Origin of the sequence: Saccharopolyspora endophytica (genome assembly GCF_018070075.1) — a bacterium.
Classification (GTDB): Bacteria; Actinomycetota; Actinomycetes; order Mycobacteriales; family Pseudonocardiaceae; genus Saccharopolyspora; species Saccharopolyspora endophytica.
Genome location: NZ_JAGPXE010000008.1, coordinates 286633 through 335861, shown reverse-complemented (window position 1 = coordinate 335861; position 49229 = coordinate 286633). Strand labels below are relative to the sequence as shown.

The window sequence follows — 49229 nt, the reverse complement described above, 5'->3', positions numbered from 1 at the left end:
TGTCGGTGGCGATGGCGGGGAGGGTCCGCCCGGTCCCATTCCGAACCCGGTAGCTAAGCTCCCCAGCGCTGATGGTACTGCACTCGCTAGGGTGTGGGAGAGTAAGACACCGCCGACACAATCCTTATGAGCGGGGCCGGTTGATCCGAGCAGGATCAACCGGCCCCGCTTTTTCGTCTCTCCGCTCGACAAGGTCGTTTCCGTGCTTGAGACTTGGTCGCCGGAGTCCGGGCGGAAGGGGCACGGGAGTGGATGAGAAAGACCTCCGATCGTTGCTGGAGAAGCTGACGGTGGAGGAGAAGGCCCGGTTGCTGACCGGTGCCGACTTCTGGACGTTGCACCCGATGCCGAAGATCGGCTTGCGCCGGCTGGTGCTGTCGGACGGCCCGAACGGGGTGCGCGGCACGACCTGGGACGAGCGCGACACCTCGCTGCTGCTCCCGGTCGCGTCGGGACTGGCTGCGACCTGGGACCGCGCGTCGGTGCGACGGGCCGGCGAGCTGTTCGGTGACGAGGCCGTCCGGCGCGGGGTGCACGTCGTGCTCGCACCCACGATCAACCTGCACCGGAGCCCGTTCGGCGGCAGGCACTTCGAGAACTTCTCCGAGGATCCGCTGCTGACCGGCGTGATCGGTGCGGAGATCGTCGCCGGCATCCAGTCGCGCGGTGTGGCCGCCACGCCCAAGCACTACGTCGGCAACGAGAGCGAGACCGAACGGCTCACCTACAACGCGGTGATCGACGAGTCGACGCTGCGGGACTGCTACCTGGCACCGTTCCGGCGCATCGTCGACGAAGCGCAGCCCTGGGCGATGATGGCCGCCTACAACTCGGTCAACGGCCACACGATGACCGAGCACTCCGCGCTGGTCAACGACGTCCTCAAGGGCGAGTGGGGCTTCGACGGCGTGCTGGTCTCCGACTGGTTCGCCACCAGGTCCTGCGCCGGTGCGGCCAACGGGGGGCTGGACCTGGCGATGCCGGGGCCGAAGAGCCCGTGGGCCGATGGCGCCCTGGCGAAGGCGGTCCAGGACGGTGAGGTCGAGGAGTCGGTCATCGACGACAAGGTGCTGCGGCTGCTGCGCCTGGCGGACCGCGTCGGCGCCCTGGGCGAGGGCGAGGGCGAGCAGAAGGCCGTGGAAGCCCCGCCGGAACAGGCACGTGCCTCGATCCGGGAGCTGGCGGCGCGCGGGTTCGTGCTGCTGCGCAACGACAACGCGCTGCTCCCGCTGGATCAGGAGGTCACCAAGGTCGCGGTGATCGGAGAGAACGCCACGTTCCCCGCGGTGCAGGGCGGGGGCTCCTCGCACGTCAGCCCGCCGCACGTGGTGACTCCGCTGGACGGCATCCGCAGGGCCCTGCCGAACGCCGATGTCCAGTACCAGCGCGGAGTGCGGCACCGGCGGCTGCTCGATCCGATCCCGCCCGAGCTGGTGCTCGACCCGCAGGGCGACGGCAGCGGTCTGCGTGTGGAGTACCTCGGGGACGAGGGCCAGGTGCTCGACACCGAACTGCGCGGCACCGAGCGGCTGACGTGGCAGCTGGGTGCGATGCCGGAGGGCACCAGGAAGCTCCGGATGAGCGGGAGGCTCACCGCCGAGGTCGGTGAGCACGTGTTCGGCGTGAACGGCACCGGGAACTTCCGCGTCGAGGTCTCGGGTCGTGAGGTGCTGTCCGCCAACGTCAGGAGCAGCAGCGAGGTCGACGATCCGCTGGGCGACATGCTGGCGCCGCCGGAGCAGCGCTTCAACGTCGTGCTGGTGGAATCGGACCTGGACGAGGAGGGGCGCGTTCGCCTGGCGGTGGAGTTCACGCCGTTGAAGGTCGACGCGGACCTGATCTGCGTGGGTCTTGGCCACCGGCCGGAGCGCTGGGACGACGCGACGGAGCTGGAGGCCGCGTTGCGGGCTGCGCGGGACTGCGATGTCGCGGTGGTCGTGGTCGGCACCAACGACGAGGTCGAGACGGAGGGCCGGGACCGGAACTCGCTGGACCTGCCCGGCCCGCAGAACGAGCTGGTGGCGAAGGTGATCGCGGCCAACCCGAACACCGTCGTGGTGGTCAACGCGGGTGGTCCCGTGCTGATGCCGTGGGCGGCGGACGCGCCGACGGTGCTGTGGACGTGGTTCGGCGGTCAGGAGTACGGCGACGCGCTGGCCGACGTTCTGCTGGGAACCGCGGAGCCGGGCGGCAGACTGCCCACGACGTTGCCCGCGGCGCTCGCGGACGTGCCGGTGCCGCTGCCGGGCGTGCAGCCCGTCGACGGCGAGCTGAGCTACGAGGAAGGGCCGCTGATCGGCTACCGCGCCTACGCCGCTCGGGGCGTCACGCCCGGCTTCAGCTTCGGGCACGGGCTGGGCTACACGACGTGGTCGTACGACGAGGCGACGCTCGACGGCGACGCGGTCGCGGTGAAGCTGCGCAACACCGGTGACCGCGCCGGCCGCGAGGTCGTGCAGGTCTACACCGCGGATCCGCTGCGGCTGGTCGGTTTCGCGGTGGCCGAGGCAGAACCCGGGGCCGAGGTGGAGGTGACGGTGGAGGTCGAGCCGGGCGCGCAGGACGTGCGCGTGGGTCCGAGCTCCGGCGATCTCCGCCTCGACGCCGGGCGCTGACTCACTTCTTGGCGACGAACTTCTCCAGGTCGTCGAGCACCAGGTTGGCGGCGAGCGGGCCCAGGCCCAGGTACCAGGTGTCGTCGGGCACCTCGATGGCCTGGCCCGCGCGCACCGCGCCGAGGGTGGTCCACTGCACCGAGCCGGTCACCTGGCTCATCTGCTGGCGGGCGTTGTCGCCGTAGGCGGCGTAGAACAGCATGTCGCCGTCGGCCTGGGAGATCTGCTCGCGGCTGAGCTTGGTGAAGGTCTTGTCGGCGAGCTGGTTGTCCGGGCGGTTGAAGCCCGCGTCGGCGAGGATGGTTCCGATGAACGATCCCTTGTTGTAGAGCCGGATGTCACCGGGGATGAACCGGAGCATGCTGACCTTGCGCCCGGCGGCCTGCTTGCCGATCTCGGCGGCGCGGGCCTGGTAGTCGGCGAGGATCCGGTCGGCCTCCGCGCGCTTGCCGAGCGCTTCGGCGTCCAGCAGGAAGTTCTCCTTCCACGTCTTGCCCACGGTCTGGGCGAAGACGGTGGGGGCGATCTTGCTCAGCGCCTCGTAGTGCTCGTCGTCGCGGGTCTTGCTGGACAGGATCAGATCCGGCTTGAGGGCGGCGATCTGCTCAAGGTTGGGGGAGCCGATGGTGCCGACGATCTGGGGGTTGCCCGCCTTCTGCGCCAGGTACGGCTGGAGCTGGGTGTTGGCGTCGGGCAGCACGGTCGCGACCGGCTTCACGCCGAGCGCCAGCACGGAGTCCAGCTCGCCGGTGTCGAGAACGACCACGCGCTGCGGTGTTCCGGCGATGGTGGTCTGGCCCTTGGCGTGCTGGACGACGCGGCTCTGGGCGGGAGCGGGCTGCTCGGGCGCGGGCGTGCCGCAACCGGCGATGCCCAGGGCGAACGCGGCGGACAGCGCCGCGATGAGTCTGCGATGGCGCAGCATGAGGCACCCAATCTGTCGGAATCGTGCAAAAGTTTGGGTAGCCTAACCTGTCCACCGGTGGGTGACCAGAGTGGTGGCTTGTAATACTGATCATTAGCAGGGAAAACTGTCAGCGGGTGCTTACCGGGGACTTTCTAGAGCATCACCAGGAACATGTGGGCCATCGCAGCCGACAGCGCCAGCTCGACCAGGGATCGCGCACGCGGCGGCGGAGTGCGCACCAGGTCGGTGGCGGCGAAGCCCGCTGCCAGCGCGCAGTAGGCCATCAGGCACCAGGCCAGCAGCGGGTGCGCGAAACCCGGGGCCTGCGCCGCGATCGTGACGGAAGCGTGGTGGTGGCCCGCCGTGACCAACGGCGCTCCGGCGGCCCCGGACTGCTGCCCGGCGAACATGTAGACCATCGCCAGCGCTCCGATCGCGTGGTGCAGGTGCGAGCCGGTGCGCAGCCGCGCCGCGCGAAAGCCCAACCAGCAGGCGAGAACGAGGAACGGTGCGGCGAGCAGCGGTGACGGCGTCACGTGCATCGCGACCATGCCCAGGCCCATCATCAGCTGGGCGACGTCGACGTGGCAGGGGTGTTCGCGGTTGCGGTGGACGATTCCGAGCCGCACCAGCGCGGTCACCGTCGCCGCGACGACCGCGCCGGTCATGACCTGCTCGAACATGGCCCTCCACCGTCGCCGGAGCCGCGTGCGCGATCGATTGTTGGTGCCACGCGATGTCCGCAGATACCGCCTTGCGGGCGGACTTCGCCGAAGCGGTGGTGACCAGGCGTGGTCGGGTCCTCAGTGGACGGTCATGATGCCGTGCGGTGGACGAAGTTCTCCAGCGAGACCGACACCTCGTGGCGGGTCTCGCTGTGCCGTGTGCAGTAGGTCGTGGGGTACCAGCCGGTCTTCTGCCACGCGGCCGGGAGCTTGCGGTCGTAGCAGCCGTCCTCGACGGCTCCGGTGCGCAGCCCGTCGAGCCATTCCGAGGTGATCATCGGTTCGAAGTAGGTGACCTCGCGATTCCAGACCCCGTGGACCCAGGTGTGCCGGAACGGCTGTCCGTTGAACTCCGGTGCGGTGCGGTCGATCAGATGGTTGCCCATCGCGGGCTCGATCGCGTCGGCGTCGGTGAAATCGGCCGGCACGTAGCGGGAATCGGGCAGCCGCTTGCCCAGCTCGTAGTCGTCGCAGTGCACCAGCTGCGGGCACGGGCCGGTGCGGATCGCCAGCCGCTCGGCGTTGTCGTTGAGGTAGAAGTGGACGTCGTAGTGCGGCTTGTCGTAGACCCCGAGCGGGATGTGCCCGTGCGGGTTCCAGTTGTTGAGGACGTAGGTGAACGGGAAATCGGGTTGCTGCCGGGCGCGTTCGCCGAGTTCGAGCTTCTGCCCGTAGCCGCCCGAGCACTCGTGGACCGGATCGGTGCTGCCGTCCCCGTCCTTGTCGAAGCACAGCGTTCCATCGGTCGGCGGGTCGTGCGGCAACCCGCTGAAGCTCGCGTCCGACATCCGCACGCCGAGGGACACCGGGCGCGAGTCGAGGAACTGGGTGTAGGCGGTGATCCGGCCGTCGCCGAGCGGTGCGGACTCGCCGTACTCGGCGCAGGGGCCGCGGTAGGACGGGGCCTCGGCGACCAGCCGGTCGACGGCCTCGCCCGGCAGCAGCAGCGATTGCTCCCGCGCGGTGACCGCGCAGACCCATTCGAGCTCGTCGGTCGCCGCGGCCTGGGTCGTGGAGACGGTGGTGGCGGCGAGGAGGAGTGCTCCTGCGGATGCCATCGCGAGCGGGATCTTCATGATTCCTCCGGGGTGGTCCTGGTGAACCACGCCAGAGTCCCGCCGGCCGCTGTCCCGCCGCTTTCACGTGCCGGAGAGATCCGGCTGCCGAATGAAAGAAGACCCGCCGATGGGGCGGGTCTTCTTTCGCTGTGCGCCAACAGGGACTCGAACCCCGAACCCGCTGATTAAGAGTCAGCTGCTCTGCCAGTTGAGCTATTGGCGCTGGCCCCGGGTCTCCCCGGCAACGCGAAAAAGATTAGCACGCGCTCGGAACGGCCTGTGCAGCAGGTCCGATCGTGCTCGCGGTCATATTCGTCGGAGCGGTATCGGGAAATGAAAAAGACCCGCCGATGAGGCGGGCCTTTCGTTTGCTGTGCGCCAACAGGGACTCGAACCCCGAACCCGCTGATTAAGAGTCAGCTGCTCTGCCAGTTGAGCTATTGGCGCTAGCGCGTCCCCCGGGGTTTCCGTTCGGTCTCCCTGGCGACGTCGAAAACATTAGCACGGGCCGTCGGCTCCCTCGGCAGGGGGTCTCCTCGTCGGTCGAGGGCAACCCCGGTGCCCCGCCGCACGTCCACCGGACGTGCGTGGAGGTGGCCGGAGCACAGGGAATATGACACTGAGTGCGGACCCGGTCGCTGCACGCACGGTCGGGTGATTACGGCACACTGGTGTTCAGGCGCAGGTGTGGTTTGTGACGGGACGGATAGTTGCCAATGAGGAAAAGGCGTAACCCGGTCGGGGCTTTCTCGCGGGTTAGGCGGCTGACGACCATGTCGGTCGTCGGGCTGGTGGGTTTGCTGGTCGCCGGGTGCAGCGGCGGCGGGGGAGTGGAGGCCGGGCAGGACCAGGGCCCGGCGGCTCCGGTGGTGCGGTTCGCGCAGCCGAACGGGGCCAAGGACGTGTCGCCGGCGGCTCCGGTGACCGCGAACGTCAGCGGCGGCCGGATCGTGAACGCGACGCTGACCAACTCCGACGGCAAGCAGGTGCCGGGGCAGGTGTCCCCGGACGGCGCGAGCTGGTCGTCGACCGAGAAGGCCGGTTACGGCAAGACCTACACGCTGGCGGTGACGGCGCAGGGCGAGGGCGGCCCGGCCATCACGCAGCAGTCGACCTTCACCACGATCGACCCGAAGTCGCAGACCTACGTGTCGATGATCCCGCTGGACGGCGAGACCGTCGGTGTCGGTCAGCCGCTGGTGTTCCGCTTCAGCAGCAACGCGCCCGCTCCGGACAAGCGGAAGGCGGAGGAGGCGATCAAGATCGCCACCGAGCCGGTCGTCGAGGGAGCCTTCTACTGGTTCAACAGCCGCGAGGTGCACTGGCGGCCCAAGGACTACTGGCAGGCGGGCACCAAGATCTCGATCGCGGTGGACGCCTACGGCCGCGAGTTCGGTCCGGGTTTGTGGGGTGAGGAGGACCGCAAGGCCACCATCACCATCGGCGACCGCGTGGTGCTCAAGGCCGACGGCGCGTCGCACCAGATGAGCGTGGAGAAGAACGGCCAGGTCATCCGGACGATGCCGGTGTCGCTGGGCAAGCCGGAGTTCCCCTCGAACAACGGCGTGCACGTGGTCACCGAGCACCACCGCAAGAAGCTGATGGACTCGACGACCTACGGGCTGCCGCTGGAGGCCGGTGGCTACCAGACGGAGGTCGAGTGGGCGGTCCGCATCTCCAACGGCGGCGAGTTCCTGCACGCGGCTCCGTGGTCGGTGGGCGACCAGGGCCACCGCAACGTCAGCCATGGGTGCATCAACATGAACAACGCCAACGCGGAGTGGATCTTCAACCTGCTCAAGAAGGGCGACGTGGTCGAGATCACCAACTCCGGCGGCCCGAACCTCCGCTCCTGGGACGGTTTCGGGGACTGGCAGATCCCGTGGAACGAGTGGCAGAAGGGCAACAAGTAGCCCTCACCAGCGAAGCGACTGCGCCGGAGCCCGGCGCAGTCGCTTTCTCCTTCCCGGTCGAGGCGGTCAGAGCAGGCAGTTCGGCTGGAACCCGGGGTCGGCGGGTCCTTCGCGGTCGAGCGCGTGCAGCACCCACTGCACCACCACCGGGTCGTTCGGGCTCTGGTCGTGCTCCGCGAGGTCGTTCGGGCACGCGTCCTGCACGGTGATGTTGGTCAGGTCACCTGCGGGGCCGTCGTGGAGGAAGGCGTTGGTGTACGGGGTGACCACCTCGTCGTAGCGGGTGGTCACGACCGTGTAGTCGGGGCCGTCCGGGGTGTCGTCACCGGCGTTGAGGTCGGCCAGGAACGGCGATCCCTGCATCTGCTGGGTGCAGGCCTCGCAGACGACGCCCGCCGGGGCGACCAGCGGAGTGGTGGTGCCGTAGTTCGACGGGACGATCCCGATCAGCTCGCCGGTCTTCGCGGCGCCGCCCAGGGACTTCAGGTACGCGCGGGGCATCATGCCGCCCTGGCTGTGCCCGACGAGGTCGACCTGGCTCGCGCCGGTCGCCGCGAGGACCTCGTCGATGAAGGACGCCAGTTCCTGCGCGGAGTTCTCGACGCGGCCCGTGGCGTTGTTGCCGTAGTCCAGCGCGAACACGCAGTAGCCCGCCTGCTTGATCTGCGGGGACAGCAGCGACCAGTTCTTGGCCATGTTCTCGAAGGTGCCGTGCACGAGCACGACCGGCCGCGGGTGTTCGGGGCTGGGCACGCAGCTCCAGTCGTTGGCCCCGGGCGGTGGGACGCCCACCGGGGCGGCGTGCGCGGTGCCGGATCCGAGCAGCGCGGTCGCGATCGCCAGTGCGAGCAGTGCTGGCAGCCCTCGGTGCCGCATGCGGTCGTTCCTTCCAGTAGCCGGGAATGCTCCGAACGCCGCTGGGCACGGGGCCGAACGGGTTACCGTGCAGAGGTTCTTAGCCCGGAGCGCGACCGGTGTCAAGCGGGACGTCGATGATCTGACCTGCCCGAACGCCGGTCGAGGGCTTCTCCGATCGAGCGGAAGGGGGTGCGCGAATTCGCTCCCGAAATCGGGCGCAGCGCGAAAAAACTCCGGCCGACCACCATTTCTGGCGATCGGCCGGAGTTCTACTCAAAGGGTGAGTGACGGGATTCGAACCCGCGACTCCTGGGACCACAACCCAGTGCTCTACCGACTGAGCTACACCCACCTCGGCCGCTCGGACCGGCCCTGGCGGGCCCCGTCCGGAGCAACGGAAACCATCTTAGCGTGTGCCCGCCACGGGATTTCCACCGCCTCCGGTTTTCGCGTCCGAGCAGCTCAGCGGGGCCTCAGGACTGCTCGCGGGCTCGCGTGGTCCCGCTGACCCCTCCGGGGTCGCTGAGCAGTTCGGCGGCGACGGCCTGGGCCTGCTCGCTGCTCGGGCCGGGGTGCGGGACGAACGCAGTGCGCCGGTAGTACGCGAGCTCGCGGATGGATTCGCGGATGTCGGCCAGCGCGCGGTGGGCGAGCCCCTTCTCCGGCTGCGCGTAGTAGATGCGCGGGTACCAGCGCCGGCAGAGCTCCTTGATGGAGGAGACGTCGACCATCCGGTAGTGCAGGTGCGCGTCGAGCTGCGGCATGTCGCGCGCGATGAACCCGCGGTCGGTGGCGATGGAGTTGCCCGCCAGCGGCGCGGACCGCACGTCGGGCACGTACTGCCGGATGTACTCCAGGACCTGCTGCTCTGCTTCGGCGAGGGTCACCTGGGATGCGCGGACCTCCTCGGTGAGCCCCGAGCGGTCGTGCATGTCGCGCACGACTTCGGGCATGCCCGAGAGGGCGTCGTCGTCGGCGTGGATGACGATGTCCACGCCTTCGCCGAGGATGTTGAGGTCCGCGTCCGTGACCAGGGCGGCGATCTCGATCAACGCGTCCTTGCCGAGCTCCAGCCCGGTCATTTCGCAGTCGATCCACACTAGACGGTCATTCACTCGACGCAGCCTAACTCCCGCGACCGGTTGATCGCGGGAAGAGTGTCGGGATCGCAAGCTTCGGGGCTACCCGTCGAGGTGCGTCCGGAGTTCGCGGGGGACGACCTTGCCGGTGGCGTTGCGGGGGAGCTCGTCGAGGAAGATCACGTCGCGGGGGACGGCGAACTTCGACACCCGGCTGCGGACGTGGTCGCGCACCTGGTCGGCGTCCATGGAGCCCTTCTCGCGCGGGACGACGAACGCGGCCAGGCGCTGGCCGAAGTCGGCGTCGTCGACCCCGATGACGGCGACTTCGGAGACCTCGTCGATGCCGACGATGGCGTCCTCGGCTTCCTTGGGGTAGATGTTCTCGCCGCCGGAGATGATCATGTCGTCCTCGCGGCCTGCGATGAACAACCGCCCGGAGTGGTCGAACCTGCCCAGGTCGCCGGTGGACATGAGCCCTTCGCGGCGTTCGCGGCTGTTGCCGTTGGTGTAGCCGTCGAACAGCATGTCGTTGCCGGCGAAGATCCGGCCGGTCTCGCCGCGGCGGACGGGTTCGCCGCTGTCGTCGAGGATGCGCACGGTGGTGCCGCGCGGCGGCCGCCCGGCCGAGGACGGTGCGGCCCGCAGGTCGGCGGGGGTGGCGATGCTCACCCACGAGACCTCGGTCGAGCCGTAGAGGTTGTAGAGGACCGGGCCGAAGGCGCGCTGGAACGTCGTGGCCAGGTCACCGGGCAGCGCGGAGCCGCTGGCGGCCACGACGCGCAGCGATGAGGTGTCGAAGCGCTCGCGCTCCTCGGCGGGCAGGTCGAGCATCCGCTGGAGCATGACCGGGACGCCGAACATGCCGCCGACGCGGTGCCGCTGGATGGTGCGCAGCGTGTCGATCGCGTCGAACTTGCGGCGCAGCACCAGGGTGGCGCCGAGGACGGCGGAGAGCTGGAACCCGGCGATGCCCCAGGTGTGGAACAGGGGAGCGCTGAGCAGCACGCGCTCGCCCGCTCGCAGCGGGATGCGGGAGAACACCGCGCCGGCCGGGTTCAGGCTCGGCGGGTCGGGGCGGCGGGCGCCCTTGGGCGTGCCGGTGGTGCCGGAGGTGAGCACGATCAGCCGCGAGTGCCGCTTGGGCCGGGGCACCTGCTTGCCGGTGCCGGTGGCGATGAGGTGGTCGAGGGTGTTGTGCTCGGTGGGTCCGTCGGCCCAGCCGAGGACGACGTCGAGGTCGCCGGGCAGGTCCTGCAGGTGCCCGGCGAACTCCTCGTCGAGGACGAGCACGCTGACGTCCTGCTCGGCGAGCACGTCGGCGAGCTGGCGGGTGCTGAGCCCGACGTTGAGCAGCACCACGTCGACGCCGAGCTTGGCCGCGGCGACGATGACCTCGACGGGTCCGTGGTGGTTGCGGGTGAGCACGCCGATGCGGGTCTTGCCGGGCACGCGGTCACGCAGCGCGGCGGCCAGGCGGGTGGTGCGGGTGGCGAGTTCGGCGTAGCTGAGCGCGCCGCGCTCGTCGATCACAGCGGGGCGATCGGGGTGGCGGGCGGCGCCGACGGCGAAGCCGAGCGGCAGGGTGATGCCCCACCGGCGGTAGGCCAGCGCGATGCGCACCAGCTTGTCCGGCCGCATGGGCCGGACGACGCCTTGTTTGACCAGCACGAACAAGGTGTGCAGTGCCGGTGCGGCGTGGTTGGTAAGAAAACTGGGCAGTCGCCGCAAAACGCTCACTCGGTCACCCCTCGTCCGTGAAACCTACTCGGGAGTAGATTGTGCCGTGAGTAATCCTCCCGGCCAAGTCCTCCGTGTCGAGTATCCCGGTTCCGCGAGTGCGAGAGGGCGGAGCGGCTCCCCTCCTCGCCGCTCCTGAAGGCCCACCGCCAGAGGCGATGGGGACGTTAGGCGGCGCGGCGGGGAAGGGGGAGCCTCTCCCGCCGCGCCGACCCCCAGCTACCTGGGATCTTCGAGGAATTGCTTTGCTCGGCGGTGCCAGTGGCGGAACCTGAGCGCTTCGTGGACTCCGTGCGCCATTCCTGATGCATGCCGATGCACGGCGTCGCGGCGTACTCGCCACGAAACCGCTGAAGAACCCGCGGCGGTGCCGACTGAGTCCCACGCCTGAGGCAGCGGTTCCGCCGCATCCCTCAACAGTTCCTAGTCGACGCCCGCGGCGGTGACCACCGCGTCGCGCAGGGCCGCGCGCAGGCGGCCGACCTCCAGCGGTGAGAGCACCGCGGTCTCCCCGGGCGGCGCGACGATGACGACCCGGCCGTGGTTGACGAACACCGACATGTCTCGTCGCCGTCCGGCGACGTCGCGGCAACTGACGTGCCACTCCTGGTTGGGCCCCACAGTCCCAGCCTCCCTGTGCCGATCCGCTTGGTGCGGTGGAGCCGCGCAGCGCGCGCTCCTGGTGGAGGGACGCACCGATCCGAGGGGCGTGACGGCACTTCGCCGAAACAACGGGAAAGTGTGCGCGGTCACGGCCGGGTTCGCGGGCCCGAACGCAACTCGGGGCGACCCCCACAACCGGGAATCGCCCCTGAGCGAACGCTGTTAGCCGACGACACTCGTCCGGGTCAAGAAACCGTCAGACCGGACGCACCTTCAGCCCAGCGGGCTCGGCGGAGAGCACGACCGCGCCCTCGAAGTCGGCGATCGGGAGCTCGTCGCGCACCAGGCGGTGCGGTGCGTCGGACGCCTCGATGCGGATCTCGCCGGTGTTGATCGACCGCTCGTCCAGCCCCTGGCCGCCGAACTGCACGCTGAGCTGGTCGCCGGTCACGGTGGCGGTCAGCCAGCCGCCTTCGATGATCTGCTCGGTGCCGTCGAAGGAGACGGCCAGCCGGCCCTCGGTGGGCTTGTCGCCGCGCACCGCGACGTGCGAGATCGCGACGTCGCGCTTGCCGGACTCCTCGCCGGCCAGGGCGATGACATCGCGCGTGACCTCGTCACCCGGCTCGGTGCCGGGCTTGGGGGTCAGCACCGGGGCGCGCAGCTGCGCGGCGAGCCGGTAGGGCTGCCACGAACCGGCGCCGATCAGGTTGACCACGGCGCTGACCGCCACGTCGGCCAGCAACCGGTCGCTGCCCGGGGCGGGCGTGACCTCGATCGCGGGCACGTCGCGCCGGGCCAGCAGATCGCGCAGTGCCTTGGCGCGCTGACGGCTGTTGCGGTCAAAACCGCGGGTGATCGCCACCGTCCCCGATCCGGCGGCCGCGACGGCGGCCTCGGTCAGGTCCGCTAGCGGCGCCCAGATCTGCGCGGGGTCCTGTTCAGGACGCTGCCGGCGCGAGCGGGCGAAGCCTGGGGCATCGGTCGTGGTTTCCATCGCCCTCCACTTTAGTCCGCTGCGAAGGATGACCTTGCCTTCCGGTGGGGGCTTTCACGGTGTGAAATCGATCGCGGTCGCACTGCTCCATCGGGGTGGCTTTTCCCTCCGGTGGGCTCATCCGCTGCGGCATTCGTCGCATTCTCGCAGGTCTGGGGAGCCGGGGGCACGGATGACCGATCTTCACCTGCCGGGCGCGGGCCCGGCCTGCTGGCTGCTGGTGCGCTGGCTGGCCTCCGACGGGAGCCGGGTGCGGGTGGGCCAGTCGCTGGCCGAGCTGCGTCCGGCCGAGGCCGACGGCGCCGGGATCCGGGTGTCGGCGCTGGCCACGGGAACTCTGTGGCACCAGGTGCGGCCGGGCGAGGCGCTCCAGGTCGGCCAGGTGATCGGGTTGATCGAGTGAACCGCGCGGCCCGGGGGCTTGCCCGGGGTTGTTAGGTTGGTGCCAGTGACGCGGGGTGCCCTGCCAGGGCTGAGAACAGACCCGTTGAACCTGACCTAGCTCGTACTAGCGGAGGGACGTCATGGCTCCCAATGTGCTGACCATCGCCGGGACCGACCCCAGCGGCGGTGCCGGAATCCAGGCTGATCTCAAGGCGTTCTCGGCCAACGGCGCCTACGGCATGTCGGTGATCACCGCGCTGGTCGCGCAGACCACCACCGGGGTGAGCCGGGTGCAGGAGGTCCCGCCGGACTTCATCACCGACCAGCTGGTGACGCTGCTCGACGACGTCCGGGTGGACGCGGTCAAGATCGGCATGCTCGCCAACGCCGAGGTCATCCGCGCGGTCACGGCCGTGCTGGAGCGCTACTCGCCCCCGTTCGTGGTGCTCGACCCCGTCATGGTCGCCAAGAGCGGTGACCGGCTGCTCGCTCCGGAGGCCGTCGGCGCGCTGCGCGACGAGCTGCTGCCGAGGGTGGACCTGATCACGCCGAACCTGCCGGAGGCGGCTGACCTGCTCGGCGAAGCCGAGATCGGCGGTCCCGACGAGATGCCCGCGCAGGCCGAGCGGCTGGCCGCGCTGGGCGCCAAGCAGGTGCTGCTCAAGGGCGGGCACCTCAGCGGTGAGTCGAGCGTCGACCTGCTCTACGGCGACGGCCTGGCGGAGTTCCTCAGCAGCGAGCGGGTGGCCACCACCAACGACCACGGCACCGGGTGCACGCTCTCGGCGGCGATCGCGGCGCTGCGCCCGCAGCGCGCGGACTGGCTGGAGGCCGTCCGCGAGGCCAAGCGGTACCTCACCGAGGCCCTGCGCGCCTCGGAACGCCTCGACGTCGGCCACGGCCACGGCCCGGTGCACCACTTCCACCAGTGGTGGTGAGCGGCTGAGGGCGGTCTCGGTCCGAACCGCCCGTGGTCGAAGTCCGCTTCGGCCGGACAGTTCGGACCACGACGCCCGCAGCTGCGCCACCGCACCCGAGATTCCGATTTCTGTGAGGGGTTCTCATGAGCACGTTGCCCGCTCCGCCCGCCGGAGGGTTCTGCTCCCAGGCCTGGGAGCGCACCGCTGGATTGCAGCAGGCGATCGTGGACCACCCGTTCAACAAGGCGCTGGCCGACGGCAGCCTTCAGCGGGACGTCTTCGCCTTCTACATCGTGCAGGACGCGCGCTACCTGGTCGGCTTCGCGCAGGCGCTGTCGGCGGCTGCGACCAGGGCCGATGACGCGTCCGACGCGGCGTTCCTCGCCGGGGCCGCGCAGGCCGCGCTGGTGGAGGAGCGGCGGCTGCACGCCGGTTACGTCGCCGAGTTCGGCCTGACCGACGAGGAGATCTCCGGTGTGGACACCTCGCCGTCGTGCCTGGCCTACACGTCCTACCTGCGCGCCTGCGCGCTGACCGAGTCGTACCCGGTGCTGCTGGCGGCGATCCTGCCGTGCTTCTGGGTGTACCAGTACGTCGGCAGCAAGATCCTCGACGCCACCGGTGACATCGAGAGCCACCCCTACAAGGCGTGGATCACCACCTACGCCGACGACGAGTTCGCCGAGGCCGTGCTGGCCGCTCGGGAGCTCGTCGACAGGGTCGCGGCGCGCTCGGACGACGCGACGCGCGAGCAGATGTTCGCCGCGTTCACCCGGGCGACCGAGTACGAGTGGGTGTTCTGGAACGGCGCGTGGGTCAAGGAAACCTGGCCCACTGCGAAATTCCTTGCGTGACAAGCGTTTCGCGTCTCGGAAACACCGATGACGGCTCGCCGCGAGCGGCGGGCCGTCATTCGTTTCGCACCACACCACAGCGTGATTCATTTTGTGATGCGTGACACAATCTTGGGGTGTTAACGAAGTGGCTCGCACAGCGACATGCTGGGCGAGCCCCCTGTCCTAGCAGGGCGTTGTGAGTGGCGGAATCTTCCGCAGGCGTGGATGGAGTTCTGGGGCAATGTCTTCACTTCTGATCGTTTTTCTCGGCATGTCGGTCCCGATCCTGGCCGCCGCGCCGTTCTACATCGCTGACCGTCGCAGGGACGTTCGCGAGACCCCCGAGTCCGCGCAGCTGCTCCCCGGCATCGAGGCGCCCCAGATCTGGCCGCAGTCCGCTGTCGAGCCCGAAGCCCCGGAGTGCGAGATCCCCGAGTCGCGCACCCCGGAGGAGACCAACGCGCTCGCCGAGACCGTGCGCATCGAGCAGGACCGGGTCGCTCAGCCGTAGATCGCCTTCGCCAGCGCCGCCTTGCGCTGCTGCAACTCGCGCAGCGCGGCGGAGCTGAAGCCGCCGGCGCTCGGGCTCGACGGAATCCGCAGGCCCTCGCTGAGCTCCCAGCCGGAACCGCGGTCGATCAACGACCGGTGCTTGTTCGTGTAGTAACCGGAGTTGATCGACACCGCGACCCCGCTCGCGCCCGCGGCGGCGGCCAGCAGGTGCAGGTGGAACCGCGTCGACAGCCACCGCTGCCCGGGCTTGGCGGGCAGGCCGTCGCGCATGATCTCGTCGAAGGCGTGGAAGCGGGCACCCGGCAGGTCGTGCTCGACCAGCGAGAACACCTCCCGGTCGGCGCGCGGGATGCCCTCCACGAAGGCCACCTGCTCGGGCTTGACCCGCCACTCGCGCAGGGTGTCCAGCAGGAATCCGGCGAGCGCGGGCACCGACTCGTCGAGCAGGTCCGACTGCATGCACACCACGACGTCGCGGATGTCGTCATCATCGGTGCGGAAGAGCCCGGGTTCGATGCCGAAGAACATGTCGTCACCGGTGACCGAGGGTTCGATCAGCAGCGCCGCCGACGGCTCGTCGCGGACGTCGACGACCTCGAACTGCTCGGCGAGGCTGCGCAGCAGCGGCTCGGCGCCCTCGGCGATCGGCGACAGGCCCTGCCCGGTCATCACCGCCCGGCCCCCGGAGCGGTGCGCTGCGGCGGCGGTGGCCGCGAGCAGGCCGATGTGCCGCGGCCAGATGCCGTTGATGAAGCCGCCGCCGATCACGTGGAACAGGTCCATCTGCGAGGCGAGCTCGATGCCGCCGACCCAGCGCGGCGCCAGGCCGGGGTTGTGGATCGCGTGCTGCACGAAGGCCGCCACCGACCACGGCTCGTCGTCGGGCGCCTCCCAGCACAACCGCCAGAAGGTGTCGGTGAACTTGACGTTCGGGTGCAGGTGGGACAGCAGCACGGAGCTGGGCCCGGGGTTGGGGGAGTCCAGCCAGACCTCGCTGTGGGGAGCCACCTTCGCCAGGTGCTTGAGCCAGGCCGCGGCGATGAGCTCGTCGCCGTAGTTGGGGTGGCCCGTCGTGGCGACGAGGTAGATCCGGGGCGGGTTCTTCACCTGGGAGACTCCAGCCGTAGGTTGCTAGGTTCGCCGTCGAACCTAGCAACCGGCAAAATGCCCGTACCAATGTCGCACCGCACGGGCGGGACGGCCGGGGTCAGCCGGCGTTGCTGATCTCCGCGCGGATGCGCTCCAGGCGCCGCTGGGAGCGGTTGAACCGGGCCCGGTAGCGGGCGTCGAAGATGTCGGTCGGCAGCTCCGGCATCTCCATCGGTTCCGGTTCGCGGGGCTTCGGTGCGGTCGCCTCGATCTTCACCGGCTGCGTGGCCTCGCCGTCACCCTCGCGGTCGGTCTTCTCGTCCGAGCCGCTCGCCTCCGGGGTGGTGGCGGAGTCCTTCGGCGCCGAGGTCGCCCTCAGCGCGTGCTTGCCGTGCGGAGCGGCCTGCTGCGATTCGGTCGTCTTGCGGCGTGCGCGGTGGAGCAGCGGCCAGAACACCAGCGTGGCCACCGCGAGACCGCACACGAACATCAGCACCAGCATTTCCACCAGCCGCCTCCCTGATCAGTTCTGCCGCGCACTGGGAGCCTTCGACGCTCCGTTGGTGGTGTGCTGCGGCTCGATGGGGATCGTGTAGGTCTGCACGTCGTCGCGCTGCTCGGGCAGCGTGACCTGCTGCAACCGGTGCTCTTCCGGCTCGACCGGGCCGGAGGGCTCCGGCGTCGTGATGGTGTCGGTCTTGGCGCGCACGGTGGCGGCCGATTCGTCGAGCACCTGCTTGGCGTTGTCCATCGCCGCGAGCACCGAGGTCCGGAGCTCTTCCAGCCGCAGCTTCTCGACGCGGATCTCCTCCAGCGCCTCCAGCCGCATCTGCTCGGACTCGGCGTCCCACTGGCCGCACTGCCTGCGGGTCTCGGCGATCAGCGCGTCGGATTCCTCCTGCGCGTTGGCGATGACCCGCTTGTACTCGTTGCGGATCTCCTGGCGCAGCCGGTACTCGCGGCTGCGCTGCTCGCTGATCTTCTGCTCGTGCTCGCGCTGCAGCTTCGCGCGCCGGGACTCGACGTCGTTGACGAGTTCGGTGCACTCCTCGCGGAGTTCGTCGGCGGCGCGCTCGGCCTCGCTGATCAGGGCTCGGGCCTCGGTCTCCGCGGTGCCGCGGATGATCTCGGCCTGTCGCTTGGACTGATCGCGCAGGGTCTGCACCTCGTCCTCGGCGATCGCGAGCATGTTCTGCACGCGCTGGGAGGCGGCGGGCAGGCCCGTGTCGGAGGACTCGATGCTCTTGAGTCGTTGTTCGGCTCGGTCCAGGCTCCTGCGGGTGTCGTCGCAGAGCGTGCGCAGGTCGTTGTTCAACCGGACCGCTTCGTTGCGGTCGATGGTGACCATGCGCAGCTGGTCTTCCAGGAGCTCGATGTGCTCGACGACCTGGTTGCGGCTGAAACCGCGGACCTGGATGTCGAAACCCGGCCGGAGCGGCACGACTGCGTCGGCGTCATCCATGGGTGATCTCCTCTCCGGACGGTAGGCCCATTCGATGAATCGGAGAGTAGGGCGGATGTTCAGGCAACGCCCAGCGAGACACAACGACCGTCACCGGATCAGGTGTTGATCAATCGTGTGGTCTTGCTGCCACGTCCGAGGATGCTGACACGCATCTGTCCACTGTGCACGTTGTGGGAGGACGCCGATTCGTCCGGTCGGCCCGATCAGTCCCGATCTCCGGGTGATGGCCTGTCTCCCGACGGAGTGATTAGGTTAGGCTCCGCTTACAAATTCTCTTGGGAGGGAGCGCGGCGTGTCTCACGGAGCCGACCTGGTCGGGCGTCAGCACCAACGGGCCTCGGTGCTGTTGCGGCGTTGGCTGGCCGAGACCCACACGCCGGTCGCCGAAGGTCCGCTCCGGCTGACCATCGCATCCTTGTCGCTGCACGTCGACGTCGTCTACGACTCGCCGACCGGTGCGCACGGGTTCGGCTCGATCGGCGTGCTGGACGAGTCCGGTCGGACGCTGGTCTCGGCGGACCCGGCGCTGCTGGCCGCCGCCTGCTCGGCCGACGCCCGGGCGCGCTCGCGGGCGGACGCGCCGATCAACGCGCCGGAGTCGGGAACGCTGGTCGACTGGCTGCTGGACGCGCTGCCGCGTCGCGAGGTCGATCCGCTGCCGCTGCCCGACGACCTGGTGACCGTCGGCCGCTCGCTGTCCAACGCCGCCGAGGCGCAGCGCTGGCTGACCGGGCACATCGAGGAGCGGCTGCTGCCAGGGGTCCTCGCGTCCGACGGCGAGGACCGCGCGGAGCTGACCGCGCGCCTGCTCAGCCGGGGTGCGCTGGTGGTCGTCGGCCTGCTCGGCCGCCGCGGTGTGGTGCACGAGGAGTACCTGCTCGCCGAGCTGGCCAAGCGGCTCGGTGCGATCGCCGAGCAGCACCCGCGGAGCGCCGACCTGATCGAGCACTGGCTGACCAGCCCGACCCTGACCGATCTCGCCGCGCTCAACGGCTCGCAGCTGCGCTACCGGGGCGACACCGGTGCCGTGCGGGTCCGTCCGATCGCCTTCGAGGTCCGCAACCCGCTGCGCCTGGAGCCGCCGGCGACGGTGCCCGGGGTGCCGCTGCCCGAGCTCGGCGACGGCTGGAGCCTGCGGCCGGTGGCGATCGCCGGCGACGACGGCGGCCCGGACGTCGAGCTGGTGCACCGCTGGATGAACCGCGAGCACGTCGCCGTCAACTGGAACCAGGACTGGCCCCTCAAGCAGTGGCACGATGAGCTCGCGACGCAGCTCGCGGGGGAGCACTCGGTGCCGTGCATCGTCTCGCGCGACGGCCGCGACATCGGTTACCTGGAGCTCTACCGCGTGCAGCGGGACAAGCTGGCCCGCTGCTACTCGCACGCCCCGCACGACCTGGGCGCGCACATCGCCATCGGCGAGCCGGACGCGATCGGCAGGGGCGTGGGTTCGGCTCTGCTGGAGGCCGTCGCGCGGGGGTTGCTGGCGGCGGACCCGGCGTGCCGCAGCGTCGTCGCCGAGCCGAATGTCCACAATGGAGCTTCGGTGGGCGCGTTCGGCAAGGCGGGGTTCGCCCAGGCGGCAGAGGTCGGTTTGCCGAACAAGAACTCCGCCTTGATGGTGTTCCCACGTTCAGGTGAGTAGTCCCACGTCAGGCGGTCTGGCGTGCGGTTGTGCTCCCGATCGAACCTGAACTAAGGTTAGCCTTACTTTTGTGTTGATCGTGGGGAGAGCAATGCCGTCGCGAGCTGACCAGCTGCCGTTGTCCGCGGCGCAGGCCGGAATCTGGTTCGCCCAGCAACTCGACCGGGCCAATCCGATCTTCAACACCGCTGAGCGCGTGGAGATCGCGGCCGAGGTCGACCCGGAACTGTTCGCCGAGGCGCTGCGCGCGGTGGTCGCCGAAGCCGAGACGCTGCGGATGCGGGTCGTCGACGACGGGGACGGTCCGCACCAGGTCATCGACGCGCTCGATGCCGTCGAGCTGCCGGTGCTGGACTTCTCCGACGAGGAAGATCCGGACACCCGCGCGCAGGAGTGGATCCAGGCCGACCTGAACGCACCGGTCGACCTGACCCGCTCGCAGGGCGACGGCGGCAGGCTCTGGACCGCCGCGCTGTGCAAGCTCGGAGAGCGGCGCTGGTGGTGGTACCAGCGCATTCACCACGTGGCCATCGACGGCTACGGCTTCTCGATCATCATCCGCCGGGTCGCCGAGCTCTACAGCGCGCTGGCGGCGGGCGAAGATCCCGGCGAGTCGCCGTTCGCCGGCTTGGACGCGCTGATCGACGACGAACGCGCGTACCTGGAATCGGCGAAGGCCGAGCGCGACGCGGCCTACTGGCGCGAGCGCTTCGCCGACGAGCCGGACGTGGTCACCCTGACCGAGCGCTCGCGGCCGACCGCGCACACCTTCCACCGGCAGCTCGCCGCCACCTCCTCGCTGGAGGAGCTGGGCGCGGCCGCCGAAGCGGCGCGCACCATCTGGCCGTACGCGCTCATCGCCGCCTTCGGCGCCTACCTGCACCGGATGACCGGGGCGAACGACGTCGTGCTGGGCCTGCCGGTGATGGGCCGGATGGGTTCGGTCGCGCTGCGGGTGCCGGGCATGGTCGTCAACGTGCTGCCGCTGCGGCTGCGCGTCGAGCCGGGCACCACCCGCGACGAGCTGATCGCGCAGGTCGCCAAGGGTGTGCGGGACCTGCGCAAGCACCAGCGCTACCGCAGCGAGCAGCTGCGTCGCGACCTGATGCTGCTGGGCTCGGACCGGGCGCTGTTCGGGCCGATGATCAACATCAAGTCCTTCGACTACGACCTGGACTTCGCCGGTGCGCCGGGCCAGGTGCACAACATCGCCGCCGGACCCGTCGACGACCTCAGCGTGCTGGTCTACACCGAGGGCGACGAGCTGCGCTTCGAGTTCGACGCCAACCCCGACCGCTACACCGCCGAGGAGCTGACCGGTCACCGCGAGCGGTTCCTGCGGTTCCTGGACTCCTTCGCAGGCACCGACGCCGACTTCCCGGTCGGGCGGATCGACCTGCTCACGCCGGCCGAGCGCACCCGCGTCCTCGACGAGTGGAACGCGCCGGTGCCCGGCTTCGCCGAAGCGGAGCCCGCGACCCTGCCCCAGCTGTTCGAGGAGCAGGCGCAGCGCACGCCGGACTCGGTGGCGGTGACCTTCGAGGACGAGTCGCTGACCTACTCCGAGCTGGACGCGCGGGCCAACCAGCTCGCGCACCACCTCATCGACCACGGCGTGGGGCCCGAGCAGCTGGTGGCGCTGGCGCTGCCGCGCTCCACCGAGCTCGTCGTGTCGCTGCTGGCGGTGCTCAAGGCGGGAGCCGCCTACCTGCCGCTGGACCCGGGACATCCGGCCGAGCGCCTCGCCCACATCGTCGGCGACGCGCAACCGACCATGCTCATCAGCGACCGCGAGCACGCCGACCGGCTGCCCGAGGGCATCACGCGGGTGCTGCTGGACGAGGACAAGGCGATCGCCGAGATCGTCCGGCACTCCCAGCGCAACCCCAAGCCAGGTGAGCGCGGGCCGCTGACCAGCGAACACGCCGCCTACGTCATCTACACCTCGGGTTCGACCGGGGTGCCCAAGGGCGTGTCGATCCCGCACCAGAACGTGGTGCGTCTGTTCTCGGCCACCGACCCGTGGTTCGGCTTCACCGGCGAGGACGTGTGGACGCTGTTCCACAGCTACGCCTTCGACTTCTCGGTGTGGGAGCTGTGGGGCGCGCTGCTGCACGGCGGCAGGCTCGTCGTGGTGCCGCACGAGGTGAGCCGCTCGCCGAAGGAGTTCCTGGACCTGCTCGAACGCGAGCAGGTCACCGTGCTCAACCAGACGCCCTCGGCGTTCTACCAGCTCAGCCAGGCCGACCGGGAGAACCCGGGCGCGCGGCTGGCGCTGCGCTACGTCGTGTTCGGCGGCGAAGCGCTGGAACTGTCCAGGTTGGACGACTGGTACCGGCGGCACCCCGAGTCGCCGAAGCTGATCAACATGTACGGGATCACCGAGACCACCGTGCACGTGTCCTACGTCGAGCTCGACGCCGACCTGGTCGCGCGTCGCGACGGCAGCGTCATCGGCCGCGGCATCCCGGACCTGCGCGTCTACCTGCTGGATTCGCTGCTCCAACCTGTTCCGCCCGGCGTGACCGGTGAGCTGTACGTGGCCGGTGAGGGCTTGGCGCGCGGATACCTCGGGCGGCGCGGGCTGACCGCGCAGCGGTTCGTCGCCGATCCCTTCGGCGAACCCGGTTCCCGGATGTACCGCTCCGGTGACCTCGGTCGCTGGCGGCCCGACGGGTCCATCGAGTTCATGGGCCGGGCCGACCAGCAGGTCAAGGTGCGCGGATTCCGCATCGAGCTCGGTGAGATCGAGGCGAACCTGGCCGTGCACCCGCAGGTCAAGCAGGCCGCGGTCGTGGTGCGCGAGGACGTCCCGGGCGACGAGCGGCTGGTCGGCTACACCGTCGGCGACGCCGACCCGGCCCAGCTGCGCGCCCACCTGGCCGACCGGCTGCCCTCCTACATGGTCCCGGCCGCGTTCGTCGCGGTCGACGAGATCCCGTTGACCGCCAACGGGAAGCTCGACGCCAAGGCGTTGCCCGCGCCCGAGGTCGCCGGTGGCGGTCGGCAGGCGCGCAACGACGCCGAACGGGCGCTGTGCCGGTTGTTCGGGGAGGTGCTCGGCGCCGAGCAGGTCGGCATCGACGACGGCTTCTTCGAGCTCGGCGGGCACTCGCTGCTCGCGACCCGGTTGCTGGCGCGGGTGCGCACCGAACTCGGCGCCGAACTGGGCATCCGGACCCTCTTCGACCACCCGACCGTCGCGGAACTGGCCGAGCGGCTGGAGGTTTCGGGCGGCGGCAGGGCCGAGCTGCGTCCCGTGCACCGTCCCGAGGAAGTCCCGCTGTCGTTCGCGCAGCAGCGGCTGTGGTTCCTCAACCGGCTCGAAGGACCCAGCGCCACCTACAACATGCCGCTGGTGCTGCGGATGACCGGTGAGCCCGACGTGACCGCGCTGCGCGCGGCGATCGGCGACGTCGTCTCCCGGCACGAGAGCCTGCGCACCACGTTCCCGGACGCGCTCGGCGAACCGCGTCAGCTGGTCGGCGAGCAGGTGCCGGAACTCCCCGTCACCGAGGTGTCCGATGTGGACTCCGCGCTGGCGGGTGCGGCGCGCCGGGGCTTCGACCTGGCGCAGGAACCGCCGATCCGCACCGAGCTGTTCCGCGACGGCGAGCGCACCGCGCTGCTGGTGCTGCTGCACCACGTCGCGGGCGACGAGTGGTCGGTGCGCCCGCTGGTGCGCGACCTGTCGGCCGCCTACGCCGCCCGGCTCGACGGCCGCGCGCCGGAGTGGGAACCGCTGCCCGTGCAGTACGTGGACTACGCGCTGTGGCAACGAGAACTGCTCGGCGACGAGGACGACCCGAACGGCCTGGCGGCCCAGCAGCTGGACTTCTGGAAGCAGGAGCTCGCAGGCCTGCCCGACCAGCTGGAACTGCCCACGGACTACCCGCGCCCGGCGGTGTCGAGCCACCGCGGCGAGACCGTGCGCTTCGACCTCGACGCCGGGCTGCACCGGCGCATCCGCGAGCTCGCGGCCGAGCACCAGGCCAGCCCGTTCATGGTGCTGCAGACCGCGCTCGCCGCGCTGCTGACCAGGATGGGCGCCGGCACCGACATCCCGATCGGTTCGCCGGTCGCCGGACGCGGTGACGACCGGCTCGACGACCTCGTCGGGTTCTTCGTCAACAGCCTCGTGCTGCGCACCGACACCTCCGGCGAGCCGACGTTCGCCGAACTGCTCGACCGGGTCCGCGACACCGACCTGGCGGCGTTCGGCAACGCCGAGCTGCCGTTCGAGCGGCTCGCCGAACTGCTCAACCCGGCCCGCTCGCTGGCCAGGCACCCGCTGTTCCAGGTCATGCTGGCCTACTGGGGCGCCGCCGAGTCGGTGCGCGCCGACCTGCCCGGCGTGGAGACGGCTGTGGACACCATCCCGGCCGGGGCGGCGAAGTTCGACCTGGCCTTCAGCCTCAGCGAGAGCGCCGACGGCGACGTGCGCGGGCTGGTGCAGTACAGCACCGACCTGTTCGGCGAGCGCACCGTGGAATCCCTCGTCGAGCGGTTCGCGATGCTGCTCGAATCCGCCGTGTCCGCACCGGAAACGCCGATCGGACGGCTGGACATCCTCGGCGACCAGGCGCGCGAGCAGGTCCTGGCCTGGGGTGACGCGACCGGGGACGTCGGCCCGGCGGGAACCTTCCCGCAGGTCCTCGCCGAGCGCGCCGCCGCCACCCCGGACAAGCCCGCGCTCGTCTTCGCCGACACCGAGCTCACCTACCGGCAGCTGCGCGAGAAGGTCACCGAGCAGGCGAAACTGCTGGTGGAACGCGGTGCCGGACCGGGCGACATCGTCGGCGTGATGCTGCCGCGCTCGGCCGAGCTGATCATCGGCCTGCTCGCGGCGATGCACGCCGGTGCCGCCTACCTCGCGCTCGACCCGGAGTACCCGCCGGAACGCCTGCGGCACATGGTCGAGGACGCCCGGCCGCGCCTGGTGCTCACCGACGACCGCGACGCCGACCTGCCGACGACGCTGGTGCACCACGCCGATCGTCCCGAGGGCGATCCGCGCCTGCCGGAGCCGGAGCTCGACGACGCCGCCTACGTCATCTACACCTCCGGCTCCACCGGCACGCCCAAGGGCGTCGTCGTCGCGCACCGGGGCATCGGCAAGCTGCTGGCCACCCAGAGCCGCCGCGTCGGCATCACCCCGGACAGCCGGGTGCTGCAGTTCGCCTCACCGAGCTTCGACGTGGCGTTCTGGGAGATGTGCATGGGTCTGCTCGGCGGCGGAACGCTCGTCGTCGTGCCCTCCGACCTGCGGGTTCCCGGCGAAGCGCTGGCCGAGTACGTGCGGCGGCACGAGGTGACGCACCTGGCGATCGGGCCGTCGATGATGGGCATGTTCCCGGCGGACGTGCGGTTGCCGGAGAACGCGACGCTGCTGTGCGGTGCCGAGAAGGTGCCCTCCGACCTGGTGCAGCGCTGGGGCCGGGACCGGCCGATGCTCAACTGCTACGGACCCACCGAAGCGACCGTGAACACCACGCTGTGGGACTGCGACCCCGACGCGGTGTCGAGCTCGGTGCCGATCGGCGTGCCCGACCCGGGCGCCCGCGTGTACGTGCTCGACGAGCGGCTGCAGCCGTGCCCGCCCGGCGTCGTCGGCGAGCTCTACGTCTCCGGGCTCGGACTGGCCCGCGGCTACCTCAACCGGGCGGGCCTGACCGCCGAGCGGTTCGTGGCGGACCCGTTCGGCGAGCGCGGCGCGCGCATGTACCGCACCGGTGACCTGGTGCGGTGGCGCGCGGACGGGACGCTGGACTTCGCCGGCCGCGCCGACGACCAGGTCAAGATCCGCGGGTTCCGCATCGAGCTCGGCGAGGTCGAAGCCGTGCTGGCCAGGCACGACGCCGTCGCGCAGGTCGCCGCCGTGGTCCGCGAGGACACCCCGGGCGACAAGCGCCTCGTCGCCTACGTCGTCGGTGACCCCGACGCCGAGTCCGACGCCGGGGCACTGCGTCGTCATGTCGGCGAGGAGCTGCCCGACTACATGGTCCCGGCCGCGGTGGTGTTCGTCGACGCGCTGCCGCTGCTGCCCAACGGCAAGCTCGACCGGCGCGCGCTGCCCGCGCCCGACCTCGCCGAGGCCGTCGGCAACGACATGCCGCGCAACCCCACCGAGGAGATCCTCTGCGGGCTGTTCGCCGAGGTCCTGGACCTGCCGCGGGTCGGCGTCCACGACGGGTTCTTCGACCTGGGCGGGCATTCGCTGCTCGCGGCCAAGCTGATCGGCCGGATCCGCGACGCGCTGGGCATCAAGGTCAACGTCGGCAGCCTGTTCGCCGCGCCCAGCGTGGCCGGGCTCGCCGAGCGGATCCACACCGGAGGCAGCCGGGACGCGCTGGAGATCCTGCTGCCGCTGCGCACCAGCGGCAGCAAGCAGCCGCTGTTCTGCGTGCACCCGGCGGCCGGTCTGGCGTGGCCGTTCTCGGGCCTGCTCAAGCTCATCGACGACGAGCGACCGATCTACGGCATCCAGACCCGGGGCCTGGCCGAACCGGCGCCGGTCGCGGGCAGCCTCGCCGAGATGGCCGCCGAGTACCTGGAGCACATCCGGGCGGTGCAGCCGCACGGGCCGTACCACTTCCTCGGCTGGTCCTTCGGCGGCGTGGTCGCCCACGAGATGGCGACCCACCTGCAGGCCGAGGGGGAGGAGGTGCGCTTCCTGAGCATGCTCGACTCCTACCCCAAGGACGTCTGGGACACCCTGCCCACCGAGGAGGAGGCGCTGCTGGCCCTGCTCTACATGGCCGGCTACGACCTCTCCGAGCTCGGCGAAGGGCCGCTGACGCGGTCCGACGTGCTGGAGATCCTCTCCGCCGAGGGCAGCGCCCTGGCGAACCTGGAGGAGCACAGCGTCACCGCCATCATCGACAACTTCGCCAACTGCGCGGTCCTGGAGAACTCCGCCGACCACGACAAGTTCCGGGGTGACGTGCTGTTCTTCAGCGCCACCGTCAACCCGGCGAAGGAGTCGCTGACCAGCGCGATGTGGCAGCCGTACGTGGACGGAGACGTGATCGACCACGACATCGCCTGCGAGCACAAGGACATGACCCAGCCGGAACCGCTGGCCGAGATCGCGGCAGTCGTGCAGCGAGCACTCACCGAGACCGAGGGTTGACCCGGCGTTCCGCCCGCCGGGCGGTGTTTCGGGGAGGTCGAGTGATCGGTGGACCGAGGAGGAGCAAGACGATGACGAACCCGTTCGAGGACCCGGACGCGCAGTACTACGCCCTGATCAACGATCAGGACCAGTACTCGCTGTGGCCGGCCGCGATCGAGGTGCCCGCCGGGTGGACCGTCGCGCACGGCCCGGCCGACCGGCAGTCCTGTGTCGACCACATCGAGGTGCACTGGACCGACATGCGGCCCGCCCGCTGATGGCCACCGCGTTGCGCCGGGTGAACCCGCAGGTCGCGGTCTGCGTCTGCTACGTCGCGGCGATGTTCATGAACGGCATGGACGCCACCATCGTCAACGTCGCGCTGCCCGCGCTGGTCGAGGACTTCTCGGTGTCGGCGAGCTCGGCGTCCTCGGTCAACGTCGGCTACCTGGTCAGCCTCGCGGTGTGCATCCCGGTCTCGGGCTGGCTCGGCGACCGGTACGGCACGAAGCGGGTTTTCCTGTCCGCCTTCGGCGTGTTCGTGCTCGCCTCCGCGCTGTGCGGGCTGTCGGCCGACCTGCTGCAGCTGACGCTGGCCCGGATCCTGCAGGGCGCCGGTGGCGGGGTGATGAGCCCGGTGGCGCTGACCCTGCTGTTCCGCGCCTACCCGCCGGCCGAGCGGATCCGGTTGTCGCGGGTCCTGCTGCTGCCCACGGCGGTGGCGCCCGCGCTCGGACCGGTGCTGGGCGGGTTCTTCGTCGAGCACCTCACCTGGCGCTGGGGCTTCTTCATCAACCTGCCCGTCGGCGTCGCCGCGCTCGTCTTCGGCGCGCTGCTGCTGCGGGAACACGTGGAGGCGCCGGACAAGCGCTTCGACCTGCGCGGATTCGCGCTGGCGGCACCGGGTCTCGGACTCGTGGTCTTCAGCCTGGAGGGCATCGCCACCGGTGCCTCGGCGACGTTGAGCTGGCTGGCCGGTGCGGCCGGGCTCGTCCTGCTGGGCCTGCTCGTGCGGGCCCAGCTGCGCACCGAGCACCCGATGCTGGACCTGCGGCTGTTCGCCGACGACCACTTCCGCAGAGCCAGCCTGATCCTGTTCACCTGCCTGGTCGGATTCCTCGGCACGCTCTACGGGTTCACCTTGATGTACCAGGTGGAGCTGGGCGCATCGGCGTGGGAGACGGGCCTGGTGACGTTGCCGAAGGCGGTGGGGCTGATGATCGCCTCGCAGCTGGTCGGCTGGGCGCACCGCAGGTTCGGGCCGCGACCGCTGATCGCGGTGGCGATGTTCGGCGCGGCCGTGTCCTTCGCGGCGATGAACCTCATCGGTCCGCACGACGTGTGGATGGCCGCGCTCGTCCAACTGGCCTCCGGCTTCTTCGTGGGGGCGGCCACCGCCGAGCTGCAGGTGGTCGCGTTCATGACCATCGACAAGACCGACACCGGCGGTGCGTCGACGCTGTTCAACGTGCAGCGGCAGGTGGGTTCGGCGCTCGGCGTGGCCATCACGGCCAGCGTTCTGGCGGCCTCCGGACCGGGCCTGGGTTCCTACCACTTGGCGATGTTGACCTCCGCCGGATTCGCGATCATCGGTGTGCTGCTGGCCCTGCGCGTGACGGAATCCGTGGTGCTGCAACGGGAACCGGTCCCGGCGGGTCGCTGAGAGATCTGAGCCACCGAGGGGAAGACAATCGTCCGATCTATGGTTAGGCTAGCCTTAACTCAATGATCGTTGGTGGAGCGGAAAGGAACGCATGGTCGATGGGTACTGCGGATCGACTTCGGCGCAACCGGCCCCCGGCACGTGACCTCGAGGTGCTGCGCACCGCCGAGCTGAGCCCGTCGATGCGTCGGGTCACCCTCGGAGGCGAGGAGCTGTCCGGGTTCCTCGACCAGCACACCGGACCCAACATCAAGGTCTTCGTGCCGCGACAGGGCCAGGACCGCCCGGTCCTCCCGCAGCTGGACCCCGAAACCGGCCGGTACAGCTGGCCGGAGCCGGAAGTCCGGCCGACCATGCGCACCTACACCGTCCGCCGCTACGACGAGTCGCGCGGCGAGCTCGACATCGACTTCGTCATGCACGGCGAGCACGGGGTGGCCTCCAACTGGGCGCGCAACGCCCGGCCCGGAGACCGCCTCGGCGTGATGGGCCCGGGCGGCAAGACCTGCCGGGCCGCCGACTGGTACCTGCTGGCCGGCGACGAGACCGCCCTGCCGGCGATCGCCGGCATCGTCGAATCGCTGCCGCCCACCGCGCGCGGCCACGTGCTCGTCGAGGTCGACTCCGCCGACGACCGGCAGCACGTGCAGTGCCCGCCGGACCTGCGGTGGACCTGGCTGCACCGCGACGGTCGCCCGGCGGGCCTGTCGAAGCAGCTGATCAACGCCGTGCACGGGCTGGACGTGCCCGCCGACGTCGACGTCTCCGCCTGGGTGGCGGGGGAGTCCGGCGTGGTGCGCGGCATCCGGCGGCACCTGCGCGACGAGCGAGGCATGGACGGCAAATCCGTGCTGGCCATCGGCTACTGGAAGTACGGCATGGCCGAAACCGAGTACCACGACAAGCACAACCACGATCGGGACTGACCGACGCGGCGAAATCCGGCCTGACCCCCGCGGGTTCGCCGGTACATCCACTCGCCCGCGAGTCGGGCACCGGCGAACCGAGGGGACGACGTGTCTGCGGCGCTGAACCAAGAGAAAGTCCACGACGTGCTGGGGATCGGCTTCGGGCCGTCCAACCTGGCGCTCGCGATCGCGCTGGAGGAGCACAACCGGACCGCGGGCAACGACCCCATCGACGGGGTGTTCTTCGAGCGCCAGGCGTCCTTCGGATGGCACCGGGGCATGCTGATCGAAGGCACGACCATGCAGGTGTCCTACCTCAAGGACCTGGTCACCATGCGCAACCCGGCCAGCGACTTCTCGTTCCTGTCCTACCTGCACGCCAAGGACCGGCTGGCCGACTTCATCAACCACAAGACCCTGTTCCCCACCCGGGTCGAGTACCACGACTACCTGGAGTGGGCGGCCGGGCGGCTCGACGACGTCGTGCGCTACGACTCCGAGGTCGTGGAGGTGCAGCCCGTCGACGAGCACTTCGAGGTCGTCGTGCGGCACGGCGGTCAGCTGGCCGTGCACCGGGCGCACAACGTCGTCATGGCCGTCGGGCTCGAAGCCTCCTTGCCCGAGGGGGCCGAACTCGGTGAGCGGGTGTGGCACAACCTCGACCTGATGCACCGGGTCCCGGAACTGACCGACCAGCCGAAGCGCTGCGTGGTCATCGGCGCCGGCCAGTCCGCCGCCGAGGTCACCGACTACCTGCACCGCACCTTCGCCGACGCCGAGGTGTGCGCGGTGTTCGGCCGCTACGGCTACAGCCCGGCCGACGACAGCCCCTTCGCCAACCGGATCTTCGACCCGCAGGCCGTGGACGACTTCTACGCGTCCTCGCCCGAGGTCCGCGCCAAGCTCATGGACTACCACCGCAACACCAACTACTCGGTGGTCGACCTGGAGCTGATCGAGGAGCTCTACGCCCGCTCCTACCAGGAGAAGGTGCGCGGAGCGGAGCGGCTGCGGATCCTCAACGCCAGCAGGCTCGTCGACGTCGACACCCGCCCCGACGGGGCGAAGGTGACCGTCGAGTTCCAGCCCACCGGGGAGCGCAGCGTCCTCGACGCGGACCTGCTCGTCTACGCCACCGGCTGCCGGCCGCGCGACCCCTACACGCTGCTCGGCGAACTCGCCCGGCACTGCGAGTGGGACGAGCAGGGCTCGCTGCAGGTCGAGCGTGACTACCGCGTCCGCACCACCGGCGAGCTGCCGGGCGCGGTGTACCTCCAGGGCGGCACCGAGCACACCCACGGCATCACGTCCTCGCTGCTGTCCAACGGCGCGGTCAGGGCCGGCGAGATCCGCGACTCCCTCGTCGCCCGCCGCACAACCCCCACCCACGACTTCGCCCTCTCCCGCAGCTGAACCCCCTCCCGGCCCGCCCCATTCGAATTTCGCGCGAAATTCGAGTCCGAAAGTTCGCGTTCGAATTTCGCGCGAAATTCGAATGGCCGTGGTCACGGCGTGGAACAAGGGCGCGGGTGCGGGGGTTGTAGGGCGTGATGAGTGCGAGTGAGGATCTGATTCGGGGTTCGGCCAAGGGCGAGGCCTCGGTGCCGTTGTCGGTGCTGGACCTGGCGACCGTGGGAGTCGAGGACTCGCCGTCGGACGCCCTGGCGGGGACCGCGGAGCTGGCCAAGCGGGTCGAGGAGCTCGGCTACCACCGGATGTGGGTGGCCGAGCACCACGGGATGCCCGGGATCGCCAGCTCCTCGCCCGCGGTGGTGATCGCGCACCTGGCCGCGCACACGCGGACCCTGCGGCTCGGTTCCGGCGGCGTGATGCTGCCCAACCACGCGCCGCTGGTGATCGCCGAGCAGTTCGGGACCCTGCAAGCGCTGCACCCCGGACGGATCGACCTCGGGGTCGGCCGCGCGCCCGGCACCGACCAGGCCACGGCGCGGGCGCTGCGGCGCACCGAGGGGCCGCTGTCGGCGGAGGACTTCCCGCAGCAGCTCGGCGAGCTGATCGCCTTCCTCGACGACGACTTCCCGCTGGACCACCCCTACGCCGAGGTGCAGTCGGTGCCGCACGGCCCGCTGCCGCCGGTGTGGCTGCTGGGCTCCAGCGGCTTCAGCGCGCAGCTGGCCGGGGCGCTGGGGCTGCCGTTCGCCTTCGCCCACCACTTCAGCGCGCAGAACACGCTGCCCGCTCTGGAGCTCTACCGCGAGTCCTTCCAGCCCTCCGAGGTCCTCGACGAGCCGTACTCGATGATCGGCGTGCAGGCCGTCGCCGCCGACACCGAGGAGGAGGCGCTGGACATCGTCCGGCCGATCGCGCTGAGCATGCTCAAGCTGCGCCAGGGCGTGCCCGGAAAGCAGCCCACCCGGCAGCAGGCGCGCGACTACCCCTACACCGAGCTCGACCAGGCGTTCGTCGACCACTGGCTGGCCGACGCCGTCCACGGCACCCCGAACGCGGTCCGGGCAGGGCTGGAGGAGCTGCGCGAGCGCACCGGCGCCGACGAGCTCATGATCACCGCCAACCTCCCGGACGCGGAGACCAAGCTGCGCTCGTTCGAGCTGATCGCGAAGTCCTTCCGGATGATCTGACTCGGGTCTTCCCAGGTCGGACGTGGTTCCGGCCGCGGGGGAGTGTGCCTGGCCACTCTAGTTCGAGGTCGCGAGCGGGTGCGGGTTGCGCGTGTCGTACGGTCTATTGACACCGGTGTTGCAGGTGCCCGGTGTGTGGGCACGACGCGGGATTGAGGGATTGGCGTGAAGCCTGGTGTGCTGATCTTCTACCGGATCATGGCGTACGTCACTGCCGTGCTGCTGATCCTCTTGTGCGCCGCCATGGTGCTCAAGTACGGGCATTTCCTCGGCCTGTGGCCCGAAGGTTCGGCGACGCAGCAGACCGGTACGACGTGGGTCACCACGATCGGCATCGCGCACGGCTGGCTCTACATGGTGTACCTGCTGGTCGCGGTCGTGGCCACGACGCAGCTGCGGGTCCCGATGGGCCGGATGCTGCTGGTGCTGCTGGCCGGGACCATCCCGTTCGGCGCGTTCTTCGCCGAGCGCAAGGTCGTGCGCTGGCACGAGCTGCGGTTGGCGGGCAAGCCGATCGTGCAGCCGCAGACCGCGGAGGAAACAACCGCCAAATGACAGCCATCCCCGAGTCAGTGAACCGGTCCGAGCAGCCCGCGCCGGAGAAGCCGGTGCGCCGCCGCACGGTGCTCGGCGCGTACTTCGCGCTCACCAAGCCGCGCGTCATCGAGCTGCTGCTGGTCACGACCATTCCCGCGATGTTCCTCGCCCAGCGCGGCATCCCGTCTCCGTGGCTGGTCGTCGTCACGCTGCTCGGCGGCGCCATGTCCGCCGGGAGCGCCAACGCGCTCAACTGCGTCGCGGACTCCGACATCGACGCCGTCATGGACCGCACCAAGAAGCGCCCGCTGGTGCGCTACGAGGTGCCGCGCCGCAGCGCGCTGATCTTCGGCATCGCGCTCGGCGTCGTGTCGTTCCTGGTGCTGTGGCTCGGGGCGAACCTGCTGGCCGCCTCGCTGTCGACGGCCGCGATCCTGTTCTACGTCTTCGTCTACACGCTGGTGCTCAAGCGCCGCACCTCGCAGAACATCGTGTGGGGCGGCGCGGCGGGCTGCATGCCCGTCGTGGTCGGCTGGGCCGCGGTGACCGGCAAGGTCGAGTGGCCCGCGATCGTGATGTTCGGCGTGGTGTTCCTGTGGACGCCGCCGCACTTCTGGTCGCTGGCGATGAAGTACAAGGACGACTACGCGCGCGCGGGCGTGCCGATGCTGCCGGTGGTGGCCACCACCAAGCAGGTCTCGGCGCGCATCCTCGCCTACAGCTGGGCCACCGTCGGCTGCACGCTGCTGCTGTTCCCGGTCACCAGCTGGGTCTACATCGCGCTCGCCGGCGTGTCGGGCGTGATCTTCCTGGTGGTCGCGCAGCGCCTGCACAACAACGCCCGCAAGGGCCTGGCGCTGAACCCGATGAAGCTGTTCCACCTGTCGAACTCGTACCTGACGCTGGTGTTCGTGGCGATCGCGGTGGACGCGGCGCTGACGCCCGTGATCGGCTGACTCAGCGCATCACGGGGAACACCGGGACGTCGCGGCGTCCGGTCGCCGCGTCGATGAGGGCGACCGGATCGGCGGTCTCGGCCATCAACCGGACCGTCACCTTCAGCGCTTCACCGGCCATCGGGCCGGGCATCTCGCGGTCCAGGGCGGCGGCGATGTCGAAGTAGTGCACGACGCCCTCCATCACGAAGATCCGCAGCGCCTCGCGCGCGGGCACCACCGCGAACCCGCCGTAGTGCACGGTCCTCTCCAGGTCGGCCTCGCGGAGCCGGTCGATGGCCTGCGGGGCGACGGTCGCGAACTGGGCGACCAGCTCGTCGGTGGACATCGTCTGCGACCGGGTGGTCGCCGACTCCTTGAGCAGTTCCGCGGACTGCTCCGCCACGCCTCCCGGGCGCTGCATGAACGACAGCAGGTCGGCGGCGTCGTCGTGGCTGACCGGGGCGTCGGGGGAGGGCGCCTCGACGCCCGCCAGGGTCGCCGACGGGAACGGGCTGCAATGGGTGTAGACGTCCTTGACCGTCCAGCTCGGCAGCCGCGTGGGACGGGTCCACTCGTCGTCGGTCAGCTCTCCGCCCAGTCGTGCCCACACTTGCCAGGTCTGGTCCAAGGCGTCGATGATCATGCTTCTCCGATCGGCTGGAAGGACTCTTCTCTTCGGCCTGAGGTACCCATTCACTCACGAGATGTCGGGTGACGCGGATAATCTTTCCGGGTGTTCCGGTGTTGATCGACGACGAGACGCGGGAGCGTGCGATGAGCGGAGGTAGTCCGGCGGAGCAGTCGCCGGAGCCACCGAGTACCGGCGAACCGCCTCAGGCCCCGGCCAGGCGCTGGGTGCCGCGCGTCCTGACGCCGGATTCGGTCGAGGCGGTCAACGTCGTCGAGCTGGCCGACGAGTTCGCCCGGACCCGGGGCGAGCCGCACGCCGGCCCGGCCGACCGGCTGGCCGCGGGCGTCATCGTGCTCGGCGAGGCGCTGGCGACCGAGGACTGCGCGCTGGTCGCGGCCTGGCTGCGCTCGGCGCCCGCCGACGTGCGCGGGCCGGTGCTGTCGGCGGTGCTGGCCGCCGAGCCGCCGCGCGAGGTGCTCACCGATCTGGCCGCCGAGCACGCCGGTCGCGCCCGGATAGCCCTGCTGCGCTGCGAGATCGCCGATCTGGTCGGCGGAGCGCGGGTGCCCGAGCCGGTGCCGCTGACCCCGCACCCGTGGGGCGCGGACGAGGCGGAGGAAGCCCGGTCGCTGCTGGCCGACGCCGCGGCGGAACTCGCTCCGGAACGCGTCGACCTGCTGTTACGCACGGCCACCCGCTTCGGCGTCGACCTGCCGCCGGACCGCTTCGCCGCCGAGCGGTTCGCGGGCTGGTGGGCCTCGCACCCCGAAGCCGCGCTGGACCCGGCGGCGTGGCCCTGCGGCGACGAGCTGGTCGCGCTGCTGCGGCAGACCCTCGGCGAGCGTCTCAAGCACTCCGACGTCGTTCTCACCGCCGTGAACGAGCACTGGTGGCCGCTGCTGCGGCACACCGCCACCGACCCCTTCGAGCCGCTGGACGCCGCGGTCATCTCGGCGGCGGTGCGCGCCAAGGGCGACGCCCGCCGCGAGATCGTGGACCTGTTCGCCGACCGTCTGCGCGATCCCGATCTCCCCGACACCCCGGAGGCGGTGCTGGCCGCGCTGTTCAGCGCCGCACCGCCCACTGTGGACGAACTGCACCGCCTGATCGGCGCGCTGCCGGCCACGGCCATCACCGAGTCGATCGCGCAACGCGCGTTCTCGGTGCTGAGCAAGGCCAAGGTGACCGGCCGCCACCTCGACCTGCTGCGCGTGCTGAGCCACCACCTGTGCGCCGACCAGCGCGCGCTGTGGTCCGAGGACGGACGGGTGCGCTCCTGGGTGGCCGCGTTCTCCCGGGGTGCTGAGGTCGGCTCGTTGGACGAGGTGTCCGAGCGGGTGCTGCGCGCGCGGTTGCCCGAGGTCGTGACCGCGTTGCTGGCCGCTGAGCCTCGCGTGGCGGTGCGCGCGATCGTCTCGGCCGGTCAGGTCCTGCAGCGGCTGCTGATGCGCGAGCTGCCCTCGGTGTGGAACGACGAGCGGGCCGAGGAGTCGAGGCGGGACGGCGCCGTCGCGCTGGCCTTCGTGCTGGCCTGGTCGGACACCGCGACCGCCGACGTGCGCACGGCCTACGACCGCGAGCTGGAGCGCTGGGCCCGCAGCGGCAGGCGTGCCGATCACCGGCGGATCAGCAAGCTGCTGCGCGTCTCGGCCGCGGATCACGCCGCCGGTTGGCACGAGTGGTTGCAGGAGATCGTCAAGACCCCGGCGGAACCCGAGCGAGCCCCTCGCAAGTGGTGGCAGCGACGCCGTTGAGTGTCTGGAGCCGTTCAGCGGGCTCACTGGGAAGGGTTGCCGTACGGCTGAACGCGTGACACCGAGGGTCAATATCGGACATTCGTCGCATCGATAGTGTATGACCGGTCACGGTGCGATAACGATCGCCGTTCCGGGCGGGATACTTCTCGTGGGTAGTCATCGCGCAGGGCCACCACCGCATCACCGCCGGTGCCCGCGCCGAAGGAATTCCACGGGAGGTTCGCTCATGGGGGCGGCGCTCAAGGCGCACGCGGCATGGCTGGTCAACGCGCTGGGCATCGGGCGGAACCCGCTGCGCCGGCCGATCGACCGGCTCGCCGCCGGGCTCACGTTAATGCTGCTGATGGTCGCGATGATCGCGGTTCCGGTGTCGGGCATGTTCGCCGATTCCACGCACCGGGACCTCTCCGAACGCGCCGAGCAGGCGGCCCGCACCAGTCGTCCGGTGACCGCGGTGGTCGTGGCGCCGCCCTCGTTGAGCATCCCGGTCTCCGAGGTCTACAGCCAGGACGCGGTCAGCTCCACGGCGGAGGTGGCGTGGAAGGCGGGTCTGCACGAGCAGCGTTCCCGCGTGCAGGTGCCCTCGTCGGCGAAGGTCGGTGACGACGTCGAGGTGTGGGTCGACGAGCAGGGCTACCGCGTGCCGCCGCCGCCCGACGAGGGCTCGATCGCGGCTTCGGCGGTGTTCGCCGCCCTGCTGCTGCTCGTGGTCCTGGAGATCGGGAGCTTCGCGCTGATCGGCGCGGTGCAGGCCGGTGCCCGCCGGATCGCCATGAACGCCTGGGCCCGCGAGTGGGATCACGTCCAGCGCGGAGGGACCTGGTCGCAGCGCTGACCGTCCGTCTCCGCCGGTGCGCGGAGCCGCTTTTCGGTCACCCTTCGTGGCCGTGAACTTGAGGCTTCGTGGCGGCAACGTTATCGATGAGCGACGCCAGCGTTCGCTGCCTTCACCCGGTCGGGTTAAATGTGGCCGCCGAACTTGTCAGTGGGACCCGGCGCTGTGTTTGGGTACCCGCGTGGATCTCCACAACGGAGTAACACCTTTGACGAGCCGGTTGGTGCCGAGACCGGCACGTCATCGCAGGGACGAGGACACTCGCCCGCTGACGATTATGAGGGGATGCGGCAATGGGGGAGCAGCAGTCGACCGAGACGGCGGAGAGCGTGCCGATCTACGAGGAACTGGCCAGCGAGCTGTGCGATCCGGCCGGCACCACGTGGCAGTTCTCGCCCGTGCCGTCCTTCGCCGAGGAGCTGGCCGAAGCGCTCGAGAGCGACGAGGCCGCCGTGGCGAGCTGACCGCTCACCGCTGGACGGTCTCCGGCGCGGTGATGTCCAGGTCCTTGGTCTCGCGGGAGAACGCGAACGCCACCAGCGAGATGAGCGCGGTGAAGACCATCCACACCGCCACCAGCCGGCCCGTTCCTCCGCCCTGGATGACCAGCGCGGAGGCGACCAGCGGGGAGAACCCGCCGAGCGCCGCGCCGATCTCGCGGGACGAGGCGAACCCGGTGTAGCGCACGCGGGCGCCGAACAGCTCGGCGTAGAACGCGGGCTGCACCGCGATCATCGGAGCCAGCCCCAGCCCGGCGGCGACCACCAGCGCGATCCAGATCAACGCGGGCTGCTGGGTGTCGAGCAGGGCGAAGAACGGGAACGCGAACAGCCCGGTGAAGATCACGCTGAACAGGTTCAGCGGTTTTCGGCCCACCCGGTCCGACAGCGCGCCGTAGAGCGGTTGCAGCACGATCACCACGAACGTCGAGGCGATCACGCCGGTGAGTCCGATCCAGCGCGGCAGGTCCAGCGTCTCCTGGACGTAGGCGACGCTGAAGGTGGCGTAGATGTAGACCACGGCGGTGTCGCAGATGTGGGCGCCGATGCCGATCAGGAAGTTGCGCGGGTAGCGGCGCATCGCCTCGAACACCGGCAGCTTGATGGTGCGGCGATCGGCCGACATGCGCTCGAACACCGGGGATTCGGCGACCCGCAGCCGCACGTACAGCGAGAGCGCGATCATCACGAAGCTGAGCAGGAACGGCCCCCGCCACGCCCACGCCTGCACGGCCTCGTCGCCGAGGCTCTCCACCAGCAGGAACGACACGGTTCCCAGCAGGAGCCCGATCTGCACGCCGGTCTGGGCGTAGGAGCTGAGGTAGCCGCGCCGGTGGGGCGGGGCGTGCTCGCACAGCAGCGTCGAGGCGCCGCCGAACTCCGCGCCCGCACCCAGGCCCTGGAGGACCCGCAGCAGCGTGAGCAGGATCGGGGCCCAGACCCCGATCGTCTCGTAGGTCGGCAGCAGGCCGATGAGCCCGGTCGACACGCCCATGACCAGCGTGGTGAGCACCAGCGTCGCCCGGCGTCCGACGCGGTCGCCGAGGTGCCCGAACAGGAATCCGCCCAGCGGCCGGATGGCGAAGCCGACGCCGAAGGTCGCGAAGCCGGCGATGGTGCCGACCGCGGGGTCGCTGGTGGGGAAGAACAGCTTGTTGAACACCAGCGTGACGGCGAAGCCGTAGATGAAGAAGTCGTACCACTCCAGGGCGGTGCCGACGACGGAGGAGGTGACCACTCGCCGGAGTTCTCGCGGCTGCGTGGGCGGGATCTGCTCGGAACCGATGGCGGCGCTGCTCATCGTCACTCCTCGATGCACCAGGGCGTGAAAAACCCCTGCGGGCACCGGGTTCCGCGTTGAACCCAGTTGGTGAGGCATGCCCGCAACCGCCCTGTCCGGGTCATTGGCGGCAATCGTGCCACGGCGAATGCGGAAGACAAGCCCTCCGCTTGCCCCGTGGTCCCTTCGTAACCAGCCCGTGCCCGCCCTGCTCCGAACGGCGGTTTCCCGCTGGGCCGAACGTCGGGGTCGTCGGGGTGGTCGCGTCGTCAACGCCCCTTTAGCCAGGTCGATTCGGACCAGAACCGCCCCGCGTCGAGGGGCTACCAAGCGGGTGCTTGCTTGGGTAAGCTCCGCCCCGGGTTCGCGACGTCGGTGTCTGACCCCGGGAGGACGAGATGGCTCGTGCGCAGGGCGTGGAGTCGATTCCGGCTGCGGTCCGGAACGCGGCGGAGCGCTTCGGCGAGGTCGAAGCGCTGGTGGACGGCCCGGTCCGGCTGACCTTCGGTCAGCTCGCCGAGCGCGTCCGGGAACTGGCGCGGATGTTCGCCGCCGTCGGCGTCCGACCCGGCGACCGGGTGGCCCTGAACTCGCCGAACACCCACCACTGGGTGCTGGCCGCCCTCGGCGCCTCCTGCGCGGGAGCGACGCTCGTACCGGTCAACACCCGCTTCACCGGCGTGGAATCGGCGGACCTGCTGCACCGCAGCAAGGCGCGCGCCCTGGTGGTGGCCGACGAGTTCCTGGGCGTGGACCGGCTCGCGGACATCCACGAGGCCGCGGGCGAGGGACCCGGCGAGGTGGTCGCCGGATTGCCGGAGCTGCGCGCGGTCCTGCGCGTCCCGGTCGGCACCGCGTCCCCGGCGGGACCCGGTGTGCACGACTGGGACGAGATCGGCGAGCTGGCCGCGAAGGTTCCGGAGTCGGAGATCGAGCGCCGCGCCGACGCGGTCACCGGGGACGACCTCGCCGACGTGCTGTTCACCTCCGGAACCACCGGTCGCGCCAAGGGCGTGATGTCGCTGCACCGCCAGACGCTCGGCGTGGCCAGGGCGTGGGCCGAGTGCGGCAACGTCCGCAAGGGCGACCGATACCTGCTGGTCAACCCGTTCTCGCACAGCTTCGGCTACAAGGCCGGAATCCTGGTGTGCCTGCTGACGGGCACGACGATGGTCCCGCAGGCGATCTTCGACGCCGCCTCGATGCTGGACGTCATCGACACCGAGCGGATCTCGATCCTGGCCGCCGCCCCCACGATCTTCCAGACCTTGCTGCACGCGCCGGAACGCGGCGACCGGGAGCTGCCGGGACTGCGCCTGGCGGTCACCGGTGCCGCGACGGTGCCGGTCGCGCTCGTCGAGCGCATGCGCTCCGACCTGGGCTTCGACACGGTGCTCACCGCCTACGGGCTGACCGAGGCGGTCGTGGCCACCATGTGCCGTCCCGGGGACGACGCCGAGACCGTCGCCCGCACCTGCGGTCGTGCCGCCGCCGGTTTCGAGGTGGCGGTGGTCGACGCCGACGGCAACGACATGGACCCGGGTCAGGCGGGGGAGGTGGTGCTGCGCGGCCCGAACGTGATGCGCGGCTACCTCGACGACCCGAACTCCACGGCGCACGCCATCGATCACGACGGCAGGCTGCACACCGGCGACATCGGGGTCCTGGACGAGCGCGGCTACCTGCGGATCACCGATCGTCTCAAGGACATGTACGTCTGCGGCGGTTTCAACGTCTACCCGGCCGAGGTGGAGCAGGCCCTGGCCTACCTGGACGGGGTGCGGGACGTGGCGGTGATCGGGGTGCCGCACGAACGCCTCGGCGAGGTCGGCAAGGCGTACGTGGTCGGTGACGATGCGCTGACCGAGGAGTCGGTGCTGGCGTTCTGCAAGCAGCGGCTGGCGAACTTCAAGCTGCCGCGCTCGGTGGAGTTCGTCGGCGAGCTCCCGCGCAACGCCTCCGGCAAGATCCTCAAGCGGGTTCTCGCGGAGCGGTGAGCCGGTTCAGCAGCGCGGTCCTGATCGACGGCCGCGAGCCGAACAGCAGCAGGAACGTGGCCTCCCGGACCAGCCGCTGGGCGTGACTGCCCGGCAGCACCGATCGGCTGCCGTGGTGCACCGCGGCAGCCGAGGCCGCCCGCATCGCCAGCTCCGACGCCTGCGCCCGCACCTCGGAGAGCTCCTCGTCGGTGGCCGTGACCAGCTTCGATCGCGTGGCGTCGAGCTCACCGGGAAGCCCGCCCGCGTCGTCGCCGAGCAGCGAGATCGCCCGCCCGGCCACGCCGAGGGCGAGGGCGCCGTTGAACCGCACGGAACTGGAATCGCCCTTGAGGAAGTCGGCTTGCGGCACGGTCGAGGCGATCCGGTCGCGCGGCACGAAGTGCCTGTTGAACCGCAGCGTCACGGTGCCGCTGGCCCGCACCGCCATCAGGTCGAGCGGTTCGGCGTGCAGCGTGTCGGTCTCGGCGACGTCGAGCATCGCGAAGATCAGCGTGTCCTCGGAATTGCGGCCGGCGACCAGCAGCGAGTCGACCATGCCCCAGCCGGTGAACCAGGGCGCGGTGCCTTCCAGCAGGTATCCGCCGACGACCGGCGAGGCGCGCAGCGGCGCCGGGCCCGTCCGCAGCGCCGAGGCCAGCGCGATCCCGCCGCGGCGCTTGCCCGTGAGCAGGTCGGACAGGTAGTTCTCGCGCAGGTTGCGGTTCTTGGTGTTCTCAGCGGCGCTGAGCACGCCGTGGTGCTGGATCCAGACGAACGTCGTGGTCAGGCAACCGCTCGCGAGGACTTCGATGAGCCGCAGCACCGACGCGAGGTCGCCGACGTCGAGCGTGGCCCGCTCCTGGGACGCCGCGAGCCCGTAGAAGCCGCGCTCGGCGAGCAGGTCCAGGTGGCCGGCGGGGACCCGCTCGGCGGCGTCGACCTCCAGCGCGGCGGGGAAGAGCACGTCCTCGGCGATCTGCCGAGCATCCTGCAACGCGGGCGACTCCGGAGTCATCCTCCCAGTTTCCCCGAGTCCCCACGCCCGGCACGACGGGGTTTGGCCGACCGCCTGCGAGCAGACCGAAGCAGAACCTTCAACGCGTTCGGGATCTCGAACGGGTGAGTGAATCCTGGCTTTGTGGAGCGGAGGGCGAGGTCGTGTAAAGTGAGCCGTGCGGACCCGTCCTCATGCTCTTGAGGGTTGCGGGTCCAGCTTCTTTTCAGAGGGTCTTCACATCAACGGGTTCCGGGCCCGTCACGGAGCTGTGGGCCAGCATCTCGTACCAGCCCCAGCTGAACCTTCTGCGCGGTGAACGCGCGACTCGCATGTAAGCGGTGTAGGCGACCAGGTCTGCCATCTGCACCCATTGACTTGAGTGAGCGACCTGGAACAGGGGGTCCTCGATCAATGAACGTGTCGCCAGCGTGAGCGCGCGATGCGGAACCCGATAGGTCGGGTCGGTGCCGTCGCCATCCATGATGATGATGCCGAAGTCGCCTTCCCGCGTGAGGCCGCGGCGATCCTGGATTGACGAGCGAGTGGGGGACCGGGCGGTGCGGTGGGAGGTGGTGCACCGCCCGGTCCTGGGGGCTCGGCGTCGTGTCGGGGGCGCGTCGGCGCCGAGCCTGGTCTTCGCGGGGTCAGGAGCGTTTCGGGTTCGTCGGCATGGGGACGTCGGCGAGGTGGTGGGCGGCGACGTTGCAGTCGGGGCAGGTCGGCCAGAACCAGGCGAAGGTCGAGTTGTCGGCGTGGACGTCGTCGCCGCAGAGGGCGGTGATCTCCGCTTCGTCCGGCCAGCCGCCGGGAGGCCGCGCTTCACCTATCGCGTGTCGTCGGCCGTCCCCGGGGACCCAGCTGAACGGGTGCGGCCGGTATCGCGCTTCGCCCATGTGCGGTGCCTCCATCTGCGGTGCTCTCTGCTGGTTGCGACGTGGACCACAAGATCAGCTCCACATGAGCGAAGGTATTGCATGTGTACACATGCGCCAATTACCGATATGGGTGAACGCAATGTGAGCACTCCTGTTGCAGGATGATCGACAGTCAGATGCGCAGCCAGGGAGTGCGAGAGATGGTCGAAGAGCACGAGGACGGGCCGGGACCCAACCTCCGACGCCGCGAGCTCGGGCGCGAGCTCCGACAACTGCGCGAGCAGGCGGGCAAGAAGGTCGCCGACACCTCCAAGTACGCGGGCCTGACCGTCACCACCATCAACAGGATCGAAGGCGGCAAGCAGGTCATCCTGCCGCGCAACGTGCGCCTGCTCTGCCAGTTCTACGGCGTGGAGGCCCCGCTGTCGGACAACCTCGTCCGCCAGGCCGAGGAGTCCAACGAACGCGGCTGGTGGGCGATGTACTCCGACACCATGCCGGAGTGGTTCGAGAAGTTCGTCGGCCTGGAATCCGACGCCGACGAGCTGTGGAACTACTCGCCGATCGTGGTGGACGGACTTCTGCAGACGCCCGAGTACGCGCAGGCGATGTTCGGGGTCAGGGCGTCGGCCGTCGACGAGCAGACGCTTCAGCGCTCCATCGGCCTGCGAAAAGCCAGGCAAGACCGGGTCAACTGCGAGAAGAACCCGACTCGGCTGCACGTCGTGCTCGACGAGGCCGCGCTGAGGAGAGCGGTCGGCGGCGAGGAGGTTCTTCGGAACCAGCTGCGCTACCTCGTCACGATGGCCGCGAAGCCGAACATGACGATCCAGGTCATGCCCTTCGCAGCAGGAGCGCATCTCGGTCTGCAGACGCCGTTCTCGATGCTCCGGTTCCCCGAGGGGTTCGACGACATGGACGCGGTGTACGTCGAGAACCTCCGGGGTGGTGTCTGGCTGGAGCGCCCGAACGACATCAAGCACTACACCGAGGTCTTCGAGCAGATGCGTGCCGAAGCGCTCACTCCTGCCGAATCCGTGGAGTTCATGGATAGCCTTGCGTCGTCGCTGTGACACACCTGCGAAGGGGAGGACGCGAACATGAACGAGCTGGCGGGCGCCGTGTGGCGGAAGTCGAGTCGGAGCACCGATCAGGGGCAGTGCGTTGAGTTGGCGCAGAACCTGCCGCACGTCAGCGGTGTTCGTGACTCGAAGGCTCCTGACCAGGCCGCTTTAGCTTTCTCCAAGGACCGGTTCGCGGACTTCCTGTCGGCCGTCAAGGCGGGCGAACTCGACGGCTGACTGCGCGCGGCCCCTGCCTTCGCGGCGGGGGCCGTGTTGTTTGCCCGGAGGCGAGTGCGCCGTGGTCGGGTCGAAGAGGGTTTTCGGTACCACCTAGCCCGAAATCCACGAGCAGTGGTATTCCGCCCCGTCGAATCCAGCGCGCCGTGTCCGCTTTGGGAAGTGTCGAATCACGAACCCGAGATGCTCGAACTCGGATCACGACATCGCGCGGTTCGACGTGACGAACATCCAGCGGATGCGCGCGGAACCCCGCAGCATCAACGCAGGGCTGCGGCATGGCTCCTACCAGCGGGAACGATGCCGAAATGCGGCCGTCACGAGCCTGACTCCAGAGGGCGCAGTCTCGCGAAAGCATTCATCCACTGTGGATTTGAATTCTGCCGGAGCGCCGGATGAATCGTGCCGTCGCGGCATGGTTCATCCGGTGAGTCGTCTTTCTCGTCACAGTTTTCGGCGGTTGAGGTAAACAAGTGATCACGATGCGTCCAATGTCGCCTGCCGTTCGCGTCGTCTGGTAAGTGTTGTCTCGTGGGGAAGTTGATGACCGGCGCCATCGGATAGGTGCCGTTGTCCTTGTTTTTCCGGGGGAGAGATGAACGAGCCTGACGAGCAGGCGTCTCAGTCGCTCGCGGTGACCACGGCTGCCGTGGCTGCGGTGCGCGATGCCGTGGAGTCGTTGGACCTGAAGCTGGATCCGGAGGCGGGCGAGTCGATCCGCTCCGCCCTGGACGAGCGCTTGAACTCGGTCGACTCCTGGTTGTCGCAAGCGCGCAACCTCGCCCGCCAGGCGCCGCTGGGGCAGAACCCGGTGGGCACGGCGATGGCGGAGAAGTTCGCCGGCCGAGCCGAAGGCGGTGAGCACTCGCTGGTCGCGGTCCTGACGCGCTACCGGGACGTCCTCGTGGACGCGCGAGACGCGATAGAGAGCGCGATGCGCACCTACCGGGAGACCGACCAGCGCGTCGCGGACTCCTTCCAGAAGCTCATCTGATCCGCCTGGAATCCAGGCCGAGGAGAAGAGAACATGCCGCAGGACCCACCCGACCTCGCGTTGGTGGAGACGCAGAACTGGGCATCGCGCAGCCACCGCGAGCTCTACGACGCCGTGCACATCGAGAACGATCCCGGCCGCGTCGGTCAGCTCGCCGACGAGTGGACCAAGCTGAGCCGCGCGATGGCCGAGTCCGCCGACCGGATGTCCGAGCAGCTCCGCGCCACCGAATCGGGCTGGCAGGGCGAAGCCGCCGACGCCGCGCGATCGGCGATCGAGAAGCTGGCGAACTGGAGTCGCGACGCCGGGGAATCCGCTGGTGCGCTGGCAGATCGGGTCTCGGAGCAGGGCCGCGTCATGGAGACCGCGAAGGCCGAGATGCCCGAGCCGGTCAAGGGCGCGAAGGAACTCCACGCCACGGCCGCGCTGACCTTCGCCACCGGTGACCTGGAGTCCTTCACCAAGGCGATGGGGGACCTGCGTGCCAACCAGGAGCGTTCCTCCAGCGCGCACGAGCAGGCCGTCCGGGTGATGGTGCGGATGGAGGAGTCCTCCCGCGCCATCGACGGCGACACTCCGCGCTTCACGCCTCCGCCGGACCCCATCGAGGAGCTGAAACCCCGCAAGATGGTCCGGTCCGTGGCCGCGACCGAGGACGTCGGGCCGGGCGAAGCGCCGACGCAGCAGCAGTCCGCGGCGGGGGGTGCCGAGGCGACTCAGAAGATGACCAGGCCCGCATCCGCACCGGCCGGTCAGCAACCGGCGGCCCCGCCGCTGGCCGCGCAGACCGGACCCGCTGGGGTCGGGCCGGACGGAATGCCGTTGGCCGCGCAGACCGGTCCCGCCGGGGCCAACGCGCCGACGAAGAAGATGCAGATCCCGAAGATCGGCGGCCCGAGCTCGATGGATTCGCCGACGATCCGGGCGAATCCGGTCACACCCGCGAGCAGCGGCCCGACCCAGAAGCCGCCGTCGCTGGAGGACCACAAGCCCAAGAGCACGACCGCGCAGAACGCGACCCCCTTCCAGGGCGGCGACCGGCAGACCGAGAAGACCCAGAAGCTGCGACCGCACCAAGGACCGGACGGAGTCGCCTTCGGTCCGGGTGGCCGTCGTCCCGGCAAGCCGAACGACCGCGACAGCAACCGGAACTGGGGCGGGCAGATCCCGCCGATCCCGAACACGACCGGCCCGAGCGGCGAGATCCCGCCGATCGGTCAGACGAAGGCGGCCGGCGGTTCCCCCGGTGGACTGGGCGCGACACCTCCGCCGATGCCGTCCGGTGGTGCGTCCGGCAGCAGCATCACGCCCGGCGGCACGTCCGGCGTCGGTGGGACGCCCGCCGGTGACCACGGCGGGGCCGGTCCGGTCCAAGGCGGCGGTGCCGCTCCGGGACAGACCCCGGCAAGCGGTGCCGGCGGCATGATGGGCGGCGGTCCGATGGGCAACCGCGGTGGTCAGGGCAGCGAAGACGAGGCGCGCAAGGCCAAGTACGTCGAAGGCGGTCCCGTCGTCGAGGTTCCGGGCAAGGACCTCCCGCCGCCGGTGATCGGCGAGGGCAAGAAGAAGAAAAAGAGCGAGGAATGACGAACCCGGACTTCGTGCTCTCCGCGGCCGAATTCGACCTGGTCTGGGCCGAACTCGGACTCGGCAAGATCCCGTACCCGCTGGACGTCCCGAGCCTCGGCGCCACCGCGCGGGAACGGGCGGAACTCACCGCCGAGGCCTTCCGCTCGCTGGCACGCCGCGGCCTCGCCACCGGCCGCGAACTCGACCCGAGGCTCGCGGACCTGCTGCGGCTGCTGGTCGACCACGACACCTCGGTGGACGTGATCGGGCACCGCGACCAGCCCATCCGCGCCCTCGCCGCCGTCGCGCGGCGCAGCGGAGCGCTCGCGGAGCTGGTGGGCGACGAACTGCGGCTCACCGAGATCCGCCCCACCGCGCTGGCCCTGTCCGCCGTCGGCGTGCTGCCGCCGGGCGAAGCGGGCCTGCAGCGGGCGATCTCCGTTCCGGCCGAAGCGCTGTCGAAAGCCCTCGAAGAGGACGACGACGATCCCTTCGGCGGTGACGTGGAAGAAGACGTCGCCCTGGTCAAGGCAGGCCTGTCACCGCAGGACGCGGCGACCGTGCTCGAACTCGCCAACAACCGCCGAGCAGGCGGTCAGTTCGGCGTTTCACGCGGAACACGCCGCTCCACAACCCTCGTGACCTGGTTCGACACCCACCAGGGCCGCTACATGATGGTCAGCCAGGGCGCCTGGCTCAGCATCACCCCGGCCGACAACAAGAAGATCGAGCACCGGCTCGCCGACGTCGTGGCCGCAGTGGCCTGACTGACCGGAGGAATGGGGGAACCATGACGTCGTTCAACGTTCAGGCCGAAGACCTGACCGCGCACGCCAGCCACCTGGAAGGGCTCACCGACCGGCTGGACACCGCGATCTCGGCAGCCGAGGCCGTGAGCATGTCCGACGAGGCCTACGGGCTGCTGTGCTCCTTCCTGCCTCCCATCGTCAACCCGATGGAGGAGGAAGGGATGAACGCGCTGAAGGCGGCCAAGGAAGGCATCACCGTCACGGCCGACAACGTGCGCTCCACCGCCAAGGACTACCTGGACACCGACGACGCCAACGCCGATTCGTTCAAGACGTTCGACGAGGCGGTCAAGGTGAACCGGTCGGCCGTGGCACTGCGCGGAGTCCCGCCGGTGGGAACTCCGCAGCAGCAGGGGACTCCGGTGTTGGAGCCGGAGCGCGGCACACCGGCCTGACCGGTCGATTCACACCGAACACCGAGGATTTCGAGATGTCGACGGAGGTTGTGCGATGACGGGCCAGAGCTCGGGGGGATTCGCGGTCGCCGGGGCCGACCCGGATGAAGCGGAACGTCGCATCCAGCAGTGGGCGCAGGGATTCGCTGAAAAAGCCCAGCGGTACCAGGAAGTTCAGGCGCAGACCGAGCAGCTGCGGCTGTCGGCCAGCAGCCCGGACGGGCGCATCAAGGTGACGGTGCGCGCCGACGGCAGCGTGACCGACCTGGAGTTCACCGACAAGGTCCGCTCGATGCCGCCGAACGAGCTCGCCGCGCAGATCCTGTCGACGATGCACCGCGCGCAGGCCGACATCGCGGGCAAGGTCGGCGAGACCATGGCCGCGACCCTCGGCGACGAGGACCAGCAGACCCGCTCGATGATGCTGGACAACCTGCGCGAGCGGTTCCCGGAGCAGCCGGAGGATGAGGTCGAGGAGGAGGTCTCCTCGAAGTGGGACGGCCCCGCCGAGGACGACGAAACCCCGGCCCCACCCGCCGCTCCGGCTGCGGCGCCGACGGCGCCTCCGGCGCAGCCGAGGCGACCGCGCTTCGAAGACGAGGACGACGACGAGTTCGGCCCGGACTTCGACCCGCTGCGCGACTGAGTTCTCCTACCTGATTTCTGCTGGCTTGTTCTGGGGGTTGTAGTGACGAATCCGTTGGTGGCGCAGCGCGAGGACTCGACGCAGTCGTTCAGCGGTATCCAGATCGCCGAGTCGGTCGCCGACACGCAGAAGGCGATCGAGTCCGGTGATTGGGCCGCGGGCGTCCTGGGCGCGGTCGGGACCGGACTGGACGCGCTGGGCATGGCGCTGGACCCGTTCGGCGCGATCTTCTCCGCTGGTGTCGGCTGGTTGATCGAGCACGTCGGGCCGGTCTCGGACGCCTTGGACTCGCTGACCGGCGACCCGGACGAGATCAAGGCCCACTCGGAGACGTGGAAGAACATCTCGGCTGAGCTCGAAGCCATCAACACCGAGATGAAAGAACTGGTCAAGGCCGACACGGCCAGCTGGCTGGGCGAGGCGGGCGATGCCTACCGCAAGCGCAGCGAGGACACCGCGAACCTGATCGCGGCGGCCAAGTCCGCAGCCGACGGAGCAGCGGACGGCATCGGCACCGCGGGCGAGGTCGTCGCCGCGGTGCGCACGCTGGTGCGCGACATCATCGCCGAACTCGTCGGCCACCTGATCAGCTGGGCGCTGCAGGTCGTCTGCACACTGGGCATCGCCTTGGCCTGGGTCGTGCCCCAGGTCGTCGCCGAGGTCGCCAAGGTCGCGGCCCGCATCGCCGACATCACCACGAAGCTGGTCAAGGCCATGAAGGCCTTGTCACCGATGTTGCAGAAGCTGGGCAAGTCGTTCAGTGATGCGAGCAACGCGCTGAAGAAGATCAAGGCGGACGGTTCGAAGTCTCCGACGCCGGACAAGACGCCTCCGCCGCCGAAGCCGGATGGTCCGGCATCGACGAAGCCGTCCGGCGCCGGTCCCAGCGGCAGTGCCCCCGATGCGCCGAAGAACCCCAATGGCCCGGATGTTGGCACTCCACGGGGTGGTCCCTTGCCGGGTGACGGCCCGGTGGGCGGGGCGCCGGTGCGACCGCGTCCTGCCAGGCGCCCGGAGCGCACCGGCCCCACCGTCGGGCCGCGTACGGCTCCGATGTCGAACCCGACCCCGAAGCTGCAGCCGCCGCAGCCGAACCAAGCTCCCCCGGGGCCGAACGTGATCAGCGCGCAAAGCTTCCGGGACGACGCGGCGCGGAACAAGTTCATGCAAGACAACGGTCTCGGTGCGGTGCAGCAGATCAACAAGCAGAACTTCGACAACGGGGTGGCGGGGCACAACACCAACTGCGGCAACTGCTCGGTCAACGTGGCGCGATACCTCAAGACCGGGCAGGTGTACCCGGCGGCCCCGTCGAATCCGGTCACAGCCGGCACGGTCGAGCAGTTGGCGCAGCCGCACGGTGGCGGCCGCTTCCAGCCGGTCAAGGACTACGACGAGATCAACCAAGCCATGTCAAAGGCGCCCTCCGGGCACGTCGCCACGGTCTTCGCGGGATGGTCGGACCGCGAGATCGGGCATTTCTTCAACGTGGCCAAGGGCAATGATGGCTCGGTGGTCTACCTCGACGGACAGAACGGTTTGCCCGCCGACATCA

At 69.9% G+C, this 49229-nt stretch carries 42 protein-coding genes, 3 tRNA genes, 1 rRNA gene, 1 pseudogene and 1 riboswitch (1 of these 48 running past the window's edge); of the genes and pseudogenes, 28 read left to right on the top strand and 19 right to left on the bottom strand.

The window, feature by feature from the left end; all coding sequences use genetic code 11:
• Position 1 precedes the first annotated feature (1 nt).
• Positions 2-118, top strand: a 5S ribosomal RNA gene (gene rrf, locus KBO27_RS20380).
• Positions 119-248: 130 nt separating this feature from the next.
• Positions 249-2615 (top strand): glycoside hydrolase family 3 C-terminal domain-containing protein, encoded by a 2367-nt coding sequence (locus KBO27_RS20375; protein WP_210971461.1) that lies wholly within the window; start codon positions 249-251, stop codon positions 2613-2615.
• Between the two features lies 1 nt (position 2616).
• Here the strand turns inward: KBO27_RS20375 and KBO27_RS20370 are convergent, their stop codons facing one another.
• The 5 genes from KBO27_RS20370 to KBO27_RS20350 all read right to left on the bottom strand — a co-directional run bounded on the left by KBO27_RS20370 (position 2617) and on the right by KBO27_RS20350 (position 5752).
• A complete protein-coding gene (locus tag KBO27_RS20370) occupies positions 2617-3540 on the bottom strand; it encodes an ABC transporter substrate-binding protein (RefSeq protein ID WP_210971460.1) in 924 nt (307 codons plus the stop codon).
• Between the two features lie 134 nt (positions 3541-3674).
• A complete protein-coding gene (locus KBO27_RS20365) occupies positions 3675-4205 on the bottom strand; it encodes a DUF5134 domain-containing protein (RefSeq protein WP_210971459.1) in 531 nt (176 codons plus the stop codon).
• A gap of 131 nt (positions 4206-4336) precedes the next feature.
• Positions 4337-5323: a hypothetical protein gene (locus KBO27_RS20360; protein ID WP_210971458.1), complete on the bottom strand. Its 987-nt coding sequence runs from the start codon at positions 5321-5323 to the stop codon at positions 4337-4339.
• 132 nt (positions 5324-5455) lie between these two features.
• Positions 5456-5528: transfer RNA gene (locus tag KBO27_RS20355), tRNA-Lys, on the bottom strand.
• 151 nt (positions 5529-5679) lie between these two features.
• Positions 5680-5752, bottom strand: a tRNA-Lys gene (locus KBO27_RS20350).
• Positions 5753-6078: 326 nt separating this feature from the next.
• On the opposite strand from KBO27_RS20350, the gene KBO27_RS20345 reads away from it, so the two are divergent.
• Entirely contained in the window at positions 6079-7218 is a 1140-nt protein-coding gene (locus KBO27_RS20345; RefSeq protein ID WP_210971457.1) for a L,D-transpeptidase, read from the top strand.
• A 66-nt stretch (positions 7219-7284) separates the two neighbouring features.
• On the opposite strand, the gene KBO27_RS20340 is transcribed toward KBO27_RS20345, so the two are convergent.
• The 6 genes from KBO27_RS20340 to KBO27_RS20315 form a co-directional block, all read right to left on the bottom strand.
• Complete coding sequence (locus tag KBO27_RS20340) at positions 7285-8094, bottom strand: esterase/lipase family protein (RefSeq protein WP_210971456.1); 810 nt, start codon at positions 8092-8094, stop codon at positions 7285-7287.
• Between the two features lie 261 nt (positions 8095-8355).
• A tRNA-His gene (locus KBO27_RS20335) sits at positions 8356-8428 on the bottom strand.
• Between the two features lie 121 nt (positions 8429-8549).
• Positions 8550-9191, bottom strand: coding sequence for an oligoribonuclease (gene orn, locus KBO27_RS20330; RefSeq protein ID WP_132678563.1), 642 nt, complete (start codon positions 9189-9191; stop codon positions 8550-8552).
• Positions 9192-9257: 66 nt separating this feature from the next.
• Positions 9258-10895 (bottom strand): AMP-binding protein, encoded by a 1638-nt coding sequence (locus KBO27_RS20325; RefSeq protein ID WP_307870509.1) that lies wholly within the window; start codon positions 10893-10895, stop codon positions 9258-9260.
• A gap of 423 nt (positions 10896-11318) precedes the next feature.
• Positions 11319-11516, bottom strand: a complete 198-nt coding sequence (locus tag KBO27_RS20320) for a hypothetical protein (protein ID WP_132674889.1) — start codon at positions 11514-11516, stop codon at positions 11319-11321.
• A 238-nt stretch (positions 11517-11754) separates the two neighbouring features.
• Entirely contained in the window at positions 11755-12495 is a 741-nt protein-coding gene (locus KBO27_RS20315) for a hypothetical protein (RefSeq protein WP_210971455.1), read from the bottom strand.
• A 172-nt stretch (positions 12496-12667) separates the two neighbouring features.
• Between KBO27_RS20315 and KBO27_RS20310 the strand changes: the two genes are divergently transcribed.
• The 4 genes from KBO27_RS20310 to KBO27_RS20295 all read left to right on the top strand — a co-directional run bounded on the left by KBO27_RS20310 (position 12668) and on the right by KBO27_RS20295 (position 15146).
• A complete protein-coding gene (locus KBO27_RS20310; protein WP_210971454.1) occupies positions 12668-12898 on the top strand; it encodes a biotin/lipoyl-containing protein in 231 nt (76 codons plus the stop codon).
• A 41-nt stretch (positions 12899-12939) separates the two neighbouring features.
• Positions 12940-13032, top strand: a riboswitch (TPP riboswitch).
• A complete protein-coding gene (gene thiD, locus KBO27_RS20305; RefSeq protein ID WP_132674895.1) occupies positions 13020-13817 on the top strand; it encodes a bifunctional hydroxymethylpyrimidine kinase/phosphomethylpyrimidine kinase in 798 nt (265 codons plus the stop codon). (Overlaps the previous riboswitch by 13 nt.)
• Before the next feature lie 125 nt (positions 13818-13942).
• Positions 13943-14653: a thiaminase II gene (tenA, locus tag KBO27_RS20300; RefSeq protein ID WP_210971453.1), complete on the top strand. Its 711-nt coding sequence runs from the start codon at positions 13943-13945 to the stop codon at positions 14651-14653.
• Between the two features lie 223 nt (positions 14654-14876).
• On the top strand, positions 14877-15146 hold the full coding sequence (locus tag KBO27_RS20295; protein ID WP_210971452.1) for a hypothetical protein: 270 nt from the start codon (positions 14877-14879) through the stop codon (positions 15144-15146).
• On the opposite strand, the gene KBO27_RS20290 is transcribed toward KBO27_RS20295, so the two are convergent.
• The 3 genes from KBO27_RS20290 to KBO27_RS20280 form a co-directional block, all read right to left on the bottom strand.
• Positions 15137-16255: a polysaccharide pyruvyl transferase family protein gene (locus KBO27_RS20290; RefSeq protein ID WP_210971451.1), complete on the bottom strand. Its 1119-nt coding sequence runs from the start codon at positions 16253-16255 to the stop codon at positions 15137-15139. The genes KBO27_RS20295 and KBO27_RS20290 overlap by 10 nt on opposite strands.
• A 100-nt stretch (positions 16256-16355) precedes the next feature.
• Positions 16356-16745, bottom strand: a complete 390-nt coding sequence (locus KBO27_RS20285) for a hypothetical protein (protein WP_210971450.1) — start codon at positions 16743-16745, stop codon at positions 16356-16358.
• Between the two features lie 15 nt (positions 16746-16760).
• Positions 16761-17699 carry a hypothetical protein gene (locus KBO27_RS20280; protein ID WP_210971449.1) on the bottom strand — a complete coding sequence of 313 codons (939 nt, stop codon included), beginning with the start codon at positions 17697-17699 and terminating at the stop codon, positions 16761-16763.
• A 295-nt stretch (positions 17700-17994) separates the two neighbouring features.
• Here KBO27_RS20280 and KBO27_RS20275 point away from each other — a divergent pair, with 295 nt between their 5' ends.
• The 9 genes from KBO27_RS20275 (at position 17995) to KBO27_RS20235 (ending at position 33125) form a co-directional block, all read left to right on the top strand.
• On the top strand, positions 17995-19347 hold the full coding sequence (locus tag KBO27_RS20275) for a GNAT family N-acetyltransferase (protein ID WP_307870508.1): 1353 nt from the start codon (positions 17995-17997) through the stop codon (positions 19345-19347).
• Positions 19348-19438: 91 nt separating this feature from the next.
• Positions 19439-26479, top strand: a complete 7041-nt coding sequence (locus KBO27_RS20270; protein ID WP_210971448.1) for a non-ribosomal peptide synthetase — start codon at positions 19439-19441, stop codon at positions 26477-26479.
• A 71-nt stretch (positions 26480-26550) separates the two neighbouring features.
• Entirely contained in the window at positions 26551-26739 is a 189-nt protein-coding gene (locus tag KBO27_RS20265) for an MbtH family protein (RefSeq protein ID WP_125088916.1), read from the top strand.
• Positions 26739-28124 carry a DHA2 family efflux MFS transporter permease subunit gene (locus tag KBO27_RS20260; RefSeq protein ID WP_210971447.1) on the top strand — a complete coding sequence of 462 codons (1386 nt, stop codon included), beginning with the start codon at positions 26739-26741 and terminating at the stop codon, positions 28122-28124. Before KBO27_RS20265 ends, KBO27_RS20260 begins: the two co-directional genes overlap by 1 nt.
• Positions 28125-28222: 98 nt before the next feature.
• The gene (locus tag KBO27_RS20255; protein ID WP_210971446.1) at positions 28223-29050 is read left to right on the top strand and encodes a siderophore-interacting protein; all 828 of its coding nucleotides are present in this window, start codon (positions 28223-28225) and stop codon (positions 29048-29050) included.
• A gap of 90 nt (positions 29051-29140) precedes the next feature.
• Positions 29141-30445, top strand: a complete 1305-nt coding sequence (locus KBO27_RS20250; protein ID WP_307870507.1) for a lysine N(6)-hydroxylase/L-ornithine N(5)-oxygenase family protein — start codon at positions 29141-29143, stop codon at positions 30443-30445.
• A 137-nt stretch (positions 30446-30582) separates the two neighbouring features.
• The gene (locus KBO27_RS20245; protein ID WP_210971445.1) at positions 30583-31632 is read left to right on the top strand and encodes an LLM class flavin-dependent oxidoreductase; all 1050 of its coding nucleotides are present in this window, start codon (positions 30583-30585) and stop codon (positions 31630-31632) included.
• Between the two features lie 165 nt (positions 31633-31797).
• Positions 31798-32187 (top strand): DUF3817 domain-containing protein, encoded by a 390-nt coding sequence (locus tag KBO27_RS20240; protein ID WP_132684120.1) that lies wholly within the window; start codon positions 31798-31800, stop codon positions 32185-32187.
• Positions 32184-33125: a heme o synthase gene (locus tag KBO27_RS20235; RefSeq protein WP_132674919.1), complete on the top strand. Its 942-nt coding sequence runs from the start codon at positions 32184-32186 to the stop codon at positions 33123-33125. The genes KBO27_RS20240 and KBO27_RS20235 overlap by 4 nt, the downstream gene beginning before the upstream one ends.
• Before the next feature lies 1 nt (position 33126).
• Here KBO27_RS20235 and KBO27_RS20230 read toward each other — a convergent pair whose 3' ends face one another.
• Complete coding sequence (locus tag KBO27_RS20230; RefSeq protein WP_210971444.1) at positions 33127-33750, bottom strand: maleylpyruvate isomerase family mycothiol-dependent enzyme; 624 nt, start codon at positions 33748-33750, stop codon at positions 33127-33129.
• Between the two features lie 131 nt (positions 33751-33881).
• Here KBO27_RS20230 and KBO27_RS20225 point away from each other — a divergent pair, with 131 nt between their 5' ends.
• From KBO27_RS20225 to KBO27_RS20215, 3 genes are all read left to right on the top strand, one after another.
• Positions 33882-35492 (top strand): GTPase-associated protein 1-related protein, encoded by a 1611-nt coding sequence (locus KBO27_RS20225; RefSeq protein WP_210971443.1) that lies wholly within the window; start codon positions 33882-33884, stop codon positions 35490-35492.
• A gap of 229 nt (positions 35493-35721) precedes the next feature.
• Positions 35722-36330 (top strand): Rv1733c family protein, encoded by a 609-nt coding sequence (locus KBO27_RS20220; protein WP_210971442.1) that lies wholly within the window; start codon positions 35722-35724, stop codon positions 36328-36330.
• 293 nt (positions 36331-36623) lie between these two features.
• Positions 36624-36794 carry a hypothetical protein gene (locus tag KBO27_RS20215; protein ID WP_210971441.1) on the top strand — a complete coding sequence of 57 codons (171 nt, stop codon included), beginning with the start codon at positions 36624-36626 and terminating at the stop codon, positions 36792-36794.
• A gap of 4 nt (positions 36795-36798) precedes the next feature.
• Here the strand turns inward: KBO27_RS20215 and KBO27_RS20210 are convergent, their stop codons facing one another.
• A complete protein-coding gene (locus KBO27_RS20210; protein ID WP_210971440.1) occupies positions 36799-38130 on the bottom strand; it encodes an MFS transporter in 1332 nt (443 codons plus the stop codon).
• A gap of 377 nt (positions 38131-38507) precedes the next feature.
• Here KBO27_RS20210 and KBO27_RS20205 point away from each other — a divergent pair, with 377 nt between their 5' ends.
• A complete protein-coding gene (locus tag KBO27_RS20205) occupies positions 38508-40106 on the top strand; it encodes a FadD3 family acyl-CoA ligase (RefSeq protein ID WP_210971439.1) in 1599 nt (532 codons plus the stop codon).
• Here KBO27_RS20205 and KBO27_RS20200 read toward each other — a convergent pair.
• From KBO27_RS20200 to KBO27_RS20190, 3 genes are all read right to left on the bottom strand, one after another.
• Positions 40081-41103 carry an acyl-CoA dehydrogenase family protein gene (locus KBO27_RS20200; RefSeq protein ID WP_210971438.1) on the bottom strand — a complete coding sequence of 341 codons (1023 nt, stop codon included), beginning with the start codon at positions 41101-41103 and terminating at the stop codon, positions 40081-40083. The genes KBO27_RS20205 and KBO27_RS20200 overlap by 26 nt on opposite strands.
• Before the next feature lie 205 nt (positions 41104-41308).
• On the bottom strand, positions 41309-41566 hold the full coding sequence (locus tag KBO27_RS20195; protein WP_210971437.1) for a hypothetical protein: 258 nt from the start codon (positions 41564-41566) through the stop codon (positions 41309-41311).
• Positions 41567-41729: 163 nt separating this feature from the next.
• Complete coding sequence (locus tag KBO27_RS20190; protein ID WP_246537601.1) at positions 41730-41978, bottom strand: HC3 family zinc finger protein; 249 nt, start codon at positions 41976-41978, stop codon at positions 41730-41732.
• Between the two features lie 143 nt (positions 41979-42121).
• On the opposite strand from KBO27_RS20190, the gene KBO27_RS20185 reads away from it, so the two are divergent.
• The 8 genes and pseudogenes from KBO27_RS20185 to KBO27_RS34815 all read left to right on the top strand — a co-directional run.
• Positions 42122-43033, top strand: a complete 912-nt coding sequence (locus KBO27_RS20185; RefSeq protein ID WP_246537600.1) for a helix-turn-helix domain-containing protein — start codon at positions 42122-42124, stop codon at positions 43031-43033.
• A 27-nt stretch (positions 43034-43060) separates the two neighbouring features.
• Positions 43061-43261 (top strand): DUF397 domain-containing protein, encoded by a 201-nt coding sequence (locus KBO27_RS20180; RefSeq protein WP_210971435.1) that lies wholly within the window; start codon positions 43061-43063, stop codon positions 43259-43261.
• Between the two features lie 595 nt (positions 43262-43856).
• The gene (locus KBO27_RS20175; protein ID WP_210971434.1) at positions 43857-44255 is read left to right on the top strand and encodes a hypothetical protein; all 399 of its coding nucleotides are present in this window, start codon (positions 43857-43859) and stop codon (positions 44253-44255) included.
• Positions 44256-44288: 33 nt separating this feature from the next.
• Positions 44289-45842: a WXG100-like domain-containing protein gene (locus KBO27_RS20170; RefSeq protein WP_210971433.1), complete on the top strand. Its 1554-nt coding sequence runs from the start codon at positions 44289-44291 to the stop codon at positions 45840-45842.
• Positions 45839-46591 carry an ESX secretion-associated protein EspG gene (locus KBO27_RS20165; RefSeq protein WP_210971432.1) on the top strand — a complete coding sequence of 251 codons (753 nt, stop codon included), beginning with the start codon at positions 45839-45841 and terminating at the stop codon, positions 46589-46591. The genes KBO27_RS20170 and KBO27_RS20165 overlap by 4 nt, the downstream gene beginning before the upstream one ends.
• Before the next feature lie 23 nt (positions 46592-46614).
• A pseudogene (locus tag KBO27_RS20160) lies at positions 46615-46902 on the top strand (type VII secretion target); the annotation flags it as partial.
• Between the two features lie 181 nt (positions 46903-47083).
• Positions 47084-47674, top strand: a complete 591-nt coding sequence (locus tag KBO27_RS20155) for a YbaB/EbfC family nucleoid-associated protein (protein ID WP_210971430.1) — start codon at positions 47084-47086, stop codon at positions 47672-47674.
• Positions 47675-47716: 42 nt separating this feature from the next.
• A protein-coding gene (locus KBO27_RS34815) for a toxin glutamine deamidase domain-containing protein (protein WP_210971429.1) crosses the window boundary here: on the top strand, positions 47717-49229 show its 5' portion. It continues 134 nt past the right edge of the window; 1513 of the gene's 1647 nt are visible here — the first part of the coding sequence; its start codon is at positions 47717-47719; its stop codon lies off the right edge, out of view.

What these genes read in the sequence shown, in the direction of transcription:
- KBO27_RS20370 (WP_210971460.1), bottom strand. Translation starts at nt 3,540, where the DNA reads ATGCTGCGCCATCGCAGACTCATCGCGGCGCTGTCCGCCGCGTTCGCC.
- KBO27_RS20365 (WP_210971459.1), bottom strand. Translation starts at nt 4,205, where the DNA reads ATGTTCGAGCAGGTCATGACCGGCGCGGTCGTCGCGGCGACGGTGACC.
- KBO27_RS20360 (WP_210971458.1), bottom strand. Translation starts at nt 5,323, where the DNA reads ATGAAGATCCCGCTCGCGATGGCATCCGCAGGAGCACTCCTCCTCGCC.
- KBO27_RS20345 (WP_210971457.1), top strand. Translation starts at nt 6,079, where the DNA reads ATGTCGGTCGTCGGGCTGGTGGGTTTGCTGGTCGCCGGGTGCAGCGGC.
- KBO27_RS20340 (WP_210971456.1), bottom strand. Translation starts at nt 8,094, where the DNA reads ATGCGGCACCGAGGGCTGCCAGCACTGCTCGCACTGGCGATCGCGACC.
- KBO27_RS20315 (WP_210971455.1), bottom strand. Translation starts at nt 12,495, where the DNA reads ATGGAAACCACGACCGATGCCCCAGGCTTCGCCCGCTCGCGCCGGCAG.
- KBO27_RS20310 (WP_210971454.1), top strand. Translation starts at nt 12,668, where the DNA reads ATGACCGATCTTCACCTGCCGGGCGCGGGCCCGGCCTGCTGGCTGCTG.
- thiD (WP_132674895.1), top strand. Translation starts at nt 13,020, where the DNA reads ATGGCTCCCAATGTGCTGACCATCGCCGGGACCGACCCCAGCGGCGGT.
- tenA (WP_210971453.1), top strand. Translation starts at nt 13,943, where the DNA reads ATGAGCACGTTGCCCGCTCCGCCCGCCGGAGGGTTCTGCTCCCAGGCC.
- KBO27_RS20295 (WP_210971452.1), top strand. Translation starts at nt 14,877, where the DNA reads ATGTCTTCACTTCTGATCGTTTTTCTCGGCATGTCGGTCCCGATCCTG.
- KBO27_RS20280 (WP_210971449.1), bottom strand. Translation starts at nt 17,699, where the DNA reads ATGGATGACGCCGACGCAGTCGTGCCGCTCCGGCCGGGTTTCGACATC.
- KBO27_RS20270 (WP_210971448.1), top strand. Translation starts at nt 19,439, where the DNA reads ATGCCGTCGCGAGCTGACCAGCTGCCGTTGTCCGCGGCGCAGGCCGGA.
- KBO27_RS20265 (WP_125088916.1), top strand. Translation starts at nt 26,551, where the DNA reads ATGACGAACCCGTTCGAGGACCCGGACGCGCAGTACTACGCCCTGATC.
- KBO27_RS20260 (WP_210971447.1), top strand. Translation starts at nt 26,739, where the DNA reads ATGGCCACCGCGTTGCGCCGGGTGAACCCGCAGGTCGCGGTCTGCGTC.
- KBO27_RS20255 (WP_210971446.1), top strand. Translation starts at nt 28,223, where the DNA reads ATGGGTACTGCGGATCGACTTCGGCGCAACCGGCCCCCGGCACGTGAC.
- KBO27_RS20245 (WP_210971445.1), top strand. Translation starts at nt 30,583, where the DNA reads ATGAGTGCGAGTGAGGATCTGATTCGGGGTTCGGCCAAGGGCGAGGCC.
- KBO27_RS20235 (WP_132674919.1), top strand. Translation starts at nt 32,184, where the DNA reads ATGACAGCCATCCCCGAGTCAGTGAACCGGTCCGAGCAGCCCGCGCCG.
- KBO27_RS20230 (WP_210971444.1), bottom strand. Translation starts at nt 33,750, where the DNA reads ATGATCATCGACGCCTTGGACCAGACCTGGCAAGTGTGGGCACGACTG.
- KBO27_RS20225 (WP_210971443.1), top strand. Translation starts at nt 33,882, where the DNA reads ATGAGCGGAGGTAGTCCGGCGGAGCAGTCGCCGGAGCCACCGAGTACC.
- KBO27_RS20220 (WP_210971442.1), top strand. Translation starts at nt 35,722, where the DNA reads ATGGGGGCGGCGCTCAAGGCGCACGCGGCATGGCTGGTCAACGCGCTG.
- KBO27_RS20215 (WP_210971441.1), top strand. Translation starts at nt 36,624, where the DNA reads ATGGGGGAGCAGCAGTCGACCGAGACGGCGGAGAGCGTGCCGATCTAC.
- KBO27_RS20210 (WP_210971440.1), bottom strand. Translation starts at nt 38,130, where the DNA reads ATGAGCAGCGCCGCCATCGGTTCCGAGCAGATCCCGCCCACGCAGCCG.
- KBO27_RS20205 (WP_210971439.1), top strand. Translation starts at nt 38,508, where the DNA reads ATGGCTCGTGCGCAGGGCGTGGAGTCGATTCCGGCTGCGGTCCGGAAC.
- KBO27_RS20200 (WP_210971438.1), bottom strand. Translation starts at nt 41,103, where the DNA reads ATGACTCCGGAGTCGCCCGCGTTGCAGGATGCTCGGCAGATCGCCGAG.
- KBO27_RS20195 (WP_210971437.1), bottom strand. Translation starts at nt 41,566, where the DNA reads ATGGATGGCGACGGCACCGACCCGACCTATCGGGTTCCGCATCGCGCG.
- KBO27_RS20190 (WP_246537601.1), bottom strand. Translation starts at nt 41,978, where the DNA reads ATGGGCGAAGCGCGATACCGGCCGCACCCGTTCAGCTGGGTCCCCGGG.
- KBO27_RS20185 (WP_246537600.1), top strand. Translation starts at nt 42,122, where the DNA reads ATGATCGACAGTCAGATGCGCAGCCAGGGAGTGCGAGAGATGGTCGAA.
- KBO27_RS20180 (WP_210971435.1), top strand. Translation starts at nt 43,061, where the DNA reads ATGAACGAGCTGGCGGGCGCCGTGTGGCGGAAGTCGAGTCGGAGCACC.
- KBO27_RS20175 (WP_210971434.1), top strand. Translation starts at nt 43,857, where the DNA reads ATGAACGAGCCTGACGAGCAGGCGTCTCAGTCGCTCGCGGTGACCACG.
- KBO27_RS20170 (WP_210971433.1), top strand. Translation starts at nt 44,289, where the DNA reads ATGCCGCAGGACCCACCCGACCTCGCGTTGGTGGAGACGCAGAACTGG.
- KBO27_RS20165 (WP_210971432.1), top strand. Translation starts at nt 45,839, where the DNA reads ATGACGAACCCGGACTTCGTGCTCTCCGCGGCCGAATTCGACCTGGTC.
- KBO27_RS20155 (WP_210971430.1), top strand. Translation starts at nt 47,084, where the DNA reads ATGACGGGCCAGAGCTCGGGGGGATTCGCGGTCGCCGGGGCCGACCCG.